33 protein-coding genes and 2 pseudogenes (1 of these 35 only partly in view) are annotated in these 57671 nt (G+C 60.7%); 20 read left to right on the forward strand and 15 right to left on the reverse strand.

Translation table 11 applies throughout. The annotated features are described in order from the left end of the window. Nucleotides 1-495: 495 nt before the first annotated feature. A pseudogene (locus tag DCC25_RS07510) lies at nucleotides 496-1493 on the reverse strand (IS481 family transposase); the annotation flags it as partial. Nucleotides 1494-1707: 214 nt separating this feature from the next. Between DCC25_RS07510 and DCC25_RS07515 the strand changes: the two are divergent. Genes DCC25_RS07515 through DCC25_RS07530 form a run of 4 tightly spaced genes read left to right on the forward strand, consistent with a single transcriptional unit; the run spans nucleotide 1708 to nucleotide 8336 of the window. Beyond that, a complete protein-coding gene (locus tag DCC25_RS07515) occupies nucleotides 1708-3159 on the forward strand; it encodes a DUF3375 domain-containing protein (protein WP_110101207.1) in 1452 nt (483 codons plus the stop codon). Nucleotides 3160-3172: 13 nt separating this feature from the next. Next, the gene (locus DCC25_RS07520; RefSeq protein ID WP_110101208.1) at nucleotides 3173-3760 is read left to right on the forward strand and encodes a DUF4194 domain-containing protein; all 588 of its coding nucleotides are present in this window, start codon (nucleotides 3173-3175) and stop codon (nucleotides 3758-3760) included. After that, nucleotides 3757-7167 (forward strand): ATP-binding protein, encoded by a 3411-nt coding sequence (locus DCC25_RS07525; protein WP_110101209.1) that lies wholly within the window; start codon nucleotides 3757-3759, stop codon nucleotides 7165-7167. The genes DCC25_RS07520 and DCC25_RS07525 overlap by 4 nt, the downstream gene beginning before the upstream one ends. Beyond that, entirely contained in the window at nucleotides 7164-8336 is a 1173-nt protein-coding gene (locus DCC25_RS07530; RefSeq protein WP_110101210.1) for a Wadjet anti-phage system protein JetD domain-containing protein, read from the forward strand. Before DCC25_RS07525 ends, DCC25_RS07530 begins: the two co-directional genes overlap by 4 nt. Nucleotides 8337-8408: 72 nt before the next feature. Here DCC25_RS07530 and DCC25_RS11925 read toward each other — a convergent pair. From DCC25_RS11925 to DCC25_RS07570, 9 genes and pseudogenes are all read right to left on the reverse strand, one after another. After that, nucleotides 8409-10089: pseudogene (locus tag DCC25_RS11925) on the reverse strand (IS1634 family transposase). 402 nt (nucleotides 10090-10491) lie between these two features. After that, nucleotides 10492-12966, reverse strand: coding sequence for a 3'-5' exonuclease (locus tag DCC25_RS07540; protein ID WP_110101211.1), 2475 nt, complete (start codon nucleotides 12964-12966; stop codon nucleotides 10492-10494). Further along, nucleotides 12966-19409 (reverse strand): DEAD/DEAH box helicase, encoded by a 6444-nt coding sequence (locus DCC25_RS07545; RefSeq protein WP_110101212.1) that lies wholly within the window; start codon nucleotides 19407-19409, stop codon nucleotides 12966-12968. Before DCC25_RS07545 ends, DCC25_RS07540 begins: the two co-directional genes overlap by 1 nt. Next, nucleotides 19406-24052 carry a class I SAM-dependent DNA methyltransferase gene (locus DCC25_RS07550; RefSeq protein ID WP_110101213.1) on the reverse strand — a complete coding sequence of 1549 codons (4647 nt, stop codon included), beginning with the start codon at nucleotides 24050-24052 and terminating at the stop codon, nucleotides 19406-19408. Before DCC25_RS07550 ends, DCC25_RS07545 begins: the two co-directional genes overlap by 4 nt. Then, nucleotides 24052-27117, reverse strand: coding sequence for a DEAD/DEAH box helicase (locus DCC25_RS07555; RefSeq protein WP_110101214.1), 3066 nt, complete (start codon nucleotides 27115-27117; stop codon nucleotides 24052-24054). Before DCC25_RS07555 ends, DCC25_RS07550 begins: the two co-directional genes overlap by 1 nt. A 203-nt stretch (nucleotides 27118-27320) precedes the next feature. Continuing rightward, nucleotides 27321-27482 (reverse strand): hypothetical protein, encoded by a 162-nt coding sequence (locus tag DCC25_RS11335; RefSeq protein ID WP_158278452.1) that lies wholly within the window; start codon nucleotides 27480-27482, stop codon nucleotides 27321-27323. 64 nt (nucleotides 27483-27546) lie between these two features. Then, a complete protein-coding gene (locus tag DCC25_RS07560; protein ID WP_110101245.1) occupies nucleotides 27547-28512 on the reverse strand; it encodes an IS481 family transposase in 966 nt (321 codons plus the stop codon). Between the two features lie 59 nt (nucleotides 28513-28571). Beyond that, a complete protein-coding gene (locus DCC25_RS11930) occupies nucleotides 28572-29021 on the reverse strand; it encodes a helix-turn-helix domain-containing protein (protein WP_370443912.1) in 450 nt (149 codons plus the stop codon). 425 nt (nucleotides 29022-29446) lie between these two features. Continuing rightward, nucleotides 29447-30943, reverse strand: a complete 1497-nt coding sequence (locus DCC25_RS07570; protein ID WP_110101215.1) for an HNH endonuclease — start codon at nucleotides 30941-30943, stop codon at nucleotides 29447-29449. A gap of 329 nt (nucleotides 30944-31272) precedes the next feature. Between DCC25_RS07570 and DCC25_RS07580 the strand changes: the two genes are divergently transcribed. The 9 genes from DCC25_RS07580 (at nucleotide 31273) to tgt (ending at nucleotide 44368) form a co-directional block, all read left to right on the forward strand. Next, complete coding sequence (locus tag DCC25_RS07580; RefSeq protein ID WP_180342664.1) at nucleotides 31273-31731, forward strand: 23S rRNA (pseudouridine(1915)-N(3))-methyltransferase RlmH; 459 nt, start codon at nucleotides 31273-31275, stop codon at nucleotides 31729-31731. 105 nt (nucleotides 31732-31836) lie between these two features. Next, on the forward strand, nucleotides 31837-36867 hold the full coding sequence (locus DCC25_RS07585) for an ATP-dependent helicase (RefSeq protein WP_233242783.1): 5031 nt from the start codon (nucleotides 31837-31839) through the stop codon (nucleotides 36865-36867). 30 nt (nucleotides 36868-36897) lie between these two features. Continuing rightward, nucleotides 36898-37392 carry a zinc finger domain-containing protein gene (locus DCC25_RS07590; protein WP_110101218.1) on the forward strand — a complete coding sequence of 165 codons (495 nt, stop codon included), beginning with the start codon at nucleotides 36898-36900 and terminating at the stop codon, nucleotides 37390-37392. A 21-nt stretch (nucleotides 37393-37413) separates the two neighbouring features. Further along, nucleotides 37414-38481 (forward strand): pseudouridine synthase, encoded by a 1068-nt coding sequence (locus DCC25_RS07595; RefSeq protein WP_110101219.1) that lies wholly within the window; start codon nucleotides 37414-37416, stop codon nucleotides 38479-38481. A gap of 137 nt (nucleotides 38482-38618) precedes the next feature. Continuing rightward, on the forward strand, nucleotides 38619-40496 hold the full coding sequence (locus tag DCC25_RS07600) for a hypothetical protein (RefSeq protein WP_110101220.1): 1878 nt from the start codon (nucleotides 38619-38621) through the stop codon (nucleotides 40494-40496). Nucleotides 40497-40537: 41 nt separating this feature from the next. Next, entirely contained in the window at nucleotides 40538-41077 is a 540-nt protein-coding gene (locus tag DCC25_RS07605; RefSeq protein ID WP_110099936.1) for an NUDIX hydrolase family protein, read from the forward strand. Nucleotides 41078-41177: 100 nt separating this feature from the next. Beyond that, nucleotides 41178-41528 (forward strand): non-heme iron oxygenase ferredoxin subunit, encoded by a 351-nt coding sequence (locus DCC25_RS07610; protein WP_110099935.1) that lies wholly within the window; start codon nucleotides 41178-41180, stop codon nucleotides 41526-41528. Beyond that, nucleotides 41525-42910 (forward strand): FAD-dependent oxidoreductase, encoded by a 1386-nt coding sequence (locus DCC25_RS07615; protein ID WP_110101221.1) that lies wholly within the window; start codon nucleotides 41525-41527, stop codon nucleotides 42908-42910. Before DCC25_RS07610 ends, DCC25_RS07615 begins: the two co-directional genes overlap by 4 nt. Nucleotides 42911-42988: 78 nt before the next feature. Beyond that, nucleotides 42989-44368, forward strand: coding sequence for a tRNA guanosine(34) transglycosylase Tgt (gene tgt / locus DCC25_RS07620; protein ID WP_110101247.1), 1380 nt, complete (start codon nucleotides 42989-42991; stop codon nucleotides 44366-44368). Here the strand turns inward: tgt and DCC25_RS07625 are convergent. Further along, a complete protein-coding gene (locus tag DCC25_RS07625; protein ID WP_370443913.1) occupies nucleotides 44308-45099 on the reverse strand; it encodes a queuosine precursor transporter in 792 nt (263 codons plus the stop codon). The two genes, tgt and DCC25_RS07625, sit on opposite strands and share 61 nt — an antisense overlap. Nucleotides 45100-45414: 315 nt before the next feature. Here DCC25_RS07625 and DCC25_RS07630 point away from each other — a divergent pair, with 315 nt between their 5' ends. The 3 genes from DCC25_RS07630 (at nucleotide 45415) to thiD (ending at nucleotide 47949) form a co-directional block, all read left to right on the forward strand. After that, entirely contained in the window at nucleotides 45415-46527 is a 1113-nt protein-coding gene (locus DCC25_RS07630) for a class I SAM-dependent methyltransferase (RefSeq protein WP_110101223.1), read from the forward strand. Nucleotides 46528-46538: 11 nt separating this feature from the next. After that, a complete protein-coding gene (locus tag DCC25_RS07635) occupies nucleotides 46539-47057 on the forward strand; it encodes a hypothetical protein (protein WP_199445897.1) in 519 nt (172 codons plus the stop codon). 70 nt (nucleotides 47058-47127) lie between these two features. Next, complete coding sequence (thiD, locus tag DCC25_RS07640) at nucleotides 47128-47949, forward strand: bifunctional hydroxymethylpyrimidine kinase/phosphomethylpyrimidine kinase (protein ID WP_233487959.1); 822 nt, start codon at nucleotides 47128-47130, stop codon at nucleotides 47947-47949. Between the two features lie 132 nt (nucleotides 47950-48081). Here thiD and DCC25_RS07645 read toward each other — a convergent pair whose 3' ends face one another. Beyond that, on the reverse strand, nucleotides 48082-49248 hold the full coding sequence (locus tag DCC25_RS07645; RefSeq protein WP_110101225.1) for a thermonuclease family protein: 1167 nt from the start codon (nucleotides 49246-49248) through the stop codon (nucleotides 48082-48084). 264 nt (nucleotides 49249-49512) lie between these two features. Between DCC25_RS07645 and DCC25_RS07650 the strand changes: the two genes are divergently transcribed. Then, nucleotides 49513-50520, forward strand: a complete 1008-nt coding sequence (locus DCC25_RS07650) for a YeiH family protein (RefSeq protein ID WP_110099929.1) — start codon at nucleotides 49513-49515, stop codon at nucleotides 50518-50520. A gap of 92 nt (nucleotides 50521-50612) precedes the next feature. Next, nucleotides 50613-51737: a YihY/virulence factor BrkB family protein gene (locus DCC25_RS07655; protein ID WP_233487961.1), complete on the forward strand. Its 1125-nt coding sequence runs from the start codon at nucleotides 50613-50615 to the stop codon at nucleotides 51735-51737. A 66-nt stretch (nucleotides 51738-51803) separates the two neighbouring features. Here DCC25_RS07655 and DCC25_RS07660 read toward each other — a convergent pair whose 3' ends face one another. The 3 genes from DCC25_RS07660 to DCC25_RS07670 form a co-directional block, all read right to left on the reverse strand. Further along, nucleotides 51804-52361 (reverse strand): CarD family transcriptional regulator, encoded by a 558-nt coding sequence (locus DCC25_RS07660; protein WP_110099928.1) that lies wholly within the window; start codon nucleotides 52359-52361, stop codon nucleotides 51804-51806. A gap of 201 nt (nucleotides 52362-52562) precedes the next feature. Further along, complete coding sequence (locus DCC25_RS07665; protein WP_110101226.1) at nucleotides 52563-54047, reverse strand: helix-turn-helix transcriptional regulator; 1485 nt, start codon at nucleotides 54045-54047, stop codon at nucleotides 52563-52565. A gap of 36 nt (nucleotides 54048-54083) precedes the next feature. After that, nucleotides 54084-55088, reverse strand: a complete 1005-nt coding sequence (locus DCC25_RS07670; RefSeq protein ID WP_158278410.1) for a magnesium and cobalt transport protein CorA — start codon at nucleotides 55086-55088, stop codon at nucleotides 54084-54086. A 439-nt stretch (nucleotides 55089-55527) separates the two neighbouring features. Here DCC25_RS07670 and aceA point away from each other — a divergent pair, with 439 nt between their 5' ends. Together aceA and aceB are read left to right on the forward strand one after the other, a co-directional pair. Then, nucleotides 55528-56820, forward strand: coding sequence for an isocitrate lyase (gene aceA / locus DCC25_RS07675; RefSeq protein WP_110099925.1), 1293 nt, complete (start codon nucleotides 55528-55530; stop codon nucleotides 56818-56820). A 56-nt stretch (nucleotides 56821-56876) separates the two neighbouring features. Then, nucleotides 56877-57671, forward strand: the start of a protein-coding gene (aceB, locus tag DCC25_RS07680; protein ID WP_370443914.1) for a malate synthase A. It continues 873 nt past the right edge of the window; only the first 795 of its 1668 coding nucleotides appear in the window; it begins with the start codon at nucleotides 56877-56879; the stop codon falls past the right edge of the window.

The raw sequence follows: 57671 nt of genomic DNA on the forward strand, positions 1-57671 counted from the left end.
GCCTCGCCGATCATTAGTCACATTCGGGTCGGCCAGTTCCACCGCGGTCGATGCTTCACCGTCTACCACGGCTTGCAAGTATTCCTCCACTTTCTTATCGGGCCCAAAGGTACTGGAAGCCAGCACACTGCGGGTCACGAAAAACGCCACGATGAGCCCCGCCAGCACTACGACGGCAATCAAGACGATCAACAAGTTCCGCTTCGTCTTTCGGGACATCGGCTTGGCTACCGCAGGCTGGGTATACGCCTCGGGAGATGCCTGGGCACCGGGGGCGTATCCTTGATTCGTAGCTACTGGATCAGCCGAGATTGCCGGCATACTGGCCTCAGCAGGAAGCTCAGCATCAACCGAATGTCCAGCGTCAACAGGGATACCGTAGTCGGGTTGTTGCGGGGCTACGTTCGGGGGTGGCGGTGATGTCGGCGACGGCGGCGTCGCCGGCGGTGTTTCCGCCATCGGTACCGTCGCATCAGGCACCGAGTCACTCGAAGTGTAGTTCCCCGTGAGGTTGTGAACACGCTCTGAGGGCACAGCGCCTCTGATGGGGGTGTGGGTTCGGTGATGATTGTAGTGGTGGAGGAAGGCTTCGTAAGAGGCTTCTCGGGCTGATTCGCTGGTGTAGGGGCGGGCGTAGGCCCATTCCTTCATCAGGGTCCGGTTGAAGCGTTCGACTTTGCCGTTGGTCTGGGGCCTATAGGGGCTTAGTGCGTTTGTGCTTAATCCCGTCACCCCGGGGCCTGTTTGAACTCGCCTGAGCGGTAGCAGGAACCGTTATCTGTCATTACTGCGGTGACTTCGACGCCGATGGTGTGGAAGAAGGCACGTGCTCGTTTCCAGAACTCGGCGGCGGTGTGCTTGCGCTCATCATCGAGAATCTCGGAGTAGACCACCCGGGAGTAGTCATCGACAGCGTGATGCAGGTACCGGTATCCCCGGCCCGGGGCAGCGCCCTGGGCGGCATCCTTCTGCGTCTTGGCCAGTGCTTTCAACGCTTGGGATGAGCCTCTGCCGTGGACTCGCCAGCCGCCACCATCAGGGATCTTGCCCAGCTTCTTGATATCTACATGCACCAGTTCACCTGGGGCGCGGGCTTCGTACCTGTTCGTAGCCGGGCGGCGTACTGGCAGCCCGGTGGCCTGATCGATCCACTCCAGGGACGGCATCCGGTACCGGGTGAGCACCCGTCCCACCGTGGAGCGGGGGATGCCCAGGTGCGCGCCGATCCGGTGAGGGCCCCACTGCCTGGTGAACCGCAGTGCGATGATGCCCCGCTCAGCACGCTGAGGCAGACGCCGGGGGCTGTAGTGAGGGCGGCTAGAGCGGTCGTTAAGCCCGTGGCCCTCCCGGTGGCGTTTGGCCCATTTGCTGACTGTGGCTGGGCAGACCTGGAAGCGTTCAGCGACCCGACGCTGGGACCACCCATCCTCGATGACCAGGGCTACGATGCGTCGTCTTCCCTCAGGGGTCAGCGGTGACCTACGGTGAACCATAGGAGACCTCCGTTTATCGATTCGTGAGTGTGGTTACCCACATCGATATCGGAGGTCTCCGCTGAGGTCACCGACCGTTCACAACGTGTCGAGGAACTACAGCTAGGCCACAGACTATGGCGAGCCGCGTGAGAACGGGTCGGAGAGGCCCCGGGAGGAGCCGCCACCTCATCCCTTGTTATCCCCCTTATTTCCCGGCTAACCTTGGAGCGTTATGGATACCGAACAGATCGACCGGCTGCGCCGTCTGAACCCCGCGTGGAAGCTGCTGCGCGCGCAGAACGCGCCCTTGATTTTGTCGTTCTTGGGTCGGCATTTCATCGAGGAAAACCACGGGGCGACGGCCGCCAGCACACTTGCGGGTGCGCTGGATGACGAGCTCTACGGGCTGAATGACCAGGCCTTCAGCCTTGACGAACCAGCGCCATACCCCAAGGACCCGACGGATTATTTAGAGGATTGGGCGGCAGACGATTCCGGTTGGCTGCGCAGGTTCTACCCGGTGGATTCTGACGAGCTTCACTACGACGCCACGCCTGCGCTGGAGAAGGCGTATTCGTGGGTGCTCGGCCTGCAGGTGCGCCCGTTTGTGGCCACCGAGTCGAGGCTGCAGACGATTGTAGAGCTGCTGCGGCAGATCTCGATGGGTTCGGAAGAAGATCCTGAGGAACGTATTGCGGAACTCAAACGGCGCCGCGATTCAATTGACCGCGAGATTCGCCAGATTGACGAGGACCCGCAGTTTGGCATGCTCGATGGCACCAGGCTGAGGGATCGGTATCAGCAGTTCACGTCCACCGCCAGGGAACTGTTGGCGGACTTTCGACAGGTGGAGGAAAACTTCCGTTCGTTGGATCGGAGTGCTCGAGAAAAGATCGCCACGTGGCAGGGCAGCCGCGGCGAACTGTTGGATGAACTGGTGTCGACCAGGGCCAATATCGATAGTTCGGATCAGGGCCGCAGCTTTCAGGCGTTTTATGACCTGCTGTTGTCGGAGGCCAGACAAGAAGAACTGTCGGAGCTGCTTGGCCGCGTGTCGGAACTTGCCCAGATACAGACAGATAGCCGGTTGCGCACTATCCATCACGACTGGGCGGATGCCGCTGAGCGCACTCAGCAGACGGTGCGCCAGATATCTGAACAGTTTCGCAGATTCCTGGATGACCAAATCTGGGTGGAAAACCGCAGGGTTCTGGAACTGGTAAAAGACATCGAGCGCCATGCCGTCGATGTCCGTACGCAAGCGCCGAAGAAGGACTCTCCCGTTGGCATCGAAGTCGATGTCCCGGGCATTGATGTTGCTTTGCCGTTGGAACGCCCACTGTATGACGTGCGTCCAACCGCCGAGGTCGACAGTCTCCTACAACCCAGCGAGGCCGAAAACGTCGACACCACTGCGCTTACGTCGCAGGTCTTTGTTGACCAGACGAAACTCTTGAGCCAGCTGGCCGCGATCATCCCGCAGGGCGAATCGGCGCTGCTGGACGACATTGTGCAGATGTACCCGATAGAACAGGGCGTGAGCGAACTCATCGGCTATCTGTCCCTGCCGGCTGAGGATGTTCAGGTGAATATCAACGACGATGTTGAATCGACCATTGAAGCCCAGGATGACGAACTCACGTACCAGGTGCGGCTTGCACAGATTAAGGTGACCAGATCTTGAGGACACTACAGCCATGAGAACTCCCGAGGAAACAGCGGCGGCGCGCAGCATCATCGCCCTGATGCGCGGTGTGGTGTACCAGGAAACTGCAGAAGACGTCTGGCGTGAGCTTATGAAGAACCCCGCTCCGGTGCGCGATCATTTCAACACCATCGGCCTGGATGTTGTGGTCGATGAAAACGAGGGCTACGCCTATCTGCGCATGCAGGAAGAACGGGAGGGTGAAGAACCACTCCCCCGTTTGATCACACGCCGCAAACTTCCCTACAACGATTCCCTGCTGCTAGTGTTGCTGCGCAGGCGCTTGGTGGAATTTGAATCCCACGGTGATCAGGGCCGCCTGGCGGTGGATCGGGATGACGTCGTTGATTCGCTCCGGGTCTTTCTGGCTGACTCTTCTGACGAAGCCCGGATCATCAACAACATCGACCAGAGCATAGGCAGGATCGAGAAGCTCGGTTTTCTGCGCAAATTGCGCGGTGAAAACGATGTCTGGGAAGTCCGCCGAATTCTGAAGGCCTACGTCGATGCGCAGACGCTGTCTGATTTTGCGCAGAAGCTGGACGAATATAAGTCCGTACTGAACCAGGGTGGACAATGAGCGAAGGTCTGTTCTCCGCAGTTGAAGTTGAGGCGACGGGCAAACCTGGCTACAGACTTGAACGGATTGAACTGTGCAACTGGGGTACGTTCGACAACCACGTCAGCTACTTGTACCCGAATGGTGAAACGGCGCTGCTGACAGGTGATATCGGCAGTGGAAAGTCGACGATTGTCGATGCTGTAAGCACCTTGCTGTTGCCTTCGCACACGATTGAATACAACAAGGCCGCAGGTGCCGGTAGGCGTGAGCGCAGTTTGCGCAGCTACGTTGAGGGCCACTACAAATCTGAGCGCGACGAACAAACCGGCACGTCTCGCCCAGTTGCGCTGCGCGGTCACAATGCGTATTCGGTGATTCTGGGGACCTTCACCAACGAGGGATACGGCGAAACTGTGACCCTGGCCCAGGTGTTCCAACAGCGCGATTCAACGGGCCAGCCGTGGCGACGGTTCTTCTCAGCACCCAAGCGGCTGACTATCCTGGATGACTTTTCAGGCTTCGGCACCGATATCAACGACCTGCTGCGCAATCTGCGGAAGAAAGACGTCGCTGTTGACGACACTTTCCCGAGCTACGCCCGCCGCATGCGCAGGCTTCTGAGCATCCGGTCAGAGCAGGCCATGGACTTGTTCCAGCAGACGGTGTCAATGAAGGCCGTGGGGGATCTCAACGAGTTTGTGCGCACACATATGCTCGAGCCCACCGACGCTGGTGGTCGGATCCGGCAGATCATCGACCACTTCGATGATCTTGAAAACGCATACCAGGCCGTGCAGCGAGCCCAGGAACAATTGGAGTTGCTGACCCCTCTGGTGGAAAACGCGGATAAATACGACGCCGTGGTTGCCAAGAAAGACAATTTTGCTAAGCAGCGCGACGCTGTGGACGTGTTCTTTTCCGACATACGCGCGACGCTGCGAACTGCCAGTATCGAGCAGTTGGAAGCTGATCTCACCACCGTCAACCAGCAGTTGGCGGCGAAGCGGGAAACCCGCGACAAGCTGTCTGCTGAACGTGACAATCTCATCGCGGCGCGTGCCTCGGCTGGTGGCGAGCGCCTGGAGACCCTGCGGCACAAGGCTGCGTCTGCGCGTGAACAGCAAAAGCAGCGCCACGCTCGAAACCAACGTCTGCAGGTAAAACTGCAGAATGCAGGCTTGGCTGAGGTTAGAACGCAGGCTGATTTCAACCAGATGCCCGGCAAGGCTCAAGACCGACGGGCGGTGCTGGAGCCAGAGGCCACCGAACTTGATAAGAAACGTTCGGCCATCGAAGCCGAAAAGCTGCTGCTCACCGAGCATGAAAGCGAAACCAGACGCGAACTGGAAAGTCTGGACGCCCGCCGGAACAACCTGCCCAGCAACCTGCTGGATATCCGTGAACAGCTCAGTACTGCCACCGGAATTGCTGAAGACGAGCTCCCCTTTGCGGGTGAGCTTCTGGATGTTGCCGAAGAGTTCGAAGAATGGCGAGGCGCCGCTGAACGTGTGCTTAGAAACTTCGCCTTGTCGATGTTGGTTCCGCAGGCACACTACCCCGCGGTTGCCGAATGGGTGAACAGAACCCGTTTGCAGACCTCGGGTCGCGGTGGCCGCACCACGGGTGTGCGTCTGGTGTATGAACGTGTACCGGATCGGCACGTGCCGCTGCAGCGCAAGCCTTCGGCTGGTCTGCGACTTGCGGACACGATCGAGATCGAGGATTCGCCCTTCCGCGCCTATTTGAAGAGCGAGGTAGAGTCCCGCGCTGACCACCTGTGTGCGAACACCGTTGAGGAATTTCGCGGAGCGCAGCGCGCGGTCACGCGTGAGGGCCAAGTGCGTTCGCGCGACCGTCACGAAAAAGACGACCGGCGTCGTGTTGACGATCCACGCGCTTGGGTCTTGGGTCGGGTCAGCGAGCGCAAACAAGAAGCTCTGCTTCGTGAAATCCAAGAACAGTACCAACGTCAGTCGCAGCTGAATGAGACGCGGGAACGGCTTAAGACCAGGCAGGCAGAAGTCCAAACTCAGTCCGAAGCTCTGCGTGCGGTTCTGGACTTTGACTCGTGGGATGAAGTCGATTGGGAATCAGCTAGCGCCCGTGCGCAAGCTGCTGAAGCTGAGATTGAGCGTCTGGAGAACGGTTCCTCAGAGCTGGCGGAGATCACTCGCAGCTTTGAGTTCGTGGAACAGCAGATTAAGGAAAACGAGGCCGCGCTAGATGATGTTGCCCGGAATGCAACGACCCTCGAAATGCGCTTGGACCAGGAGCGTTCAGCGCTAGAACGTGACCGTGAAATCCTCGCAGCAGGCACTTTCGAGAGAGCCCAAGAATCCTTCGAGGATCTCCAGGCCCGGGTGCCTAAGCACATCGCGTCCGTTGAACAGGCAGACGAACTCCAAGCCTCGACAGTCAGTGCGATTGCGAAGGACATTGAATCGGCGCAGGAGAAGATCAACGGCCACACCACAACGCTGCTGACGCAGATGGGCAATGTGCGCGAACAGTTCCCTGCAGAAACCACGGAACTGGACGTCAGCGTGGACGCGCGCAATGCCTACCGCGAATTCCACTCACGGGTGAAAAATGACGACCTCCCGCGGTTCAAAACGGAGTTTAAGGAGCAGCTGAACACCAACGCGATTCGCGAAATTGCTGGTTTTTCCAGTTGGCTCCGCCGGCAGGCGGACGAAATCGACGTGCGAATCGGCAAGATCAACGAGGCCCTGTCAGCCGTGGACTTCAATGAAGGCCGCTACATTCGTCTGGAGAAGTCCGCCACCATCAACCAGGATGTGCGCAAGTTCCGCAGTGATCTGCGTGATGTTACCGCCGAAGTCAGCGACAACGACGATTCCTCCCTGTACTCCGAGCAGCGTTTCCAGGATGTGCGGGCGATCATCGAGCGATTCAAGGGCCGCGAGGGTCACACAGACGCCGACAAGACATGGACGGCCCGTGTTACCGACGTGCGCAATTGGTTTACGTTCTCAGCATCCGAGCGCGATCATGAAACTGATGAGGAATGGGAGCACTTCCGCGATTCTGACGGCAAGTCCGGAGGGCAGAAGGAAAAACTGGCGTACACGATCCTCGCCGCTTCGCTTGCCTACCAATTCGACCTGAAGTGGGGTGCTGCGAAGTCTAAGGACTTCCGCTTTGCCGTGATTGATGAGGCTTTTGGCCGAGGTTCGGATTCTTCGACCCGCTATGCCTTGGACCTGTTCCGCAAACTGGGCCTGCAGCTGCTGATTGTCACGCCGCTGCAGAAGGTCCACATCATCGCCCCGTACGTCAAGAGCATCGGCTTCGTCGACAACGTAGGCGGCGATAATTCTCGGCTGCTGACCATGACCATCGAGCAGTACTACAACAACATGGCCGACTCCGGTGGCGGCTCGAAGCCCGGGGGTTCGGTGTGAGTCGAGTCCGCGCTTGGAAAACCCCGCAAGACATCCGCACCGCGGTGCAGCGCCGCTGGAAAGACGGGTCGCTGCTGCGCGCCTACGCCCTGGGTGAGGACTTCCCGGTAATCACAGTGCCCCTGGGCGGGCCGACTTCCGCTGAGCTCGCCTCCCGCTGGGACGAATGGCGTGCCTGGTCTTCTGACCTTTCCCACGATTCACGAGGTGGAGCTCACTACGACCTCGAACTTAAGTCTGTTGGGGGTCGGGGTGCGGTAGGTGCGAACTCGGTCCCTCACAGGGCCGTGATCAGTCGGTTCGATCAGGCTTGGGAGCTTCTGTCGGTCGGCCGGGATGTTGCCGCCTTTGATGAGTTGTTGTCGGTGACGAAAAAGTGGCAGTTGGGGGCTCCCTGGCAATGGGTTTTGCGCCGTCCACTGGAGGCGCTGCGGTTGGCAGCGGAGTGGCCGCAGGTGTTGGCAGCGTACGAGTGGTTGGATACGGTGCGGGGTTCAGACCGCTATTTGCGGCAGGTGGATGCGGCCGGGGTGGATACGAAGTTCGTGGAGTCCAACCGACGACCGTTGGCGGAAATGCTCGGGGTGACTGCCACTAAGGGCAAGTTTGAGCAGGCATTGGGCTTGGCGACAAAGCCTGCGTATGTGCGCATGCGGGTAGACCCTGTGCGTTCCCCGGTACCCGGTGTGGATGAGTTCACTCTTCGAGCGGATCAGATGTCCGATTTTGGTTTTGTACCGGACATCGCCCTGATTGTGGAGAACGAAATTACGTTCCTCACGGTTCCCGTACCCGCCGATGGGGCCGTGGTGTGGGGCAAGGGTTTTGAGAGTCAGCGCAGCCAAACACTCGCTTTTTTTGCGGGATCGGATGTGTTGTATTGGGGCGATGTGGATACACACGGATTCAGCATTCTGCACGGGGTGCGAACACAGCTGCCGCAAGCTGAATCAGTGTTAATGGATGAAGACACCCTGGAAGCGCACCGCAAATTGTGGGGTTCTGAGCCTGCACCGACGAATGCGTATTTGGAGAATTTAACCCCAACGGAGCGAGCCCTGTACGACGATTTAGTGTCGGACCGGCTGGGTAGCAATGTGCGTTTGGAACAGGAACGCATCAACTGGGCGTGGGCGTTGCAAAGGCTTGACTACCGCTGGGCTCAGTAGGGGTTGGAGCGGGGTTCTAGAGGCCAGACTCACGCTTTAATGCAGACCAGCACCCCTCCAACAGCTGCACACTCACAAGGCCCAGCCGACCCGGCACCTCGGACCTGACTTAGCGCATTTGTTTAGTGTCCCGGTTCTGCCTTGATTTGGGTTAATTCTTGCGGCGTTGTCTGGGATGCGGGCGGGGATCTTCACGATCTTTCCGTTGGTCTCGATGAGCGCGGCGTGGATGGGCCGCAGCGTGGTGATGATTTGCTTTAGCGACAGTCCTGTCCTGGCTTGCATGTGGCGGGCGATGGCAAGTGTGGTGAACACGATGGTCAGGTGGGCTTCGATCGCGTTGCGGGTGTGGTGGAAGATCGGCCGGGCTGCAAGGTCGGACTTCGACATTCGGAAGGACTGCTCGACCTGCCACAGGTCGTGATAGGAGCTGATGATCTCCTTGGCGGGCATGATCGTGGCGGGGATGTTCGTGACGTAGCCCTTGAGTCCGACCAGGCGGCGAGCCCGGTTGAGCGCGGCTTCGTCGAGTTTCCGCCCGGCTGCTGTGGTCTTGACGAACCTCGCGGACCTCACTTGGCGTTGCCCGTCGATGATCTCTTGAGCACGGTAGGCCTGGAGGTTCAGGGTCTGCTGATCCCGTAGCGCTCGTTTGCGTGAGAATGCCCATACTGCCCGCCAGTCCTTGCCCATCTGGTTCTGGATTCCACGCTGGTTCCTCGCGCAGCAGAACGTCGTTGGTGGCCGTTTTGCCATAGCGTGGAGTGACGGTGTCGACGATCTGCCCGTCGGTGAACCCATCCCCGTGCCACCGGAAATGTGAGGCCAAATCGTTGGGTGCTTTCGTTACTTTGGAGCCGACGATGAACCGCAGACCGGCCTCATCGAGCTCTTTGAGGTTGGCTGCTAAGAGCATCCCAGCACCAGCGACGACGACCATGTCAGCGATACCATGGCGGGTCTGGAAACGCTCGATGATCTCCAGCAGCGTCTTCGTTTCTGCTTTGTTGCCCTCAAAGCAACCGATCTCTAGCGGGAACCCGGTCCGATCCACCAGCAGACCAACGACGATCTGAGGATCCACGCGCCGTTCTTTGGAGTATCCAACTTTGCGTAGTCCGTCTTCGTGCTCGGCTTCGAAATACAGGGTCGTCACGTCGTACATCACCAAGCTGACATCACCGTCGCTGAGACAGTGAGCAAAGCACTTCGACGCAATCGCACCCCGGTACTTCTTCTCCTGAGCCCTGGCCAGATGCCGATAGATCGTTGACACGTGCGGGGCCGGCACCCCGAGTTCGGTCAGCACCCGGACCGTATCGCGCTTCGAGGTCGGCTCTACCAGCCTGGCCAGCACCACCTGCTTGAACACCTCATCACCGACCACGTCGAAACCCAGGTTCGTATACGCCGCTTCCAGTGTGAACCACAACACATCCGACACCGCCCCGATCGTGCGCGGCCGACTCACCACCGGCGGACCCTCGACAGTGTGCGCAGGCTCCAGAAGCTGGGACTGTCTCCCAGGACCTGGCAACACTGATTCCTGCCTCACCGCATCCTCGATCCCAAGATCGAGCACTCCCTGATCGCCAACCAAGATCTCGTCGGCACGATCCATCAGCAGGCCAAGCTCAGCATCGGTATGCGCTGAGCCCACATGCTTGATCACCCGCAGTTTCCCACGACGCTTTTCTACGACCTGAACCGCAGTCGCCCCTGAAGCAGTCCGGACCTTCCTCACAAATACCACACGATTAGTGTCCCAAAACCACCATTCCGAAAGACAAAACCCCAGGTCACAGCCCCACGGACCCCGAAACCACACTCACGTGCGCTAAGTCAGGAGTGGGACTGGACCGTGAACACAAACGGAAAAGCTAAGCGAGTGGTCACCAAACGCACACCAGCTTTAGAGTGCTTACGCAATTCTGATCATTTTTATCTGGTTGACCCAGCCGAAAAACTGGACTAGATCCTGCTGTGGCTCCAACCCGCTAGAGCCACAGAGCGCTATCGCACTTTTGCCGTTTCATGACATGTTTTCTAATAGTCGTAATTGCCAGCTGACTCAAACCACGGGACAGAACTTCAACGGCGCCCCTGCGCACTTGGAAAGTGTGGGATAAACGCTCCAACTTCAGCCGGACCGCGCTTACTCCTCGCCAACAGGCAGCATCGGGCTCTGTTTGCCCACGTAGGTGACGTACAGGTTGTCGCGAGCGCGGGTTGCTGCGACGTAGAGAAGCGAGCGTTCACGCAGCAGGAAGTCTTCGCGTGCTTCTTCTGATGTCATCCGGCGGAGCATCTTTGCGGGGATGACGTCTTCGCCAACCCCCATGAGGACAACGTTGACGAACTCTGTCCCCTTTGCCCGGTGCATGGTGAGGACAACGGGTGCGCCGGTCGGCATCTTTCCGCGGTCTGCGCTCTTGACGGTGATGCCTGCTTCGCCGAGTCTGCGCACAATGTCGGCCTGCTGCCGGGTGTTGCGCACCAGGATGCCCATTTCTTCGGGCCGGTGACCTTCCTGCTGGGCGTATTCGAGCCACGAGCGCACCAGCTGCCCAATGTGTTCGGCTTCTTCATCCGGTGTGGCAAAGCCCTGTACCTTCGGGGAGTATCCGTCGCGGACAGACCTGTACCCGTGCAGCGTTGCGGCGTCACCGTCGCTGTCAACGAATGTATGGCCTTCGAGAATTTGCATGGCGAAGTTCAGAATCTTGCGCGTGGTTCGGTAGTTCAGTGTCAGCCGTCGCGAACGTCCCACAATCTGAATGCCCATGCGGGACAGCACGATCGGTTTGCCGTAGATCCGCTGGTGGGCGTCTTCGGCCAGGAACATGTCGTTGCGGCCTTCGGGCGCCAGTGCGCGCAAGAATATCCAGGCGCCCGGCGTGAGGTCTTGTCCTTCGTCGATCAGCACATGGTCGGCCACATATCCGCCGCGCCGCTGCGCTGCTCCAGCCCCGGGGACATCGACTGCACGTGCGCGGGCAGCCAGAACCGCGGCCGCGATGTGCCGCGATTCCTCCCAGCTGACAGACTCTGCCCCCGACCCCTGTGCGCGGTATGCCTCGAAGGCATCCCACACTGCGTCGCGCTGGCCGCGGCTGAGCCGCACTCTCCTGTTGGGCCGCCTGACCCTCAGATACTCCTTGCGTTCGGTAATGCCATTGGGAAGCACAATCTGCTGGTATTCGTCCCGCAGGAACTCCTCGTCGCTGCCGCGTTCGGGCAGCTGTTCGGCGTACATGGTTGCCACGCGCTGCCACAGTTCGTCTTTGTTGTCGGCGCGACGCTGAATCACGGTTGTCCGCGCGGTGCCGAGCACGCTTTGCGCAGCCAGCGCGAGTTCGTCTTCCTCTGCGTTTATAAGCACTTCACTCACGAGCGCATCCACGTGCTTGATGTGCATGCCGTCCTGCCCGAGCCCGCTTGCTCGCGGGGGGACCGGGTCGAATTTCTGCACTTGTTCGACAAGGCTGTCCGCCAGTGTCGATGTGAAGGTCGTCAGCACCACACGAGGTGGAGTTCCGACTCCGATTGCATCGGAGCCTTGTCCGTAGATCCCCTCGCCTTTGCCGTAGGCAAGGCGGACTGCCCGGTGCACGAGGACGACTGTTTTGCCGGTCCCGGCACCGCCGGTGAGTCGGAAGGGGCCGTTGTAGTTCTGCCTGGCGTATCGCCGCTGTTCTGGGTGAAGGAACACTCGCCAAGCACTGAAATCGTTGTCTTCGAATACACGGCGCAGCTCTTCTTGGTCGTCGCCGAAGTCAGCGAATGTCAGACGCGCGGCGGGTGCGCGCAGACCTTCGAGCAGTCTTTCGTCGTCATCACGAGCATCATCTGCTGCAGCATCCGCGCCGGCAGACCCCGCGATGCCGAGCTTTTCCTGCACTTCATCGATACTCAATCCGGCGGCCAGATCGAGCAGTGCATCGGCCTGCCATTCCGGCGCGCTGACGCGATCGAGGACTGTCAGCAGAGCATCGACGCTGCTGACAGCGCGGGCTTCGGCAATGTATTTGGGACTCAGTCCCAGCTGGTCGCGCAGCTGTTCGTCGGTGAGAGCGCCCAAGGTTTCAGCCAGGGGTTTATCACCGAAGACAACATCGTGTGGTCCGGCCGCGGGCACCTCGGCAGAGGGTTCCGCGGTACCGGGAGGAACATCCGCACCGGCTTCCGCACCCGACTCCACAACGGGAGCACCAGCAGAAGGCGCACCCGCAACAGGGGCACATTCAACCGGGTCCTGCTCCTTCTGCGCGCTGAGCTGAGCGTCGAATTCTTCGTGATCGACTTTGTCGACCACGTGAATTTCGGACACACCGCTGACGGGGTTGAAGTCCAGGGTGATCTTCTTGGCCAGCTCAATGGCCTTGTCGTGGGGGAAGAAGCCGTAGATCAGCCAGTGGGTGCCGCCGTTTTCATTGAGTTTGAACAGGACGGCTCGCCAAAAAACATTGACCCGCCCGGTGCGAACCCGCTTGTCCCGCGAATGGTGAATCGGCTCAATATGCAAGCCCACACCGGTTGGGTCGCTGTTGAGCTTCCCAATGAAGTCGAGCACGCGCGACTTGATGGAACCGTCGACTTTGAGCGCACTCGTGTGCAGCGTAAACGCCATCAGCTGTCCCCTCCACTATTGACGAGCAATGTAGCCACGATGTCCTCCACCGTGGGTTTGACGACCGTCCACCCTTCGTCCGTGAGGTCAGCGATGTCTTCGTCTTCCGGTTCGAACAGCACGACGACTTTCTGTTCACTCCAGCTGAAGTCCATCGGGATGCCTCCGGCGGACTCTTCACCGATGTCAGGTACCGGCGTTCCCGGGTGTTGGGCGAGTTCGCCCAACAGCTGTCGTTCGCTGTCTCCCAGCAGGTCATCATCGAGCACCCTCGCCCACTGCGGAACCGCACTTTCAACCTCGATACCGGCAGCCCGCTGAACATCGGGACGTCGGCTGGGCACGGCGTCAACGCTCTGCTGCTGGGTGACGGTCGCAATGGTCGCTTCGCCGTCGCTCAGCTGTCGGAAGTTGAGCAAGTTGCTCAAGTGCAGCCAGGTCTTCCACGCCTCCATAAAGCCTTCCGCCCCGTAGTCACGGTCATCGAGCAGCGCGGCGATCGTCGGGCTGGAGTGAGATGCGGTGGGAGGCTGCACCATGACGGACAAGGGCCCGCTCTTCCACACCGACACCTGGTCATTCCCCGCTGGAGCGTCCCCGGAGGTCATGGCTTCCATGAGCGCCGTGTACAGGCCGCGTTCGGCATCGACGTCTACGGCTTTGCGGATGAAGAACATGGGAGCCCACCGGCCCACGTACGTGTATTCGCGCGGGATGAGTTCGTCGGCACCGACGCTGCGCATGTCGAGCACCAACCGCAACAGATATTCCATCGGGTTGCGCAACAGCTCGGTTGTGCGGGTTGTCCAGTCGATGCGCTTATCGTGGATGATCTTCGCTTCCACCTTCGGCGAGAACCACTCCGGCATATCTGCTTGCCGCCCGACAGCTGCCGTTTCGACATCGTCGTGTGTTAGTGACACAACAGCGTGACCCTGCCCGCGCAGGTAGGCTCGTTTCGCGGCATCGTCCGCAAGCCGTTGATGGCTGTGGATAGCGTGATATCCGAAACCGTCGGTGTAGATGTAGATCGACGGGACCTTCGGCACATTGCAGCTCAGTTCGAAGTCGGGTTTTGTCACACCGTCGACTTGCGGCTGCGGTTTGAGTGTCCACTCCAGCGCAATCCCGGGCCGTGACAGAGTCAGTCGGCTAAGTCCGCTGTGGTCAACGGTTTCGCGCACGTCCATGCCGGCTTTCTGCATCCGCTCCCGGAACACCTGGAAGAGCCGCCCCTCAAGGACCGAGGCGAAGCTTGCCTTTTCTGGTTCTTCTTCCGTTGTCTCCCACACGTCTTCCGGACCGGGCATGGAGCTGCGTCCGGCGGTGAGGATCAGTTCGAGAGCTCGTTCGGCGCTTGCTCGGCTGACCATTTGGCCTGGGTGTTCGAACGGGAGGATGCAGTTGGAGCACGCGTTGACGCTGTCGGTCTTGCAGGCGCAGCTGCGAACGGTTTGCCACGCGTCCCACAGGATCTTCCAGACGTTTGCCGGTTCGGCCAGTTCCGCCAGGTATCCGGTTCCGCCGGGCACTTGGTCGTGCAGCAGCAGAGCGGATACCACACCGCCCTCAGTTTGCGGTGCTTCTGTGCGCAGGATCCCAATGTGGGTGGGTTCACCGCCCAATCGCTGGGTCAGGCCCAAGCGGATGGCTGCTTCGAGGCTGGGCACTGCGTAGGAGTCCCCCACCAGCAGCGCTTCAGGCAAGCGCAGCAGCGCGCCCTGGGTATAGAGGGTGTGGGTCAGCACGAGCGTGCGATTGTTTTCGGTCAAGGTCTTTCGGTACGCACACCACGGCCTGTGGTCGGTGGGTTTGTTTTCGTTTGCCATGCTGTCCAGCTGACCGCAGCCTTCGCAGACGGTGAAGCCAACACTTTTGACCTCTTCACTGCTGACCATCAGCGGTCGTCCGCTGGCACGTGCACCGAAGTTAACGGTCCGAACGGCAACGGAACTCAGGTAGGCCGCACCGAAGTCGTAGCCGTCGGTGTACCACACGCGCTGTGCCTTGGACTTGTCAATGTCAGCTAGCGCGCGGATTTCAAAAGTGCGCTGTCGACGGTCGTCATCGCGGTCGGAAATGCGTGCTTCGTCGCGGTTGACCATCGCCAAGACCTTGCGAAGGGCGAGCGCCGGCACGCGCTGGCCCGCGTCGGCAATGCCCTGGCTGCAGCATCGTGGACATTCGCGCATTGTCATATCTGAGGTGCGTGAATCGTGGGTGTAGCCGCACTCGGGGCACAGGCTGAGGGTGTAGACGTCGGATTCGTCGATGCCGAAGTCGACCGCGTCCACGCGAATGGCCATTCCCTGCCCGTAGAAGGTGGCGCCCGGGGCGAAGTCGCGAATGGCCAGGCTTGTGCCCCGCTCAATTGTGAAGGAGTCGCTTTGGTATTCGACTTCGCCGCGCTGTTCGTTGCTCCAGCGGACACTGACATCGAGTTCTGTTGTGTCGTCCAACAGCGTGTAGTTGGGAAGCAGACCTTCCAGTTCAAGGGCACTGATCCAGTAGTCATGGCTACGTAGCGCTTTTTCGGCTGCCCGCTGTGCCGCTCGGGCTTGACGGAAGGCTCGCTTGTCTTCGTCGTCGCCTACGGCACCTGCTCTTTCAAGGTCTGGCAGGCTCGCAGAGATTTCCCTGAGCCTGCGTTCCAGCTGTTCGCGTTCGTCGGTGTAGCGACCGCGTGCTTTCCATAGTGCTGAGGTCAGCCCGGATTCTTGGGCATCATTCACTGTGGCCCATTGACGTAGCTCTTCAGCCGCTTCACGGACGAAGCCGTCCAGGCTGTTCAGGAACTCATCGACGTGTTCGGGCCCGTTGTGAGTGTTCTTCTGTGCAAGAGCCATCAAATACTGTGAGGGTTTTTCTCCGGCAGAAAAGAGGTCGAGGGCTGTCTGTGGTTCCACGGCGGTACCGTCATCGGCGATGAGGTCGCACAGGTAGGCCAGGTATTGGCGTTTGATGATTTCGACAGCATCCAGGTACGTGGCCGGCGGAACAACAGCGCCGTTGATGATGCTCTCGGGGTTGTTCAGTGTTGCAAGCTCACGGCCGCGCCCAGTGACGAACGCCAGGTTCAGCGCATTACCAGTCAGACGACCAGCACGGCCCACGCGCTGCACATAGGACGCAACGGTTCTGGGCAATGAGGCAAGCATGACGCTGGAAAGATCGCCGATGTCGATGCCCATCTCAAGCGTCGGTGTGGCCACCAGAACATTGGGGGCTGCCGGATTGTCCGCACTGCCTTTGAAGCCGTCTTCATATTCGCGGCGGGTTTTGTCGCTGAGGATGCTCGAGTGTTCACGCGCAACGATCCTTGACAGGTTTCCGCCCCGGTACAGGCCCCGGTAGAAGTTGGGGCCGATATCGTTGCGCTCCAGTTGACCGGAGCAGCTCACCAGCAGACACGGTGTGCCCTCGAGTGCTTTCGCGCCTTCTTCTGCAATGGGGAAGTCGGTGCGGCACACCGAACAGATGAGCCGCGGCGCGGGCCCGTCAGGCAGGATGAGTCCGATGTTGTCAGGTTCAAGCCCGTAGACGCGGCCATCGCCGTTTTCCACGGTGATACAGGTCAGCAAGCCCACCGAGGTGAGTTTGGCGAGGAGGTCCCGGGCGAGCACGGCACCGTGAGATTTTGATACGCCCAGAACCTTCGCGGTGTAGCGGGCGTACCAACCGGCTGGGCTGTCGGCAGGTTCAAAAGCAGATTCCGTGCTGCTGCCCTTGATGCCAACGGTGGGGAAAGCTGGCGCGCTGCGACCGCGTGGGAAGGCGGGCATTCCGTCCTTGCGGCGGCGCTTGCCCCAAATCCAGATGCGCGCTCCCCTGTTGCTCTTGTACTTATCGAGCCATTCGTGGTTGATGGCACCGCTCGTGCGCATGTGGTGGAGCACGCCGCGCACCCACGCTTCACGGCGAACAGGGTCACTGAAGAAGTCATCGTCGAACTCAGCAGCTGCCTGAACGGCATCGACGGTGAACAGCTCGTCAACAGCGTCGAGTGTGCCTTCGGGCAGGGATACGAGCGCGGACAGCGCACCTGTTGTTTCGAGTGTGCGGCCGTAGCGGGCCTGCAGTCCGAATTCGAGTGCGGCGTCGAACTCCAGGCGCTTTTCCACCTGGCGGCGGCCCTGGCGGGCAGGTGAGTGCGGTCGTCGCCACCAGTCGGCAATCTTGGGGAAACGATCGCCCGTCATTTCCGGCGGCAGAAGCCTGTAGCGTTCGCTTGCCGTCTGGGCAGCATCTGCCATGGCGGCAGCCAAGTCACTCAGCCTGATGCCATCACCAGCAGCGTGGGCCATGGCTGCGCGCAGCGTCAGAGTGTGCGAACGCGATTCGACAAAACCGGCCCGGTGGGCGGCATCCTGCACGGAGTCAGCAAAGACGAGGGTCTTCTTTTCGTCAGCATCGAGTTCGTGTTCACCGAACACGGTCGACAGGGCAACTGACAGCATGGTTGCCACAGCCGCTCCCAGGAACCGGATGGCGTCACGTTCACCGCAGGCCGGGCAGGTGTCAGACTGTGAGCGTTCATCAGCCTCCTTGCCGTCAAAGCGAAGCACGGGCACGATGAGTCCTTCATCAAGTTCCGCCGCGTATTCATCACTGACAGTCAACCCGAAGACATCTTCGGCTTTGATGAAGTCACGGGTCTCCACACGGTAGCCCCACAGACGTTCATGCTGGTAAGCGTCATCACCGTCATGTTCACGGAATTCCGCGGCCTCGGCTTCAGCCAGGATGAGTGTGCGCACCGCACTGGAACCGCGCACGGCTTCGCGGCGAATACTCGCGTCGGAATCTGCCGCTGCGAGTTTGAGTTCGCTCTCTGGACTGCGCATGGCCGCCCACCCGGAGCGCCCACAGTTGCGACAGTACTGGGCGGGCAGAACCTGCGCTGCGGTGTCGTCCGCTGCACCGTCGTCGAACCAGCGGAATGCCGGCTGCAGACTGATTTCGCGGTCAATACGGCTGAGCGCCCTCACCCACAGGTGTACATCGACAGTGGGAGCGGTGAGTTTTTCCCGGCTGCGCACCAGACTGAGCCCCGCAACAACCAGCGCCACGTATTCGTACACATTGCCGGTTGTGCGGCGAGCGCTGGGAATGAGTGCGTGGGCAAGATCGCGAATGTGCACTGCCGAGCGCGTCTGGTCGTAGAGCTGCCCCAACCACGCATTGCGCTTGACAGTACTGAGCCACTGCGCGGAATCATCACCAAGGGTGGAGTAAATATTGTTCCATTCGCCGGCATCCGGTGCTGCCAGTGTGGTTTCTGCGCTCGCCCGCTTCAGCCGGAACGTAGTTGCCAGTGCCCGCAGTGCGCGGTCTTCGTGGTTTTCGCCCCGAGCAATCCATTCGAGGGCCGCACCGAGGTTGAGTGAATCGAAATCAGCGGCCTCCAACTGCTTCTGCTGTGCGGTCAACTCCGCACCAGGGAGGTCGGCCCATTCGGCCACCGAGTAGCGGGATTCTGTCACGACAGCGTCGGGGCTGAACTCTTCGCCGAACACGGTGTGGGCAAAGCGCAGAATGTCGTCTGGTCCGGCGTTGTCTCCCATGGTCGCCGAGGTCGCAACGGGTGTCACCCTGCCCAACGGCCGCTGCCGGTGATCATCGGTAATCCGAGGGTCGCTATCCGGCCAGTGTTTCTTGAGTTTGAGACCCAGTCGGCGCAACAGCATGGACACGTCGGTGCCCTGGGCACCGTCATAGGTGTGGAATTCATCGAGCACCAAGTACTGCAGCGACAGAGCGCTTTCTTCCCACAGGCGCGCATCGGCTTGGCGCAGCAGCAGCTGGTTGAGCATCTTGTAGTTGGTCAGCAGGATGTCCGGCGGGTTACCGCGAATGGCTTCTCGGACGTTGATGAGTCCGTCTGCTGTTACGGCCGAACGTTCAGAATCCCCGGTTTCACCCGTGTAGATTGCCGCGCGGATGCCCTGGAACTGAGGGTCGGTGGTGATCATCTGTGCCAAGCGCTGGGCCTGGTCGGTGGCTAGAGCGTTCATGGGGTACAGGATGAGCGCGCTGATGCCTGCCCCGCCCGCGCGTTTGTGGCGGACCACGTGGTCGAGGATCGGGTAGAGGAAGGACTCTGTTTTACCCGAACCCGTGCCGGTGGTCACGAGGGTGGGCTTGGGGCGTTCGTGCGGTGCGAGGCCCCGAGTGGACAGGCGAGCGAAGGCTTCTGCCTGGTGGCCGTAGGGCGTATGTTTACCCGGCGTAATGTCGAGCGGATTGTCGGTGCGTGCGCTCGGTTTGAACGGGGTGCGAGTGCGAATGTACGGCCCGCGGAAAATGCCCGACTGTTCTTCCGTGAGGAACTCTTCCAAAGCGTGCTGTGCTGCTGAATCCGCCAGCCCGAAGGTGGTCGTCAAGTAGTCCCGCAGAGAATCCTGGATGGTCTGCACTTGGAGGGTGGGCAGCAGCTGGCTCACAGTTCATCCCCAAAGCGACGCTCAAATTCCGCATAGGCCGTGCGCATGTCCTCTTCCCTGTCCAGGGTGATGAACGGCGGCACGTACTCATAGGTGACGCCCTGAGCATTCGTTGCCGTGAGGTCATCAGAACTCGCGCTATCGCCCAATTTCTCCCAGGCCTTGAGCACATCCCCGGGGACCAATCGCCCATTGGCGTCATACCACCGCGCGCCCTGGCCCCGTCCTTGGTCATATCCGTAGAGCACGGGGAACTGCGTGCGGTACACAGTGCACAGTTCGTCAGCCGTAATGCCGAGGCTGAGTGCAACGAGTGCATCAGTTTCGACCTGCGCCTGATAACGATCAGCGGCCAGCCGGAGAGGTGATGCGGGAGTCCACGTGGATGACACGTCACCGAGATGAACAGACTCTGAAAAGCGCTGAGAACAGGTCCACCTGTCGTCGGAAGAGATGAGTGGCGCTGCTTCATTCCACAGCTCTGCGTATCCATCTGTCAGACAGTTAAGACGAAGGACGCGCAACGCCATTGCACAAAAAATACCAGGCGAAAACTTCGGAAACGGCAACGACTCAATCTGAGCCCTAAAAATGTTGTCTTTTGCAGCCGCCCTAATCATGAAGTCAGCGATCAAACTTGCCATAACTGCGTTAGCGGCTATTAGATACTCCACTTGCACTGGACCAAAGGCTATAGCGAAGACACCATCTATGTGTGAAGCTCCAGGAGGAATGATCGCTGACATCAGCGTCCGCTCCCCGGAGTTTGCCGCCATTCGGCGCCACGCAACGCGGTAGAAGTCACGAGCGGACACGCGCTCGCCGTCCACTTCCCAATGGGTGTAGGACGAGTCGTACAGGCCGTCGCGCACGGGTTTGTACGCCGTCACGGGAATTGCATCAGGCGGCAGCTGTTCCAGATCGACATCCGACCAGTCAAGGTTGTTGCGCATTGACTGGTTGGGCTGTTTATAGAACGGGTCAGCGACATGCAGATGAGGGCCTTGCAGGATGACATCTTTCCAGGAGTCAGGCTCACCCCATTCAAGGATGAAACGCCCTTCGCGACGCGCCGAGCTTTCATGCCAGCCAGCACTGAACATGGGCTGCAGCTCACCGACACGTGATGCACCCGCGAGTTTCTCGAGTACCGACTCCGCTGACCGGTTAGAGGAGTACACCATGGCTGGAGACGCGGCGCTCTGGTCTTCATTGCCGTGGAACTTCTGCCATTGCACCAGCGTGCTGCGGTCCACACGGACTATGCGGTTTGCGTGAGGCCGCAGATCCCAATGACCTTCAGGGGTCTTCAGTCCGGGTTCTTTACCGGTACCATCGTGCAAGAATGAGCGCATAACTGTATCTGGGTGGTATAGGTTCACAGCCTGGACAAAATTTGGTACATCTGCTGAACCATAAATGTTCACTCCGAAGGTTTTGTGGCTTTCAATTTCAAACAGATTGAGCCTATTCTCGAATTGCCAATGCCTCCGCAGTCGGAGATACGATTCACTTCGAAGCGCTAAAGCTTTCTCGTCCGTGAAGTGAGATTCTTTATGAATGAGTCCCACAATTCCAGCAGCGCTGACGTGTTTCCACGTCTGTTCCATGAAGCAACGAAAGAGATCCGGTTGGGTGCCCGAAATCAACGGATAAGTCGTCACATTCCTGACGAATTCCGCCATACAGACGACGTCGGTTGAACCATCGGTCACAAATTCTTGAGCACCTTGAACTTCCAGGGTCTTCGTCCTACGTTCGTTCTTGGCGGCCTCGGATGGTTTGTGTGCAAGCGTCCACCACACATCGAACTCGGCCAGTAGAGCTTCGGCATCGAGGGTCGGTCGTACCCACGGCGGGTTACCCACCTGCAGGTCAAAGCCGCCGCGACTGAACACGGTGGCGAAGTCGAGTTCCCAGTGGAAGAAACCGTGCTGCTGCGCAATCTGCTCTGCACGCTGCAACCACGGGGTCTGCTCGACGTAACCGGCGACATCAGCGACTGCTCCGGCGTACACCCTGTCGTTGTATTCGGCATCGCCCAGAGCATCCCAGTTGATGTCCTCATCGAGCATCGACTGCCCACGCTTCCAAGCAGCGGTTACATACCTACGACGCTCAAAGGGCGTTCCCAGCAGCTGTTCCAAGCCATCAAGCCATTCATCAACCGTGGGCGGCTGCGCAGCTGTTTCTGTCAGCGGCCAGAACCACAGAGCACACCAGGCATCCATTACACGGCGAAGCCGCTGGTAGGAACCATTTGCATCCTGCAGGGCCTCTTCGACTTGCGCTCGCGTAACTGTCGATCCTGGCAGGGTCTCGTCGCGACCCCACAGGGGTACGGTCCGCCGCATTTCTGCTTCGGCAATCAGGAGCCTGCGCAGAGAAAATTCCCACAGCGTGTCGACCCGCTCCGACAGTGCTCGCAGCCGTTCCACGTGCGCTTTTGTCAGCTTCTTCCGGGTGGAGTTTCGCCATGCACGCAGAGCTTTGACCGCCTCCGGTGCAAGCTTCTTGCCCTCTGTGGAATCGGCCGCAGCACCCCAGCCGGCACCGGGCAGCAGGAACTGGTACACGGTTCCCGGTATTCGGGTGTCACTCATCGGCACCCTGGTGGGTGACTGCTTCAACCAGTCTTTCGCTTCAATCTGTGCCTTGGTGTATGTCGACCGGCGAGCGCCGATGAGCGAATTGCCGCGGAGCAGGCGCAGTCCAAACCACGGTGCAGCCAGGCCTTTGACCATGGTGCCCAGCCACAGGGTGATTTCGGCCAGTTCCACAGCTGTCGAATTGAGGTCAACGCCGTACACATTGTGCAGGGCAATGTACGCCTTCGTCCTCTGCAGCTGTGCCGGATAGTCGCCCGGATCGATCTTCTGGCCCAGCTCATCCTGACGGCGCTTGAGGTAGGCCTGGGCCAGCTGATTAACGGCCTCCAGAGCGAAGGCTCCGGAGCCCAGGGCGGGTTCGCACACCGTGAGCTGCAGAATGTCCTCCGCACTCATGTCATCAGTGATGAGCTCTTCGAGTGCCTGCGACACGGTGAAGCGGGTCAGTACTTCCGGTGTGTAGTAGGAGGCTGACTGCTGGCGTTCCCGGCCTGACAGACGGAACACGAAGCTGCCCTGCGGGTGCAGAACCTTGCGCCGTTCACCCGTCACAGAGTCTTCGTAGGTGACGAAGTGCTTCTGTTCGATCTCTTCGGCTTCGCTGACGGGAACAACCCACGAACCTTTGTCCGCTTTGCCATCGGGCGCGACTTCGTAGAGGTCGGTTTCGGCAAAGAAGCCCGTGTAGGACATGAGCCCTTCGTAGACCCTGCCCAGCTGGTTGATGCCGAGTTCCGCGTAGCTGATGAAGCCGCGGTCGCGCTTGCCTGTTTCCTTTGTCATGAGCAGGCGCGACAGCACGTTCTGCAGCTGTTCGTTGCTGAGCCCAACCTGGTCGATGTACTTGGTGGCCTCGCGGCTGAACAGGTCAGCTTCGAGGGAATGGAACACAAGACCTTCGGAATCGGCCTCTGCGGGGTCCTCTGTGCGCAGTTCGTTGTGTCCGTCCTGAATCAGGCGGAACAGAACGGCCAGGGAGTCGTACAGGTGAGTGCCGCTGCCGGATTTCGTAATGGGCACCAAGGTGAGATCACGAAGACGGTCCAAGCTGTAGCCCGCCTGGTACTCGGCGGTGCCGGCGGGCACAACCTCGAGTTCCGGGGACGCTTCCGAATACAGCAGGAACAGAATGCGGTAGAGAAAGCGCAGGGCTTCTTTTGCCAGTTCCTGCGCTTCGGACTGCGGCAAGGGTTCGAGCCCCTGTTCCCGCCGCCTGCGCACAACATCGTTGGCAATGATTTCAATGGACTCGCGGACAGCTTCGCGCAGATCGTCCGACACGGATTCCGTGAACTTCACGGACTCTTCCAGCACGCCGCTGAACCAAATGGACTCATCGGCATTCGGGGCGAGCGCTGCGGCGGAAGCCAGTGCGAAGAAGCGGTCAACCGCACCATTCTTCTTGGTGTCATTGCGCTCAAACAGCAGGCTTAAGTCAATGGCCACATAGCGGCCTTCCTGCCACCTCTGCTGTTCTGTCAGCAGCGCGTATTTGCCGGCCAGCACCAGAGCAAAAGCAGGGGCGTTGTCTTCAGCAAAACGCTGAGACAGGAACGCTCCGGCCGAATCGAAGTCCTCGGTTCTTTCGGAGTCTTCGACCGGCAGGTGCATGGGTTCAAGCAGGGTGGCGGCGTGCTTGTCGAGTAGCGCTTCAACGTCATCCTGCGGGGTAGCAAACACAATGAGCGTGTGCAGCGACTCAACCGAACCGCCCCGGACTTCCAGGTAGGGAGCTTCTGAACCGTCCGCGTTCTGCGGGGTTTCAATGCTGAACTGCCCGGTGAAGTAGCCCAGCAGGTCAAGCAGGTCCCGGTAGAAGTCGATGACAGCGTCTGATCCTGCGCCCTCCAGGCGCATGAGCTTGCCCAGAAGCTGCCCGCGCTCACCCGACCACCGCGACAGCGGTGTCGGGGTATCTTCTGCGTCGAACTGTTCCCGCAGTTCCTTCACGAACTTTTGGAAGGACTGTTTGGAAGCGCCGGAGGTGAAGAAGTCATCGCTCATGAAGTCCTGGACTACGGTGATTTCTTCCATCAGGCGTTCCTCTCTGAACGGTCAGCGGCTGATTGCGGAACGACAAGCACCAGCGGTCGGATCAGTGTGCGGCTGGGCTTCATCTGACTGATGAGTGTTTCCTGGTCAACCACGCGGTGAGTGCGCTGTTTGAGCGTCTGCGTCTGGTTGAATTCAAGCGCGGCTTGGCGCCACTGGCCCGTCTGCTCCATCCAATCTCGCACGCGCTGTTCGGCGTGCTGTGCAGCAGCGTCGGTGAGGTTTTTGACTTCGCTGTTCATCGTGTCGAAGGCCTGCGCAACGAGCGGCTGGTAGTCGGACAGGTCAATCGTCCCGGCGTTCGATCGGGCCTCAGCAATACCGGTTTCGCGCAGGAAGTCCTCCACCCGTGCGACCTCTTGCTGAAGCGCCAAGCCCAAGTCTTTGGGGAACACGAGATCGCGGTACATGAGCGATACCGTGAGTCCGCGTTCATTGAGCAGTGCCGCCTGCATGAGCACGTGCGGTTCCTCAACGGTGCCCGTGACCGCGTAGATTCCGCCTCGTTTTTCAAAACCCGAAAGAGCACGATCAGCTGACCATTCCAGCAGCGGGTGCAGCGGGCCCAGGAAGTGGGCAGCGGGCCACAGGCTAGTGGAATTGGGGTCATTGCGGGCTTCGTCAACGGACTGCCGGCCCTTATCTTTGCTGGTGGCAACCAGGAAGCGGTTCTTGATGTCGCGTTCAGTGCGGTACGACTGGGGAAGTGCTTCCAGGCGGCGCATGAGGTCGTGCGGCGGCTGGAGTTCAGCCATCGACTGATTGGGGTGTTCGACCCAGCCGACTCCCCCGCCGGCCCCATCGGAGGCCAGCGGTTCGAACTGCTTGTCGTTGTAGACAGAGGCCAGTGAATCCCGCAGGAAATCGACCGCGCGGTCATAGACGTACAGGCCGTTGGAGCTGCGCGGAGCTTCGGGCTGGGAGGTGGCGGAGCTGTCGGGATTGTTGAGGTCTGCGTCGGAGTCGTCGTCGAAGATGCTGAAGAAGTCATCAAAGTCGGCGTCATCGACATCTGGGATGACGGTGTCGATGTCTTCGCGGCGATCAAGTGCTTCGCGGATAGCGCGTTCTTCGGCTTCTGCCGTGTAGCGGCCCATGAGAGCTGCCGCATCGCCCAGAGCCTTGTGGGCCTGGTTTTCCTTTTCAATGAGCTTCTTGAGCACCCGAATGTCACCGGCAAAGCCCTCGGTGTCAGGGTCGAGTACAAGCGTGGTGATCTGCGGTGGTTGAGTTTGGCCGTAGCGGTCAATACGGCCGTTGCGCTGTTTAATGCGGATAAGCGACCACGGGATGTCGTAGTGCACCAGGTGGTGGCATTGCGAATGGAGGTTCACACCTTCTGAGGCGACATCGCCGGTGACCAAAACGCGCAGCGGCGAATTGGCCCTCTTGAAGGAGTCGACAATGTCCTGCTGTTCTTCATCCGACAGACCGCCGTGCAGAATTCCGACCTGGTTCTTGCGGAGTTTGAGGTCGGTTTTGAGGTTTTCCTGCAGCGATTCCAGAGTGGCAACCCGCTCAGCGAACACGACTGCGCGAGTTTCACCGCGGGAGCTGATGCCGATTTCCTTCAGGTAGTTCAGGAGCGCACCGTACTTGCCGGTCTGCGGCTTCTTGGCCGCGCGGTTGGCGGCGACTTCGTCTTCGAGTTCCTGAGCCTGCTGCTGCAGACGGCCCAGTGCGCGCCGTTCGCGTTCAACGGCTTCGGGGTCGGCGGCCGTAGTGCCGCGGCGCGGTGAATCAGCGGCAGCTTCGCCCGGCTTGGGCAAGCGGGCAAGGCGGTTGGTGACAGTTTCGAGCAGGGCCGTTGGGCTGGACAGGAATGCCTTCGCCAGGGTCCAGGGGAACAGTGCGCTGCGTTCACCCGAATAGGGGCTGGAACCTTGCGGGTGGAGCCAGACTTCGTCGAGTTCGCGGGCGAGTTCGTTTTCCTTGAGGCTTGCGGGAACGTGGATGGCGCGGGGTTCTTCGCGTTCGGCCCAGTCGGCGCCGACTTCGCGCCGGACATCGTCGGAGTAGCGGTGGCGGCGGACAACCAGGCGGTCCAGCATCGTCTTGTCGATGTCACCGCCGGGCAGGACCGCGGTGGGTTCGAGCAGGCGGATAAGTTCGGCGAAAGATTCCTTCTTGCCGTTGTGCGGGGTGGCCGAAGCCAGGATGAGAGCGTCCGTCTGCGCTGACAGGACTGAGGCCAGGCGGTTGTTGAGTGTCGACTGGTTGGTGACGTTGTGAGATTCGTCGATGACGACGGCATCCCACGTGTGGCGGCGCAGGTGCGCCATGTAGCGGTCGGACTTCAGGGTGTCGATCGAGATGATGACGCGTTTGAAGTACGCGAAGGGGTTGCGGGTGGCGGGCAGTTTGCGGCGGATGGCCTGGATACCCTGCGAGTCCAAGCGGATAAAGGGGATGGCGAACTTCGTCCACATTTCGTGCTGCATCTGCTCCAGCACATGTTTCGGGGTGACGATCAGGATCCGTTCGCCACGGCCGCGGCGGATGAGTTCGGACAGGATGAGGCCGATTTCGATGGTTTTGCCCAGGCCCACTGCGTCTGCCAGAAGGATCCGCGGGCGAAGGTTTGCAGGGTCAAGGATTTTGCGGACGGGCGTCTGCTGGTAGTCCTTGACATCGATCAGCATGCCGTCCGACAGGGTCGGTTCGGCGAGTTCTGCCGGCAGGGCGGTTTTGCTCAGGGCAGCTTCGAGCCACAGGCGGGAGTCCCGGAACTGGGGACTCGCGTCGTGCATAAGGGGAGCTTTTCGCGGGTCAAGGACTTGGACGTGGTCGATCGAATCGAAGAACGTGGCGGTCATGTCCCGGACGAGTTCCGAAACTCCGACAACGTCAATCCGGTTGGCCGGTTTTGTGGGGACGAGCTCCCGATGGTTGGCACGTTCGTAGACGGTGCGGACGTCGGTGACGAGCCATTCTTCATCGCGGACTAAGACGATGCTGCCCGGGGCGATATTCGTTTGGGAGGAGGATTGTGCCGAGGCTGGCAGACCGCCGTTTGAAGAATCAGCAAGTTCAGGCTGTGCCGTCATCGTAGAAACCTCCTCTTCCCCCGCTACCGCCAGTGCACTGGAAGCAAGCTCTCGGTCGGCGCAGGAGCCATAGGTACGCGCAGAAACTCGCAACTATGGCTAGGGTAGTGGATTTCGCAGTCGGCATATAGGTTCGCGCGGGCGCGGCGCAATCCGGCCGAGGCACACATTCATTTTCAAACGGCGAGCGCAATGATTTCAGATCACTGCAATGGCACCAGAATACTGCGTGGCATCTCGCCGTATTTGGCTGGCGTTGCAATACCGAATGTCAGAATGTCGTTTCTGTTCAAGATCGGTTCGACCGCGTTCTTCAACCAGCCACTGCGGATTTCTGAACGGTCGGCAACTTCATCCAGTGCCACAAGCACCTTATAAATCGAGCTGTCAGAGAATTGTCGGTACGACTTCTTTACTTGGCGAACCTTCTTAGGTGTAATTCCCCGTGAGGTTGTGAACGCGTTGGGCGGGCGTTGAGCCTCCGATGCCGGTGTGGGGTCGGTGGTGATTATAGTAGTGCAACCAGTCAGCATAGGTCTCGGCTCGGGCTTCGTCGCTGTAGTAGGTTTCAGCGTAGGCCCATTCTTGGGCTAGGGTGCGGTTGAAGCGTTCAACTTTGCCATTGGTTTGCGGCCGATAGGGTCTGGTGTACCGGTGTTTGATCTCTGGGCCGAGCGTGTCGTTGAACAGGCGTGAGCGGTAGCAGGAGCCATTATCGGTCATCACCGCGGTGACGGTGATGCCAGCATCGGTGAAGAACGCTTGGGCGCGTTGCCAGAAGGCGGCGGTGTCTTGGCGTTCATTGGGCAGGATCTCGGAATAGGCCAGCCGGGAGTGGTCATCCACCGCGTGATGCAGGTAGGCGTAGCCGCGGCCTGTGTTGCCATACCCGTTGTTCTTGCGTCCAGCTGCCCCGAGTTTCCGGTGGCCGCCACCATCAGGGATCCGGCCGAGTTTTTTGATGTCGACATGCACCAGCTCCCCGGCGGTGGCCTTCTCGTAACGCACTGGCGAAAGTTTGCGCATCGGTAGTCCGGTGGCCTGATCCAACCAGGCCAGTGGTGGCATGTTGTACCGTGCTAACACCCGCCCCACCGTCGATCGAGCGATCCCCAGGTGGTAACTGATCCGATGTGGGCCCCACCGCCGGGTAAACCGAAGCGCAATAATGCGGCGTTCTCGCCGGGGTGACAGTCGGTTGGGACAGCGCCGGGGTCGAGACGAGCGGTCGGTCAACGGGTCTCCGGCCCGATACCGTGTCGCCCATTTCGACGCGGTAGCGGGTGACACTTGGAATCGCTCGGCAGCTCGACGAATCCTCCACCCCTCCTCGACGATGAGCACGGCCAGGCGTCGGCGACCTTCGGGCGTCAGGGGTGCATTAGGGTGGGACATGAAGACCTCCGGATTGATGAGTGTTGTGGTAAACCCCATCTGTACCGGAGGTCTTCTTCCTACCGCGAGTGTTCACAACCTCCCGAGGAACTACACCTAGGCCTGACATTATGAGGATGACGCGGAGCACGACGCAGTTCTCGACTGCTCGTCGAAGGACTACGCCTCAAAAGCTTCGCGATTGCACGCACGCCCAGACCCTCCGCGTTGCACAACGCGATCTCTTCACGCTCAGCAAACGTCAAAAACCGTTTCGAACGCCCATATCCCACTGGTGGTTTCACACCACCACGATCAGCCAACCACCGAAAACACGACCCCGTTGACACGCCGATCAATGCAGGAATCGCATCAGGAACCGTCCCTTCACGCACGCGATCCCAAAACTCAGCCTCTTTTTCCACCAGCAACCGATACCTGGGCACAACCAAAACCTCTTCTGACCAGAGGTGTTGCAACGACCCCTTGAACCCAAGCCCTGGGATTCTGCACAAACCATATGGGGACACAAGCCGTATGTGGACACAAGCTCAAGGAGCGTCGCGGATCATTCCAAGATAGGGGCACGTTACGCTGATCGGTTCCTGACCATAGTCCGCGATCGTCGCCGGGTGACCGGGCAGATCATCGGGAAGGATCATTACCCCGGGGGGCGATAAAGAGCGGAAGGTGGGCTCTAACCGCTATCTCATCGACGAGTCCGGCTAGCTCATCGACGAGCCCGGGTCCTTGGGAGCATGGATGTTGGCAGAACTGTCGTGGCGGGGTTAGTGCCCCTGTCGGAGGCTGACTGGCAGGCGCCCCCATCGCTGGCGTGAAATCCTCTCGTGCCATTTTCCTGTCAGATTCGTGTCAGACCCTAGGGGCAACTCCGTCACAACACATTGCGCAGTGAAGCGAGTCCGTCTAAAGATTATGTCCTACAACGCCGGCACTAGGCAGCCCGGCGCATACCGGGGATCAACGGCGGGTCCTGAGTGAAGTAGCTGTGTCCGGTTGGGGTAATGACTTTGAGCCCACCTTTCACGGGGCGCTGGGTCCAACCGTGGGTTTCTTTCATTTGGTTGCATACTGCACACAGTCCCTGACCGTTGTCCAAACTGGTCTGACCGCCATCGCGGTAGCGACGAATGTGGTCGGCGTGGTCGATCGGGTTGTCGCAGTACAGATTGCGGCACCGGTGGTCCCGGAGCACCAGCATCTTGCGCAGGGTCTGAGGGAATGCGCGGGATCGGGAGTCCATAGTGACCAGCTGGTTGGTTTCCGGGCTCGTGTAGAGTCGGCGCAGGAAGACTTCGATCTGCTCATCTTGGACCCATTCTCGGGCTAGAGCGGCCGGGATCGGACCGTATCCCACAAATTGTGCCGGGGTGTCATCGCCAGCGAACAGTGTCGCATCGGTCATGACCAGGTTGAGTTCAATGGCTCGTGGAGCCCGGAAGACCGGTGACTGGGCGTCGGAAGCCGGCTCGGGGTCTGGGGCATTCGCGGGATCGTGGGTGAGCTTGGCGATGAAGAGATCTGCCATGATCTGGTCGATGGTGCGGGGCGGAGTGGGCGTCGAAGCTGCGGTGTCATGTTGAGGGTTCTCCGCTCGCTCGGCATCATCACCAAGCTCAGCATTATCGACGACATCGGCATTATCGGTGAAGTCTTCGACCGCGCGCAACGATGCGGTATAGGCAGCCCGCTCAGCGCGGAGGATCTTTTCGGCTTGCTGGCGCAGGATATCCAGGACGGGGACCCCATATTTGGCTTCGACCAGCCCCGAGATTTCAACCATGCCGTCGGAGCGGTCAGAGCGGGCCACTTTGCGGGAGGCTTGGGCGCGATCGGATTTGTCGCGGGAGGACTGCGGTTCAAGGCGTTGAACATGGCCGCGGGCTTCATCCTTGAGCTGAGAAATCCCCAGGAACCGGTAGCGGTCCTTCAGCTGGACATCGACCTCATGCTGAGTCTGGTGTTGTGTGCCGGCTAGCTCACGGGCGAGTACGGTGACTTGGTCTTCGTTCAGATGGCCCTGGCTCAGTGCGGTGTGGGCGTGTCGGGCGTGGTGGGCTAACAGCAGTGCTTCGCGCAGGCGGGCGTTGCCTTTGGAGGGGGATTCACGACGCGCGAGTCCGATTTCGGCACCCAGTCCGCCAGCGCGTCGTTGTTTCGGGATGTTGGCGAGTTTGTCGCGACGGGTTCGTAATCGATTCAGCTGTGCGGTGGAGGCAATTTGTTGTGCAGCCAGAGCATTCTTAGCGCGTTCGGCGGCGGCAAGGTGGTCGACCAGATCACGTTCGAGATCGCGTATCTGGTCGGCGGTGAGTTCGTCTAGGGCCGGATCATCTGGGATCTCCGGCGAGGTTAAGACGCCGGGATGACCGGAGGGGCTGCGGCTGGTGCTGGGGGCGTGGCGGGGAAGCGCCGGTGTGGAATGTGTCATAGGTTCACGGTAAGTGGCCACGGCACCAAAAATCCGGGGGTGGATCTCTACTGTGGACAGTGCTGGCCCGATCCGGGATCTCGCCCCGAACCCTACGGACGAACTGTGGATGAGATCAGCTGTGGCCGAGGAGGAGACGATCGAGGAGGAGAGCGAGGCGTTCCGCTTCCGACAACGACGGTGCCGGGCTACGTCAGTCGCGGGCGGGCGCGTGCGCGGGTGCGTAGAGGCGGGCGCGTGCGCGGGTGCGTAGAGGCGGGCGCGTGCGCGGGTGCGGGAAGGAGCATCGTGGGTCTCATCGGTTCGATTCACCAGTTAGTCTGACCGGTATGGACATTACGGTGGTCGCGATCGGAAAGAAACATGAGTCCTGGGTGGCAGACGGGATCGACCGCTACGCTCAACGGTTGAAGAAGCCCTGGAAGATCAGCTGGAAGCTGTTGCCACACTCCTCTCGTGAGGGTGAGCAGGCGCGCGCTGAGGAATCCGAACGGCTGGTGGCCGCCTGTGGTGCCCACGATGAGGTCATCCTGCTGGATGAGCGCGGGACGATGCTGGATTCGGAGTCGTTATCGCGGACCTTGCAGGGCCGTTTTGATCGGGGTCGGCACGTGGTGATGCTCATCGGCGGGGCGTACGGGGTGACCGAGGAGTTGCGAGCTCAGGCGAATCTGGTGTGGTCACTATCGGATTTGGTATTCCCCCATCAGCTGGTGCGGCTGATCGTCACCGAGCAGATCTACCGGTGCCAGGAAATTGCGGCGGGACGGTCGTATCATCATCGGTGAGCTGAGATTGTTTTGTCGCAGGATCTCCGGCAGGACCGGACCGGCCGTAGAATCGTCTCCTATGGTGACCTATGGCGATGAAGATGCGAGCGAGCCGAGGTAAGCGTGCTGGATCCTGACAGTACACCGGATCCTGACCGGGCAGAACAGGTGCTGAACCGGTTCACTCCCGCCACCCGCCGGTGGTTCACCGGGGCCTTCTCCTCCGCTACTGAAGCACAGCTGGGGGCCTGGGAGGCGACCTCACGGGGTGACCACACACTGGTAATCGCACCGACCGGTTCGGGAAAGACGTTGGCGGCTTTTTTGTGGGCGCTGGACGGGTTCCTGCGGACGAGCGCATCCGATCGAACCGAGGCATCCGGTAAGGCTGATGCCCGTGGCACCACAGTGTTATACATTTCCCCGTTGAAGGCGCTCGGGGTGGATGTCCAACGGAACCTGCGCGCGCCACTGATCGGGATCACCCAGACCGCTGCGGGATTGGGAGTCGAAGCCCCCGAGGTTCGTGTGGGCGTACGCACGGGCGATACTCCGGCCAGGGACCGGCGCCGATTGGTCACCGACCCGCCGGATATTCTGATCACCACACCCGAGTCGCTCTACCTCATGTTGACTTCCAAGGCGCGCAACACGCTGGCCTCGGTGCATACCGTGATCATTGACGAGGTGCACGCGTTGGCCGATTCCAAGCGCGGGGCGCACCTGGCGGTGAGTTTGGAACGCCTCGATGAGCTCACCGACACCCCGGCCCAGCGGATCGGGCTGTCGGCCACGGTCTCCCCGCCTGAGGAAGTGGCACGGTTCATCGGTGGGGTTCAACCGGTGACGATCGTCAATCCCGCCTCGGCCAAGCGCTGGGATCTGCACGTCAGCGTGCCGGTGGACGATATGACCCGACTTCCGGATTTTATCGGCGAGCAACCTCATGACCCTGCCGGCAACGCCACAGCGGATCCCGGTAGCGCCGTAGCGGATCCGCAACCGGTGAGTAGCATCTGGCCCCATATTGAACACCAGATCATCGACCGGGTCAGCCAGGTCCATTCCACCATCATCTTCACGAATTCCCGCCGGCTGGCCGAACGACTTACCCAGGACTTGAATGAGATGTGGGCTACCCGCGCGGAGGCAGACCAGCGCACGGGCGAGGAGGAGTTTGCCCGATCCCACCACGGGTCGGTGTCGAAAGTGCAGCGCGCCCTGGTGGAAGAGGGGCTGAAAGCGGGCACGTTGCGGTGTGTGGTGGCGACCAGCTCGTTGGAGTTGGGGATCGATATGGGATCGGTGGATCTGGTGATCCAGGTGGAAGCGGCCCCCTCGGTGGCCTCCTGCCTGCAACGGGTGGGTCGAGCCGGGCACCAGGTCGGCGAAATCTCCCACGGGGTGTTTTATCCCAAACATCGATCCGATCTGGTCAATACCGCCGTGATCACCGAGCGGATGCTGCAGGGGAAGATCGAACAGCTCCACGTGCCGGATAACCCGCTGGATATTTTGGCCCAGCAGACCATTGCGGCGGTGGCGATGGATGATTTAGAGGTGGAGGCCTGGTACGACACCGTGCGACGGGCGGCACCGTTCACCACACTGGGCCATCAGGTCTATGAGTCGGTGCTGGACCTGATCTCGGGGCGGTATCCCTCCGATGATTTTGCAGAGCTACGGCCCCGGGTGCTCTGGGATCGGGATGCCGGCACGCTCTCGGCCCGGCCGGGAGCCCAGCGACTGGCGGTCACGTCCGGGGGCACCATCCCGGACCGGGGGTTGTTCGGAGTGTTTCTGGCCGACGGCACGAAGGATACCCAGCGGGCCGAGGACATCCAGGAGTCGGACCCTTCCCAGAGAGCTGACAGCGTCACGCAGCGTAGCACCAGCTCATCGGGTGGCCGGCGGGTCGGGGAGCTGGACGAGGAGATGGTCTACGAATCCCGGGTCGGGGACGTGATCGTGTTGGGTACCACCAGCTGGAAGATCCAGGAGATCACCCACGATCGGGTGCTGGTGCTTCCAGCTTTCGGACAGCCGGGCAAACTGCCGTTCTGGCGGGGCGAATCCGAAGCCCGGCCCACCGAGCTCGGGGCCGCACTGGGAGCCTTCCGGCGCGAGATCGGCCAGTACCTGGTGGGATCATCAGCGGGATCATCGGGGCCATCGGGCCGATCGGGCCGGGCCGATTCGGCCACGGCTGGCCATCTAGCCGGGCCTGACGACCCGATCGCGCAACGACTGACCGCGGCCGGGTTGGACGAGCGAGCCCAGGCTAACCTGGTGGCCTATCTGTCTGAACAACAGCAGGCGACCGGGGTGCTACCCACTGATCAGACCCTGGTGATCGAGCGGTTCCGAGATGAGCTAGGCGACTGGCGGGTGGTCTTGCATTCAGGTTTCGGCCACGGCGTACACGGCCCGTGGGCCTTAGCGGTGGCAGCCCGACTCACCGAGCAGTACGGGTTTGACGCGCAGGTGCAAAGTTCCAATGACGGAATCGTGTTGCGCCTGCCGATGATGGAGACCGCCCCGCAACTGGCCGATCTCTTCCTCTTCGATCCCGACGAGCTGGCCGATCTGGTGCGGACCGAGGTCGGGTCCTCAGCGTTGTTCGCCTCCCGGTTTCGGGAAAATGCGGCTCGGGCATTATTGATCCCGCGTACGAAGCCCGGCCAACGGGCCCCGCTGTGGCAACAGCGTCAGCGGGCCGCACAATTACTCGGCGTAGCCGCCGAGCACCCGCAGTTCCCGATCATCCTCGAAACCGTGCGCGAGTGCCTGCAGGACTTCTACGACATGGACGGGCTGATGTGGCTAATGCGATCCCTGCAGTCCGGGTCGGTGCGACTGGTCGAGGTCGAGACCGCCACCGGCTCACCTTTTGCCCAGCATCTACTATTTGGCTATACTGCCCAATTCCTCTACGAAACGGACTCGCCGTTAGCCGAACGGCGCGCGGCCGCCTTGAGTTTGGATCCCGAACTGTTGCGCCAGCTGTTTGGTGACGATCAGCTCCAAGATCTGCTCGACGATGAGGTGATTGCCGAGATTGAGGCCGACCTGCAGTACCTGAGCCCGCGACGGCAACTGCGGTGGGATACTGAATCGGTGGCGGATTTGGTGCGGGTGCTGGGGCCGTTGGATGCTGACCAGTTGGCAGCCCGCATGCGGCCGGATGACGCTGAGCCAGCTACTGAATCAGCTGCCGAGCCGGCTGCCAAGCTGGCTAAAGCACTCGCGGAGGATCTGGTGCACCAGCGCCGGGCGATACGGGTGCGAATGGCCGGTCGTCAGGTCTATGTCGCTATCGAGGATGCCGCCCGGATCCGGGATGGGTTGGGGATCCCGTTGCCGATGGGTATTCCGGTGGCGTTCATCGAGCCGGTGGACGATCCGCTCGGGGACTTGTTGGGCCGGTATCTGCGCACCCACACGGTGGTCACCGCCGAGCACATTGCCACCCATTTCGGACTCGGTACCGCGGTGGTCACCCAGTATCTCGCCGATCAGGTGCAACGCCGGAGGGTGGCGTCCGGGATCTTCCAACAGAGTGCTCAGTCCGGCGGAGTCCACACACGCCAGACGCAGTACTGTCAGACCCAGGTGTTGCGTCGGATCCGGCAACGGAGTTTGGCGGTCTTGCGCCAGGCCGTCGAGCCGGTGACCGGTCCCGATTACGCTCGCTTCGTGCTCGACACGCACGGGATCGTTCCCCCGCGCACCCAGCATGGACTCTACCGGCCCGGGCAACGGGGGATCGATGCGGTAGCCGAAACGCTCACCCAGCTGGCGGGGTATCCAGCTCCGGCCAGCGCGTGGGAGCACTATATTCTGCCCGCCCGGGTCGCCGACTATGCGCCCGGGATGCTCAATGAGCTATTGGGCACCGGCGAATTTGTGATGGCCGGCACCGCCCCAGGCACCGGAGATGATGGCTGGTTGGCCTTCCACCCGGTCGAAACCGCCGAACTGACCGTGCCCATTCCCGATCCCGCACAGATTGAGGCCTTCGGAAGGGTGCATCACCGGATCATCGAGGTGCTGGCCGACGCCGGGGCGTTCTTTTTTCCCGAGTTATGTCACCGGGTCGCGGGACTAGATGGTGACCAGCAGTCCGCACAGCCCGATAGCCAGCAGGCCGGTCAGCAGTTCAGCGACTCGGCGGTGCTCTCGGCCTTGTGGGATCTGTTCTGGGCCGGAGTGGTGACCAATGACAGTTTCACGATGATCCGCGCCGGGTTGGCCACCGGTCGTAGCGCGCATCGGCAACGATCGCAACCACGACGCTCCCGGGCTCGGCGGGCACGACCTCGGTTGTCGACCGGGCTGGACTCCGGCGGGCTGAGGCCGTCCGGGGTGAGATCCACCGGGGTAAGGTCGAGCGCCGGATTGGATGCTGCCACCGATCAGCCCCGCGCGGCCGGACGGTTCTCGCTGTTGCGCCACCCGGAGGCCACCGGCCCCGATTCGACCCTGGCGGCCAACGCTCAGGCCGAGGTGTTGCTGGACCGGTACGGGGTGATCACCCGCGGGGCGGTCAGCACCGAGAAAATCCCCGGCGGATTCGGATACTACTACCGGTTCTTGACCCACCTGGAAGAAATCGGTGCGCTACGGCGCGGGTATTTCATCGATCAGCTTGGTGCCGCCCAGTTCGCCACCGCCAACACGGTGGATGCGTTGCGTAGCTTCCACCCGGCCCCGGGCGAGGATGATCCGGACCATCCGCGGGCCACCCATCACGCGGTGGGGTTGGCTGCCACCGATCCGGCCAACCCCTACGGGGCCACCTTGCCCTGGCCCGAGATCGCCGAACCGGCTACTGATCACCCCGCAACGGGGAAGTCCTCCGGCCCGCACCGCCCGGGCCGAAAGGCCGGTGCCCTGGTGGTCTTACTCGACGGCCAGCTGGCGGTGTACCTAGAACGCGGGGGCAAGACCATCTTGGAGTTCCCCGCCGCAGCCACCCACCGCCCGTTGATCGCGCAGGCGCTGGTCGAGGCGTTGCAACGGGCCGGTGCAGCTGCGGTGCATGTCAAAACCGTCAACGGGTCCCCGATCCGCAACACCGAACTCGCCGAGGCACTGCTCTCGGCCGGGTTCTCGTCCTCACCACAGGGGGTCCGGTTCCATCCACATGTTTGAACGTGACGGCTCTGCCCGAAAGTAGTTGCGATGCCTGAAGGCGACACACTTTTCCATCTCGCCGGCCGACTGGACCCGTTGTTGCGCGGGCAGATTATCACCGACTCCGATGTACGCACCCCGCGCTACGCGACCGCGGAGCTGACCGGAAGCCGGATCACCGGTGTGCGCTCGGTGGGGATCGCGCTGTTGGATCAGTCCATCCTGGCCGGAATCGGCAATATTTACCGGTGCGAGGTGCTGTTTGTGGCCCGGCTGGCTCCACATACTCCCGCCGGTGATCGTGATCCGGTCCTGCTGGGCGCGGTGGTGGATTTAGCCCGCGCGCTGATGCTGGCCAATAGTGGTGCCGGGCCCGAACACGCGTCCACGCGCACGGGCGCATCCGCGCGCACGCGAGGGCGCGGGCGGTTCTGGGTTTATGCGCGCACCGGGGCGCCCTGCCCGCGCTGTGGTGCCGTGATCCAGCACGACAGGCTGGCGGGCCGAGATTTATACTGGTGCCCGGCGTGCCAACATCAGTAGGACACCAGGAGGGCTCACCCCATGGCCATGACGCCACCGCTACCGGTCAAAGACGGGATCAATCCCACCCGGTTGCACCTACCGGTCACCGCCAACCAACTCGCCGAGCTCGCCGAACAGTACCGGCCCACTCCCCCGCGCACCATTGCTGAGTACATGATGGCCCGATTCGACCACGTGGATCCCGCCACGCTACGTGAGCGGTTCGACTCCGGGGAGGTGGTCACGATCACCGGCGATCCGGTGGGGTGGGAGCAGCCCTTGGGATCCCACGAGTTCATCTGGTATTACCGCACGGTGCCAGACGAGCAACCACTACCGGAGTCGGTCCAGGTGCTGTTCGAAGATGAGCACCTGCTGGTGGTGGATAAACCGCACTTCATGCCCACCACTCCCGGCGGGCGTTTTGTGAAGGAGTCCGCGCTGGTCAAGCTCCGGGTGGCGACCGGTCATTCCGATCTGGTGCCGCTACACCGGTTAGATCGGGCCACCGCTGGGGTGCTGCTGTTCTCCACTAATCCGGCCACCCGTGGGGCCTACCAGATGCTCTTCGAGCAGCGGCGGGTGACCAAAACCTATCAGGCGATCGTGCGGCTCGATGAGGATCCGGATCGGGCGATTCAGCAGTGCCGACGTTTACCGCTGGTGTATCGCAACCGGATCATCAAAACTCGGGGCGTGATCACGGTGGATGTCCAGGACTATCCGGTGGCCGATTCGGGTCGACTCGACCCACCGCGAATCGGCAAACGCCGGCGCAGTCACGATCCCACCACCGGACCGAATGCCCAGACCCGGATCTCGTGGTTGGGGGCGAGAGATGCCCAGGGCCCGGTCCCGCACCACGGGTTGGGATGGGTGCGGTTGGAACCACGCACGGGGCGCACCCACCAGTTGCGGGTGCATTTGGCCCAATTGGGTACCCCGATCCTGCACGACCGGCTCTACCCCGAGCTTTTAGTTCAGGCCCCCGATGAGATGGATCGGCCATTGCAGTTACTGGCCAGCGCCCTGGAGTTTATCGATCCGCTCAGCGGTCAGGCCCGCCGATTTCAGACCGATCGACGACTCGCATATCAACCTCGGTAAACCCCAAGATCACAATCCGGCAACGTCCAGCGTCTTTGATGAATAATTCAGGATGATTGGGTAGCCTGAGATATCCCTGACAGAACCCGGCGGGTTCTCGGCAACGTCCCCACACCACAGCAAAGGATGCCCTGCTGATGAACGATGAGCACGGTCACGACACCGCCGCATCCGAGGCCTTGTCGCGCCTGAAAAGTTCTTCGTCAACGTCGCGCGAGCCCTTTGACCAGCAACAGTTCGAAGACTCGGCCGTCGAGGACTCTCCCGAGACCGAGTCGCCGACCCCGACCTCGGCTGATCCGAGCGCGGAGCAGGAACCCGGCGCGACACCAGCAACACCAACAGAGTCTACGGAACCCGTTGAGCCTACTGAACCCGCCCCTGGTGAGCCGGCCAGGAAGTCCCCGGAGGTCTCGGCCGAAGACAAAGCCCTGTGGACGGTGAGCTTCAATACCGGTTCCGGAGAAGAACAGCGCAAAGACACCCTGGGGACCCGGCTAACCACGTGGTTGGATTCATTCGGCGGACCAGATATGGACAAGGTCGAGGCCGATATTGCTGATACGCCAGCCCGGCTACGGCGGCACTGGCTCAAACATCGGGCCCGACAGACGCTGAAGAAGCGTCGCGCGGCAGAGCAAGTCGCAGCGGAACGAAGGGCGCGGGAAGAGCGGGAACGACTCGAGGCCGAGGTCGCCGAGATCCAGCAGATCTTAGCGGTCCAGGCAGCCGAGCGGGCTGCCGAGGAGAGGGAACGCCAACGGTTGGCCGAGATGGAGTTGCTCAAGGCGCAGCAAGAACGCGAGACCCAGGCTTTGGTGACCGCAGCGCGCGAACTAGACGGCACCGATTATGTACCGGCCCCCGATCACCGGCCCATGTTGCAACGGCCCGGGGAAGAACTCTCCGATCAACAACTGCTGTCTCGGGCCCGATCACTCTTGCCGGAGTGGCGACGTCGTGACCGGATCGTGGAAAAGGCCCAAGCGATTGAGGCCAAGCAGGCCCAGCTACGCACAGACCAAACCGACACCGGTGACGATGCCCACGACCCACTGGGGCTTGGCGATGGTTCCGGTTACATTCCGCCCTACCTGCTTCCGGAACGGCAGGATCCCCAACCGGAACGACTCGATAGCGTCCGTCGGGTGATCGTGACTATCGCCTGGGTGCTGTTCGTGATCGGTGGGCTGGTGGGTCTGGGGTGGATCGGTGGCACCGAGCCACTGTCCCAGGTCAATGACGGGGCCTACCATTCGTCGGCAACCCTGTTATCGATGGCAAATTGGCACGTCGCGATCTGGCCGGTGCTGTGGATCGCCACTGGACTGTACACCTTACACCAGTGGACCCCCTCGCAACGGTCGGCCTCCCGGCAACGGCGCACCGGGTGGCTCATGGCCAACGCCATGTTTGCCCTGGCCCTGTGGTTCGCACTCGTCCATATCGAACCGTGGGGACTGGAAATCATCGTGTGGATATTGCTCTGCGCGCTGCTGGTCACCGCGGTCCGGAACCTGAATTTACACACCTCGCGAACCCAGGGCGAGCAACTGTTCACCGACGCCCCGATCGGGCTGTTGACCGGGTGGGCGCTGGTGTTTATGGCCTCCCAACTGCTGACTGTGGCCGGGATCTGGGACGTGCTCCACCTGCTGTGGTTGCCCGAATCCGTGTGGGCAATCGTCATTCTGATGGCACTGATGCTGTTCGTTCCCATGGTGTCGATGACCGAACGAGGTCGCGTGGTGATCGTCGTCGGCATGGCCTGGGGGCTAGCTGCCATCATCGGGGTGCGCCTGTTCGGATCCAATCCCTCGGTCTTGATCGCCGCGGTGGCATTGCTGGGCGGTTTCGTGGTGTTGTTGGCAACCGAAAACCGGCGCTGGCGGATTGCGCAGGCCGAAAAACGCTACCTTAACCAATTCGATGATGAGCCTCAGGGTAGTCTCGAGAGCGGGCTCGCAACAGACCCCGAGAACAGCCCGACATCGACCTCGATTGCTGGAGGCTGAATCCGGTGTTGTCGGACCCACCGGGCTGGTAGAAAAGAACTATGAGCGTTCGTACCCCAGATCCACATCCCGGTTGGCTCTCCGATGAGGACCTCTACGAGGCCCGGCGACGGTTGCCGATGGTCTACGTGGAGGCGATCCCGGTCCGGGTCGATCCTCTGGGATATGTCTCCCAGATCGGGTTACTCTACGTGGCCGATGGAGACGGGCACCTGCGACGGACGTTTGTCTCCGGTCGGGTGATGTACCGGGAAACGCTGCGGGCAGCGTTGATGCGGCATCTGGAAAAGGACCTCGGCCCGCTGGCATTACCACAAATTCCAGCCGATCTGCGACCGTTTACCGTCGCGGAGTACTTCCCCCATCCTTCCGAAACCGAGTTGACCGATGACCGTCAGCACGCGGTGGCGTTGTGCTATTTAGTGCCGGTGACCGGAGAATGTCAGCCACGCCAGGATGCCCTGGAGCTCAGCTGGCTGACCCCGGAGGAAGCCATGGCTGAAGACATCCAGTCCGAATTCGTCGGCGGGCGGGGACGGATTATCCAGCAGGCCTTGGCCAGCGTGAACTGGGGGCGCTAACCCGTCCGTGCTGGGATCCTCCGACCGGGCAGTCCCTGTAGTCTGCTCTCCCATCCGTCCCAACCTCACATCCATCTAGAATCTCGAAAAGGTAGCGAAGATGACTGACCAGCCTGGGCTCGATGTCGGCGCAGCCGCGGATCTGCCGGTGGAGGAGACACTACTGGTTCCGGCCAGCACCACCGGCACCGTGCCAATCACTATTTTTCACGACGAAACCGGATTCTTCGCGCTCAACGACCGGTGCACCCACGGTAACGCTTCTCTGGCCGAAGGGTGGATCGAAGACGGAACGGTGGAATGCCCCCTGCACGGTTCCCCGTTCTGTCTGGCCACTGGCAAGGCTCTGGGCCTGCCCGCCACCGTGGCTGCTCCCACCCACCGGGTTGAGGTGGTCGACGGGCGCCTGATCCTTTACCCGGGAGTGCCTGCCGACGGGACCGAGGCATGAGCACCACAGCGGAGCCGGCAACGCCCGGGTCGGTCGCCATCATCGGTGGTTCGGTCGCTGGATTCACGGCCGCGCACACCCTGCGCGAACGCGGCTATGCCGGGGCGATCACCGTGATCGACCCGAACCCCTACCCTTATGATCGACCACCGGTCTCCGGAGATTATCTCACCGGGGCGCTCGACGAGCCCGGTCTACGCTTGGGCGGTGCACACTGGGCCGAGCAGCACCAGATCCGCTGGGTGCAGGCGGTCGCGACCGAGCTACACCTGGGGCACCGGCGTGCTGAGCAGACGGCCGGATCGGTGGCCACCGCAGCAACCAGATCCACACACCTGATCCGCACCGGGGACGGTCAACAGCTCTCGGCCGAGGTGGTCATTCTGGCTACCGGGGCTTCAGCGGCACCCTTCGAGCACTCGCTAGCCGATCAAGACGGCGAGCCTTTGCCGGTACTCACCGTACGGGACCACACCGACGTCGACAGAATCCGGCAGCTGATCACCTCCCGAGCCGAGGAGTCCCGTTCGTCACCCCCGCTGCGCATCAGCGTGGCCGGTGCCGGGCTGTTGGCCGCAGAACTGGCCGCCGGGGTGCGTCAGCTCGGAGCTGCGGTGCGACTGTATCAACCGCACCATCGGCAGGCTGCGGAGATTTTCGGCGACACCATTGCCGAGCTACTCGATGCCGACCATGCCCGGCACGGGGTCGAGCTGATTCAGCAGTATCTGCAGGCCGATGCGCTCCCGGAAGGGTTCACGGCTCAGACGGATCTGGTGCTCGCCGCGGTCGGGACGGTACCCAATACGCAGCTGGCCGAGCAGGCCGGGTTGCCGGTCACCGACGGCGTTGCCGTCGATGACCGGCAACGGGTGGACGGTGTCTGCGGGGTGTACGCGATCGGGGATCTCACCCCGGGGGCCAAGCACTGGGATCAGGCGGTGCGTTCTGCTCAGCGGGCGGTCGCCGACCTACTCGATACCAGCCCGACCGCCGAACCGGACCAGGTCCTGCCCAAACACAACGAACACCACCGCGTGGCTCCGCGTTGGATCTGGACGGATCGCTACGACACGCACGCCGGGGCCCTGGGCGAGATGGCCCTGGCCGCTCGGCCCGGATATCAGCTCATCGAGCGTTGGGGCCGTCCGATCCATGAGGACGAAAGCACGCTGCAGGGTAGCGCAGCCAGTGGCGGACAGCGACGCGAGCACGCCAGCTTCGTGCTCGATCCGCAACACCGGTTATGCGCGGTAGCGGCACTGAACCAACCGATGGTGCTACGGGCGGCCACCCGATTGATGCAACGCGGGATCGTCATCGACCCGGTGGACCTGGCCGATCCGGACCTGAACCTGCGCTCACTCATCCGAAATCGGTGAAACGCTCAGCCGGTCCCGCTAAGGTGCTGACCTCGCACGGTTAACACGGCGACCAACCGGGGCTCTATCATGACAGAGATGGCAGATTACCCACAGACCCGTCGCCAACCCAGCGATCCCACCCCCGCGGTGGTTCCCACCCACCACCCAAGCCCGCGGGACGTCAGCTTCAGCATCCAGACCCGGATGGACTCCGGTCTGGGTCGCACCGGGGTGATTCACACCCCGCACGGGCAGATCCAGACCCCGGCGTTCATCCCGGTGGCGACTCAGGCCTCCGTGAAGGCCGTCGCCCCCGAGCAGATGTCAGCCATCGGCGCGCAGGCGTTGCTGGGCAATGCGTATCATCTCTACCTGCAACCCGGGGCCGAGCTGGTCGATCGAGCCGGCGGACTGGGTCAGTTCATGAATTGGTCGGGACCCACCTTCACCGATTCGGGAGGGTTCCAGGTGATGAGCCTGGGGTCGGGATTCAAGAAAGTGATCGATATGTCCGGACCGCATGCTCCCGACGGGACCGGGTCCGATGACGACACCGCGGCCGGCAAAAACCGACTGGCCCACGTGGATGATGACGGAGTCTGGTTCACCTCCCATCTGGATGGCTCCAAGCATAGATTCAGCCCGGAAATCTCGATGAACATCCAGCACCAGCTGGGTGCGGACATCATGTTCGCCTTTGATGAGCTGACCACCCTGCATAATTCTCGTCGATATCAAGAAACCTCCCTGGAACGCACCCGGCTGTGGGCCCAACGCTGCCTGGATCACCACGCCGGGCTCACCGCCCACCGGTCCGATCGACCCTATCAGGCCTTATTCGGGGTGATTCAGGGCGCCCAATACGAGGATTTGCGACGCAAGGCGTGCCAGGATCTCTCAGCCATGCAGGCTGATTTTGTCACCGATAACGGCAGTGACCGCGCCGGGTTCGACGGGTACGGGATCGGCGGAGCACTGGAGAAGAAGAACCTGGGCGCGATCGTGTCCTGGTGTGCCCAGGAACTACCCGAGGACAAGCCACGTCACCTGCTGGGGATTTCCGAACCCGATGATTTGTTGTGGGCGATCGAGTCGGGGGCGGATACCTTCGACTGTGTCTCGCCGACCCGGGTAGCCCGCACCGGTGCGTTCTACACCGACTACGGACGGATCAACCTGCCGCGAGCGCAGTTCAAGGACGATTTTGCCCCGCTACAGCCCGGGTGCGACTGCTATACCTGCGCGCATTACTCGCGGGCCTATCTACGACATCTGATCAAGGCCAAAGAGTTGCTGGTGCACACGCTGATCTCGATCCACAATGAACGGTTCGTCATTCGGCTCGTGGAGACCATCCGGACCAGCATGATCGAAGGCACCTACCCGGAGCTGAAAGAACAGGTGCTGGGACGGTATTACTCTGCTGAGGCCTCGGACCCGCCTGGGGCTTCGGCCCGTTTTTCGGTGACCCCGTAGGCCGGTTCAGCGCGTTTGATCAGCTTCATCACCCACATGGTCACCGGGGCGAGGATGATTTCCACGGCGGATTTAAACAGGAAGCCCACGACCACGTAGTTGACGAATTGGCCAACGGTTTCGATCCCGATCACCGGTGTTGCGATCGAGCAGAACACCAGCGTGTCCAAAAATTCGCCGATCAACGTCGAGACCGCAATACGACCAAACAGGACTTTCTCGCCAAAGGAGCGCTTCATCCGCACCATGAACCAGGCGTTGGAGAGCTGACCGACCAAAAAGCCCAACAACGAGGCCACCACGATCATCCACACCGGCCCGAGAGTGCGTTCCAGGGCCTGTTGGCCGTCATAAAAATCGGCCGGGGGCAGATTAATGATGATCCAGTAACAAACCACCGCGAAGATCGACAACGCGAAGGTGGTGATCACCGCGCGACGGGAATTTTTGAAACCGTAGACCTCGGCCACCACGTCGCCGACGATATAGGCCAGCGGGAACAGGAAGAAGCCACCGTCGGTCACGAGTGGGCCAATCTGTACGCCCTTGGATGCACCGATATTTGACAGGATCAACACGGTGGCCATGATCGCGGTGATGATCGCGTACAGTCCGGATCCAGCCGGGGCGAAGCGGGCGATCGATCGGGAGTGATCAGTAGCTGAGGTCTTGGAGTTGCCGACGTTGCCAGAGCGGGGTGAGCTGGGGGTGGAAGAATCGGGGGCAGACACGGTGATCCTCCTGGACGGTGTTGTCAATGATGCAGTCATGCTCGCTGGTACCGGCACGTGTGCTGGTCGTGTTGCCAGCGCTGGACGACGACGGTCTCACCGGCCTCTACGGCCCCGTGCACACCTGCTGCCCCAGGCGGCGTCCGCAGCTAGTGTACCAACGGTGTCCCCGGGTGCGGAAAGATGCCCCGCGTGCGGATCACGCCCCGGCTACGCGGGTGTGACAGGATAGAAGGGGATCACCTGAGCGTGCTGTGCTGTGCGCGCACGGCGCAGGCGAGAGCATTGGTTGCACAGAACCGAAGGAAAGTCTAGATGAGTACCATCGACAAAATCTTGATCGCGTTGTTTGCCCTGGCGTTGGCCGGTGGCCTGATTGCCTGGGGCCTGCATGCCAGCTGGTGGGTGGGGCTGGCCGCCCTGATCGCGGTCGCGATCCTCGGGATCTGGAGCATGCGAGATCGGAAAATGCTCAGGGTGATGGCCCGGCGGGAGACCCAGCTGCTGGACCAACAGCACCAGGTGCTGCTCGGTCAGCATCAGGTCCAGACTGCGCTGACCGAGGTCGTCGAGCAACAGCGCGAGGCGGTGGCCCGCACCGCCTCGATCGCCTCGGCGACCGAGCAGATCAACGCCACGGTGGATGAGGTCGCCGGGCAACTGACCCAGCAGGGTGGCACCGCGCAAGATCGTCACGATCAGGTCCTCAAGACGGTCCAGGACGGTACCCAGCACCTCGATCGGCAAACGCGGAACCACGTCAATAACATCAACCGGCGACTGGGCTACGCGCGAGAAGAGATTGAGGCCCAGCAGTATTTGCAACGTCGCATCGATACCGGCACGCTGTGGCCGTCCACCGGTGGCTGGGCGTTGGATGCCCGTTCGGCGGTATACCTGCTCGATCTACTCGATCAGGCTCGCCCGCAGCATATTGTCGAGCTGGGCTCGGGCACGACCACGTTGTTGTTCGGCCATTATCTGACCACACACGGTGGCCGACTGTACTCTTTCGATCACCTAAACCACTACCGGGATCTCACCGCCAATTATGTGAGTTTGCACGGGCTGGAGCCGGTGGTGGATCTGCAGCTAGCCCCCCTGGCACCGCAGGTACCGGCGTCAGACACCCAGCCGACTGAGGATGCCGAGCCACCTCAGTGGTACGACCTCTCCCAGGCGCGACTACCCGAGCAGATCGACCTGTTATTCGTCGACGGTCCCCCGGCAGCCACCGGCCCACACGCCCGGTATCCGGCCCTCAACGCGCTGGCAGACCGGCTGGCACCGGGTGCGGTGGTGATCCTGGACGACGGTGTGCGTGATGAAGAACAGCAGATCGCAACCCGGTGGGCCCAGGAGCACCCCGAGCTGGTGCGAGAAGCACCGGATCTGACCGCGATGATCGTGTTGCGCAAGAAAGGCTAACTCCGACCGGTATGACCACTCCTATTCCGCAAAAAACTGCCCAGCCCCGGGGCAAAATATCCGGCACTTCCGATCGCCGGCCACGACTGAAGATGTCGATCTACGGTTATCTCATCGCCTGGCTGGCACCAAATATTGTCATGGCCGGGCTGGTCGTGATCCTCAATCTCTTGCCGGTGGCCGAACAGGTCGGTGATCTGACCCCGTTGCTCACCCTGGTGGGGCTAGCCGGTCTGGTGCTGGGTCTGCCACTGACCCTGTTGGTGAACTGGTTGTTTCGGTTCACGCTCAACCAGGCGGTGCACGTACTGGCCTATGCCCTGGTGGGCATGCTCTACGGGCTGGTGGTGCTCGTCGGTGGGCTCGAGGGGCTGTTGCCGCTACTGATTCCGGTGGTCGGGTTTCCGGCCGGGATCCTGATGGCCCTAGGCCGGTGGCTGGCGATCCCATTCACCGATGTGGTGGATGCCGACGGACACATTTTGGCCCCTGGTGAGGCTGACGAAGATCCGATCATCGACGAACAGTAGCCGGTCGATCAGACCCGGCCTGCCGGAGGAAAATCTGAGGAAAAGCCCTGACGGAAATGAGGATATGACGATGACCGAATACTCCATCCACGAACCAGCACTGGCGCTGTCTATTGCCGGCTCAGAAGCCACCGGTGGTGCCGGGGCGCAAGCGGATCTGAAGACCTTCCAGGAGCTGGGGGCCTACGGCATCATTGCGCTGACCTGCATCGTGGCCTTTGACCCCAACGATGACTGGAACCACCGGTTCACCCCGGTCCCGGCCGAGGTGATCGCCGATCAGCTAGAGGCCATTCAGGCTAACTACGCCGGACAGTTGCACAGGACCAAGTTGGGGATGATGGGCTCACCGGAGACCATTCACACGGTGGCGCGCGCACTGCGGTCTCAACAGTGGCAACACGTGGTCCTGGATCCGGTCCTGATCTGCAAGGGTCAAGAGCCCGGCCACGCCCTGGATACCGATGAGGCGCTGAAGGCGGAACTGTTGCCGCTAGCGACCTTCACCACCCCGAACCATTTCGAGGCCGAGCAGCTGTCGGGCCTGACGATTTCCTCGGTGCAGGATCTGCAGGAGGCCGCTCAGATCATCCACGATCACTCTGGTGCAGCGGTGCTGGCCAAAGGTGGTATCCGTTTAGAGGGTGACCAGGCGGTCGATGTGTTCTACGACGGAACTGATATGGAGGTGCTCAGCACACCGAAGGTCGGCGATCATGCCGTCTCCGGGGCCGGATGCTCGCTGGCGGCTGCGGTCACCGCCGAGCTGGCCAAGGGTGCCTCCCCGCGTGAGGCTGCGTATACGGCCAAGGAATTCGTCACTCGTGGCATCGCCCAGCGGGTGAGCGCCAAGACCCCGTTTGACACGCTCTGGCAAGGCGGACTGCGCTAAAAGTTGCGCTTACACCGTCGCCACCGGCGCGGTGACCAGTGCAGAGAGCAGGGTGTCGGCGTGGACCAGGCTCATCCCCGTCTCGGCGCGGATCGTCTCCACTGCGGTTGGCAGTTTCCAGGATGCCAGTGACTAGTCAGCCTGCACCAGTTGCGGTCGCGCAGGTGCTACGGGACTGTCGTGCTGCTCCGACGGAACCTGCTCGACCTGGAATTCCGCGCGGATGTTCTGCTGGGAAGGCTCAGCTTGGTGATCGGCCGACTGTTGCCGAAGCTGCTGTTGAGAGTCTTGCTGTTGGGGTTGCTGTGCAGACTGTTGCTGCGCACCATCACCGGAGGAGTCTTGTTGCTCGTTGAGTTCCTGCTCGGTCGGTTCGGGCTGGGAGGAATCTGGGCTAGGGGGTCGTGATTCGGCGTTGCCGGCACCACCCTCATCGGAGTCTTCGGGCACGAATCCTCCGTCTTCACTACTCATCGAAGCCCGAGCTTGCTGTGCTTCGGAAAGTTTCGACTCGATCTCGCTGAGACTCTCCTCGATCTGCTCCATATAGGTCTCTTTCAGCTGGCCCCAGGCCAAGGCGGAGACCGACTCGCCCGTCGTGGGGATCGCGGCCAGAATAGAACGAGCCTGTTGGGCCTCGGTCTGCAAACCGTTCAAGGTTGCAATATATTCGGAGGTTTCCTGAAGATCGTTCAGATTCGAATCGGGAATCTCTTCGAGTTCCTCCAGCACCGGCTCGATCTGCGACGGCAAGGTACAGTCGGCATCTTTGGAGTAGATCCCGCGTTTGGCCTCGAAGGCCTGCTGACGCGCCTCGTTGAACTCTTGAGCCCGAGCATCGTCTTGCGCTTCTTCTGTATAGGGCACCGCATAACCGGAACGCACCATTTCGAGCGCCAGATCATCGCCAGATTTCTCCAAATCCGCCCAGACCTCGCCATTCGGGGCGTTCGGATAGGCCGGGTAGGTGGGATTCACCGTCGAGCCGGCAGGCGCCAGTTGTTCGAGCTGGTTTTTAGCTTCGTCATGCAAACAGGTGTCCAGCGTTTCGCTGGCATCATCTTCAGGCGGAACCGGGGCGCGCATGGCCTGCATGCGGACCACCTGCTCACCGGTGTTAGCGGTAATCTGCATTGACTGTCCGGTCAGCACCTCATCGATCCGCGCGGAGTCCTCGTCTTGGGCGAGATTTCGTACCACCGTCAGTACAGTCAACGTGAGCAACACCAAGGCCACCAGGGTCAACAAGATCATGATGGACCAGTTGATGCGGCGTTTGCGGCGGGGGTTTGAAGACATAAGATTCGCTAGCAACTTGACGACGAGGGCGGGTCCAGCACGTCAGAGGGCGGTACCTCTGATCGAACGTGCTCCCTAAAGTGTAGCTAATGATCGAGGTGCTGTGAGGAATACCGACGAATACCGGTGCTGAACAGCCACATGAGGCGAAGCACCGGCCTGCAGGCCTGCGATGCTAGGGTAGTCCGTGAGATTGCTCCCCTGCTCGTGATCATCTCAGGATCGAAAATACCGGGGGAACCGAGCCCCTAATAAGGATTGATCGTGAACCGCACCATTCTTCCCGGATTGGTACTCTCCTTCGCGATAGGAGCACTGGCACTGGGTATGATCGCTGGCATCGGCGACTACCTACCCGGTGTTTCCGGATTGCTGGTCGCCATTGTCATCGGGGTGTTATGGCGGAATATCGCCCCCGTGCCAGAGGTGGTTGAACCGGGGATCACGGTGGCATCAAAAACGGTGTTGCGCTGGGGCATTGTGCTCATGGGGCTTCAGCTGGCGGTCGATGAGATTCTCGCACTCGGATGGGGCACCATTGTGCTGATCGTGCTCGCTGTGGTCATCACCTTCGGTGCCACCGTTATATTGGCCAAGGCCTTGCGGGTGCCCAGCGCTCTGGGGTTACTGATTGCCAGCGGGTTCTCGATTTGTGGAGCTGCGGCGGTGGCTGGTGCGGATTCGGTGCTCAAAGCCAAGAAAGAATTCACTGCGACCTCAATCGGGCTGGTGGTCCTGTTCGGCACCCTGATGATCCCCGCTATGCCGGTGCTGGTGGCACTATGCGGATTTTCCACAACTCAAGGGGCGATCTGGGCTGGCACATCGGTTCATGAAGTCGCTCAGGTCGTTGCGGTCGCCGAGACGCTGGGACCAGAAGCCTCCACCACAGCGGTGACGGTGAAACTGGGCCGGGTGATGATGCTGGCCTTCGTGCTGGCAGCGATAGCATTTCTCAGTTCCCGCCACCCGTCATCTCGATCCACCCCGGAAGACCCAGCCCCTGGATCACGTCCTGCTCTGGTGCCCTGGTTTGTGATCGGGTTCTTCATCATGGTGGCACTGCGCTCGGTCGATATTCTGCCTCCGACGGCCCTTGAGGTGGTCCAACTGATCCAGTCGTTGTTCTTGGCGACCGCGATGTTTGGGCTCGGTATGGGTGTACGCATCCGGTCGCTGGTGCAGGTGGGCGCTCGCCCGATAATGTTGGCTACCCTCTCGACGCTCATCATTACGGTCATCGGGGGCTTGGGTGCAGGACGATTAGCCTAGTCGTGCACTAAAGTTGAATCCGTTGCACCGCGATCGTCACCGGCGCGTGATCGTCGGCCCCCAAAACCCTAATCACTCAGGAGTTCTCCACCTTGTCTGCCAGAGATGACATCGTTCGCGTCTTGAACGAGGACGACCGCAATCAAGAATATGCCGACCCGAAACTGTACAAAAACTCCCTATCGTGGTCGGGCCGAAAATACGCTTTTAAACGGGCACTGAAGAAATTCGGCACCGATGGCGGAACCGATCTGTCGGCGAAGCTCACCTACTACACGGTCCTGTCCATGGCTCCCGGTCTGCTGGCCGTATTCTCCATGCTGTCCTTGGTCTTGTCCTCCAACGCCGAGGTTATTGAGAACATGCTCGATGATGTGATCACCCAGGCAGTTCCGGAAGACTATCAAGCGCTGGTACAAGACCTCGTGGAAACCATGATGGACTCGGCCACCGGTGGCGTGATCGCGTTGATCATCGGTGTGATTACAGCACTGTGGTCGGCATCGGCCTATGTTAAGGCGTTCTCCCGGAACATGAACTCCATCTACGGGGTGGCTGAAGGTCGCACCTTCATCAAGAAGAACCTCACCATGGTGCTCACGACCGCAACGGTGCTGGTCGGTGTCGTCGTCATCCTGATCTCTTTGGCCCTGAACCGTCCACTCGTCGATGGGCTGTTCGGCCCCATTGCGGAGCCGCTAGGATTGGAAGGCGTCCTGGCATTTATGACGGACACCTTCTTGCCGCTCTGGGCATGGCTACGCTACGTTGTGGTGGCTTTGGTGTTGATTCTGGTCATCGCCGTGATGTACCACTTCACCCCCAATGTGCAGAAGCCGAAGTTCACTTGGTTCTCCATTGGCGCCGTGGTGGTGTTGGTTGGTAGCGCGATTGCCGGTGTGGCCATGGCGATCTACCTGACCTACTTTGCCTCGTACTCATCCTACGGTGCGGTCGGAACCATCATGGCGGTGCTGTTCGTGCTCTGGATTTTCAATATGGTGATGCTGCTGGGGGCCCTAATCGATCACGAAATGTTCCGTGCCCGCCAGCTGGAATCCGGCATTCCTGCCGAGGTCCACGTCCAGCTTCCACCGCGTGATACCGCCGGTGCTGAGAAGGCTAAGGAAGACCAGGACAAGCTGATCGAAGAGGCCCGTACCCTTCGTCGGACCATGAGCAACCCACTAGCCCCGGAAAATCGCGACGTCGACTAAAAGACCACACCGAGGAAGTCAACGTCTGCCTCAGAGGAAAAGGATTGGAAAATATCCCGGGCGCTGTTAGGCCATCGAGGCTTCCTTTTCCTTATCCTCCTTCGATTCTTTACCGCGGTCCAGACCCAACCGGGTCAATGGCACGCCGTCGATCGCGCCATCGATGGTGCGCTCAGCTTCGTCGTGATCGACGTCAAGCACCAAAGCGACCTCGGCGATAATCATGTCCTTGGCCTCTTGATAGAGGTTTCGCTCGGCCATCGAGAGCTCCTTCTCCTTCTGGCGGCGGTAGAGATCCCGGGCGACTTCGGCAACATTGTCCAAATCACCGGTAGCCAGCTTTTCGCGCAGTGCTTTCAAACGACGGGACCACTGCTTTTCCAAGGTGTCACCATCCTTGGCCAGCAACGACATCAACTTGCGCAACCGAGTATGGCTGGACAGGTCTCGAACACCGATCTCCGACAGGCTCGATTCAGGCACAGCGATCTGCAGGCGCTGCTCCTGGACCTCAAGGACGACATAGTCGACGTCTTCACCCTTGATCTTTTTGGTGTTGCGGCTCACCACTTCGGCCGGACCGTGTTGCGGATGGACGACGAACTTGCCTGGGGTTAAACGCATGGAGCAGATGCACCTTTCTTTGATGGCACAGCATAAGCGCCCGGCATTGCAACGAAGTGTCGGAATACCGAGCGCTCGCTGTTTTCCTACTGAGGTACACCATACTAGCACGGAAACGGCCGCATACCACAAAATATCACTCAGAGCAAGAATGACATGCACGTGGCATGTCAGGCTCGAATTCACCCTCGCTGGACAGCGCTACACGTTGTCGACACCGGATTGTTCCTGAAGGAATTGGAAGACCTCCACTTCATCGACACCCGGGAAGGCACCGGTGGGCATGGCCGCCAAAATGTGGGCGTTAGTTCGCGCCGCGGGCCACGCATGTCCACCCCATTCGGCTTCAAGTTCCGGGGAAGGCAAGCGGCAGCACGTCGGGTCCGGACACCGCGAGACAGACCGCGAGGTGGTATCCCGACCACGGAACCACCGCGCCTGATCGAAAGGGACCCCAATTGAGGACGAGTAAAGACCCGAGGAGGAAGACTCCACCACGGCGGTGCACCAATAGGTACCGGCCGGGGTATCAGTGTATTGATCGAACGCGCGGAATCGATTCTGGACGTCAAAGACTTCTCGGGAGGTCCAGTACCGACAAATCTGCTGGCCTTCGATGGCTCCAATACTGTCTGTTGGGAAACTCACCCCGTCGTTTTCGTAGGCTTTATGCACCACTCCGGACTGGTGCACTTTCTGAAAGTGCAGGGTAATACCCAGGTGTTCGGTCGCCAGATTGGTGAACCGGTGGGCAGCAGATTCATAGGAGACCCCGTAGCCATCTCGCAGATCCTCAATGGCCAGATCTCGGTTCTGATGAGCAGCCTTCAGCTCTTTGACCACAGATTTTTCTGGCATGAGCAACGCGGCAGCACAGTAGTTGATGTAGACCCGCTGTTTCAGAAAGTCCTGATAGTCCACCGGCTCACCGAATCCGAGCACATAGGCCGCAATCGCCTGCAATAAGACCGACCGAGCGTCATGGTCGGTGTGCGGTCCGCCGGGCAGATAGAATCGTCGGTTCTTCAGGTCAGTAACCGAGCGGGTGGAGTGGGGCAATGAGCCGACGAAGTGGATCGAAAATCCCAGGTGGTCAGCAATGTTTGCGATTCTGCGGTGAGTCAGTGGCCCCGAGGGCTGGCCCACCGCTTCCAGCAGTTCTTGAGCTGTTGATTCCAGCTCGGGGTAGTAATTGTTGCGCTCACGCATCTCCATCCGCAATGCGACATTGGCTCGGCGAGCTTCCTCCGGCGTAGCAACCCGCTCGGCAGCTTGACGTCGTAATTCGCTCGCTAAGCCCGCAATCGTTTCGAGCACCTCGGTGGGAGTCCGGGAGGTGATCTTGACTCCGGGAAGCCCCAGCGCGTGAAAGTGCGGGGATCGTTGGAGTTTCTCCACCGCGATTTCCAGTTCGGCTCGTTTGCTCGGAGGTTTAGCCGAGAGCATGTCGTCAACCGAGACGCGAAGTTCTGCCGCCAAGGCAGACAACAGTGATAGCTTCGGCTCGCGGTGGCCGTTCTCAATCTGGGAGAGGTGAGAGGCCGTAACATCCACCCTGCTTGCCAGATGTTCCAGGGTAAATCCGGCCTTCTTCCGCTGGTGACGCAATTGGCGTCCCAGCACCACGGAATCCAGCCGTGCTACCTCGCCGGTATCGGTCACATCGTCTACTGTGTTTTGCACCATAATCACAGCGTAGTTAAAAACCGCGGATTTTTCCTCCTACATCCAGCCCTTCTTCTTAAAGATCAGATACAAGGTGAGGCTCGCGGTCAACATCAGCCCAATGGCCCACAAATATCCGAAGGACCAATGGAGTTCTGGCATGTCGTCAAAGTTCATCCCGTAAATCCCGGCAATCACCGTGGAGACCGCGAACAGCGCAGCCCATCCCGATACTTTTTTCATATCCTCGTTTTGTTTTCGGCCCACCAGCGTAGATTCCACGGTCAGCGCATTCTGCAATGCGGCCCGAATACCTTCGAGTTGTTCGACATCACGGGTAACATTATCGCGGACGTCACGCAGGTGACGAGCGAATTCTTGATCCATGCCGTACTTCGTGGCTCCCCGAGTCAGCAGATCGATCATGTGCGATAACGGGCGAGTGACCCGCAGGAACTTCACGATCTCGTTGAATAGCTCGTAGATGCGTTGCGAGGTTGCCACCGTTGCCGAATCGCCAAACAGTGAGTCCTCGATGTCGTCCAGATCATCGTCGAGATCGATAATGATGGGCGCATAGCCGTCAACAATACCGTCGAAGACGAAGTACAACATTGTTTGCGGGTGCCCGGCGTCCATCACATGCCGCCGGAAGGGGCGGTGTAGCCAATGCACGACTTTCTGAGCCAGTGAGTGGTCATCAGCGAAGACCAAGAAGAAACGGTCGCCGACAAAGATATGCAGTTCCGCGAACTTCATTTTTTCGGTTTTGTCCACGTACTGGGCCCAGTGCAGCACGACGAACAGTACCGAGTCGTAGCGTTCAAGTTTGGGGCGCTGGTGTCCTTGCAAGGTATCTTCGACCGCTAATTCGTGTAGCTCAAAGTACTCGGCACACTGCTGAATTTCAGCCGAACTGGGTTCTGAAACCACCACATGGGCCCTAGCATCGGGGTCTGACGACAGACGCGCGAACATCTGTTCAATACTCTCCAGTGCTTCCAACCGTGGGGCCGAGGCCCCGTGCTGGACGTTATCAACGGAGTGCAAGAGATAGGTCATGGTGCATCTTCCCATCGTCTACTTGTCACCTTGGCCTACATATTCTTGCATGGTTTGCCTCGGTGGTCACCGCCACCGGCACCCGAACTACTTCGGGTCGTTGGTGGGACACTGCTACCTGCCGTCCGGGTCGCGGAGTGTTCGCGTGCGCGCATGTGCTCTCGCAGGCGCGCGGGCGTGTATGAGGGTAACCATCCGACAAATCGTCGCTTTTTTTGTTCTGCATCTCACAATTTTGCAGATGAGGGGCGAATCGTTCGAAAGAAGTCATATTTTTTCCAAATGGTTATCTGAAGCGCAATTTTTTTCGACAATCCCCTGCCTCACTGGCGACAAACACGGAAGAGTAGAAACTACCCAGACGGGAACCGAACCATTCGGAACCGTCACGAAAACGACAAGAGACGCCACACTGATACACACTCAAGGAGTTCAGATCATGTCACAGCACACTCCCGCTTCCGCAGAGCAGATCCAGCACGACTGGGACACCAACCCTCGTTGGGCGAACGTCAAGCGCACCTACTCGGCCGACGAGGTCGTGAAGTTGCGTGGTCGTGTGCAGGAAGAGCACACTCTGGCGCGTCGCGGATCGGAGAAGCTCTGGGAGCAACTGACTACCGAGCACCCTCAAGGTGAGTGGACCAACGCTCTGGGCGCGCTGACCGGTAATCAGGCTGTTCAGCAGGTCAAGGCTGGACTGCGGGCCATCTACCTGTCTGGTTGGCAGGTGGCTGCTGACGCTAACCTGGCCGGCCAGACCTACCCAGACCAGTCGCTGTACCCGGCTAACTCGGTCCCGCAGGTCGTCCGCCGGATCAACAACGCACTGTTGCGGGCGGATCAGATCGAGTTCTCCGAGGGCATCCAGACTGTCGAAGACTGGCTGGTGCCGATCGTGGCCGATGCTGAGGCTGGCTTCGGTGGTCCACTGAATGCCTATGAACTGATGAAGGCCATGATCACCGCCGGTGCTTCCGGTGTGCACTGGGAAGACCAGCTGGCTTCCGAGAAGAAGTGTGGTCACCTCGGCGGTAAAGTGCTGGTTCCGACCAACCAGCACGTGCGCACTCTCAACGCTGCCCGTCTGGCCGCTGACGTCGCCGATGTTCCCTCGGTGATCATCGCCCGCACTGACGCTGAAGCCGCCACCTTGCTGACCAGCGACGTCGATGAGCGCGACCAGCAGTTCCTGACCGGTGGTCGCACCGCTGAAGGCTTCTACGAGGTGCGCAACGGCCTGGAGCCCTGCATCGCTCGTGCGAAGGCCTACGCAGAGTACGCCGATTTGATCTGGATGGAAACCGGTACTCCGGATCTGGAGCTGGCTCGTGAGTTTGCCGAGGCTGTCAAGGCCGAGCACCCCGACCAGATGCTGGCCTACAACTGCTCGCCGTCCTTCAACTGGAAGAAGAACCTGGATGATGAGACCATCGCGAAGTTCCAGCGCGAACTGGCCGCGATGGGCTACACTTTCCAGTTCATCACTCTGGCGGGCTTCCACGCTCTGAACTACTCGATGTTCGACCTGGCGCGTGGCTACAAGGAGCGCCAGATGTCAGCGTACGTCGAGTTGCAGCAGCGCGAGTTCGCTGCCGAGCCACAGGGTTACACCGCTACCAAGCACCAGCGCGAAGTCGGCACCGGCTACTTCGACGCGATCTCCACCGCTGTCAACCCGGATTCCTCCACGGTCGCTCTGGCCGGTTCGACGGAGTCTGGACAGTTCTAATCCCTCACCACCACTGATTCTTCAGAAATCAGCCAGCCAGATAGGACGTGATGATCATGACCAGCCAGATTCGCTACACTACCTCTTCGGGACTGACCGTCAGCGTGCTCGGCGAGGTCTCCGAAGCCACTCAGCCGCTACTGTCCGATGCGGCCCTGGAGTTTCTGGCCTACCTCCACACCACGATGGAGCCCAAGCGTCAAGAACTCTTGGTAGCGCGTCAGCAGGTGCGCGCAGCCATTGCGGCTGGGGCGCGTCCGGGATTTGAGAGCACCACCAAGAAGATTCGTGAAGATGATTCCTGGCGCGTTGCTCCACTGGCACCCGGTCTGAAAGACCGCCGTGCCGAAATTGCCGGACCGGTGGATCGGAAAATGACCATCAACGCCCTGAACTCCGGGGCCAAATGCTGGCTGGCTGATTTCGAAGATGCCTGTACTCCCACCTGGGAGAACATGATCGAAGGCCAGCGGAACCTCTACGAGGCGATCCGTGGCCAGATCCGCCACACCGACCAGACCACCGGTCGGACCTACAAGCTCAAGAAACCAGCCCTGGCGCAGTCTCCAACGATCCTCCCGCGGCCGCGGGGGTTGCACCTGGACGAGAGCCACATCGTGGTCGAAGATCAGCCGATCGCCGGAGCGCTGATGGATTTCGGGCTGTTCTTCTTCCATAACGCGCACGAGCTGGTACACCTGGGCCGTGGCCCCTACTTCTACCTGCCCAAACTGGAACACCATCTGGAAGCTCGCTGGTGGAATGACGTGTTCACCAAGTCCCAGGACTACCTGAACATTCCCCACGGAACCATCCGGGCCACGGTGTTGATCGAGACCATCACTGCAGCC

Source organism: Auritidibacter sp. NML120636, from assembly GCF_003185945.1.
In the GTDB taxonomy this organism is placed as follows: domain Bacteria; phylum Actinomycetota; class Actinomycetes; order Actinomycetales; family Micrococcaceae; genus Auritidibacter; species Auritidibacter ignavus.

Coding starts and splice junctions, on each gene's coding strand:
- DCC25_RS07515 (WP_110101207.1), top strand. CDS start 1,708: ATGGATACCGAACAGATCGACCGGCTGCGCCGTCTGAACCCCGCGTGG.
- DCC25_RS07520 (WP_110101208.1), top strand. CDS start 3,173: ATGAGAACTCCCGAGGAAACAGCGGCGGCGCGCAGCATCATCGCCCTG.
- DCC25_RS07525 (WP_110101209.1), top strand. CDS start 3,757: ATGAGCGAAGGTCTGTTCTCCGCAGTTGAAGTTGAGGCGACGGGCAAA.
- DCC25_RS07540 (WP_110101211.1), bottom strand. CDS start 12,966: ATGGCGTTTACGCTGCACACGAGTGCGCTCAAAGTCGACGGTTCCATC.
- DCC25_RS07550 (WP_110101213.1), bottom strand. CDS start 24,052: ATGGAAGAAATCACCGTAGTCCAGGACTTCATGAGCGATGACTTCTTC.
- DCC25_RS07555 (WP_110101214.1), bottom strand. CDS start 27,117: ATGACGGCACAGCCTGAACTTGCTGATTCTTCAAACGGCGGTCTGCCA.
- DCC25_RS07560 (WP_110101245.1), bottom strand. CDS start 28,512: ATGTCCCACCCTAATGCACCCCTGACGCCCGAAGGTCGCCGACGCCTG.
- DCC25_RS07570 (WP_110101215.1), bottom strand. CDS start 30,943: ATGACACATTCCACACCGGCGCTTCCCCGCCACGCCCCCAGCACCAGC.
- DCC25_RS07580 (WP_180342664.1), top strand. CDS start 31,273: ATGGACATTACGGTGGTCGCGATCGGAAAGAAACATGAGTCCTGGGTG.
- DCC25_RS07590 (WP_110101218.1), top strand. CDS start 36,898: ATGCCTGAAGGCGACACACTTTTCCATCTCGCCGGCCGACTGGACCCG.
- DCC25_RS07595 (WP_110101219.1), top strand. CDS start 37,414: ATGGCCATGACGCCACCGCTACCGGTCAAAGACGGGATCAATCCCACC.
- DCC25_RS07600 (WP_110101220.1), top strand. CDS start 38,619: ATGAACGATGAGCACGGTCACGACACCGCCGCATCCGAGGCCTTGTCG.
- DCC25_RS07605 (WP_110099936.1), top strand. CDS start 40,538: ATGAGCGTTCGTACCCCAGATCCACATCCCGGTTGGCTCTCCGATGAG.
- DCC25_RS07610 (WP_110099935.1), top strand. CDS start 41,178: ATGACTGACCAGCCTGGGCTCGATGTCGGCGCAGCCGCGGATCTGCCG.
- DCC25_RS07615 (WP_110101221.1), top strand. CDS start 41,525: ATGAGCACCACAGCGGAGCCGGCAACGCCCGGGTCGGTCGCCATCATC.
- tgt (WP_110101247.1), top strand. CDS start 42,989: ATGGCAGATTACCCACAGACCCGTCGCCAACCCAGCGATCCCACCCCC.
- DCC25_RS07630 (WP_110101223.1), top strand. CDS start 45,415: ATGAGTACCATCGACAAAATCTTGATCGCGTTGTTTGCCCTGGCGTTG.
- DCC25_RS07635 (WP_199445897.1), top strand. CDS start 46,539: ATGACCACTCCTATTCCGCAAAAAACTGCCCAGCCCCGGGGCAAAATA.
- thiD (WP_233487959.1), top strand. CDS start 47,128: ATGACCGAATACTCCATCCACGAACCAGCACTGGCGCTGTCTATTGCC.
- DCC25_RS07645 (WP_110101225.1), bottom strand. CDS start 49,248: ATGTCTTCAAACCCCCGCCGCAAACGCCGCATCAACTGGTCCATCATG.
- DCC25_RS07660 (WP_110099928.1), bottom strand. CDS start 52,361: ATGCGTTTAACCCCAGGCAAGTTCGTCGTCCATCCGCAACACGGTCCG.
- DCC25_RS07665 (WP_110101226.1), bottom strand. CDS start 54,047: ATGGTGCAAAACACAGTAGACGATGTGACCGATACCGGCGAGGTAGCA.
- DCC25_RS07670 (WP_158278410.1), bottom strand. CDS start 55,088: ATGACCTATCTCTTGCACTCCGTTGATAACGTCCAGCACGGGGCCTCG.
- aceA (WP_110099925.1), top strand. CDS start 55,528: ATGTCACAGCACACTCCCGCTTCCGCAGAGCAGATCCAGCACGACTGG.